Source organism: bacterium (assembly GCA_026129405.1).
Taxonomy (GTDB): domain Bacteria; phylum Desulfobacterota; class Binatia; order DP-6; family DP-6; genus JAHCID01.
Map to the genome: position 1 here is coordinate 168,199 of JAHCID010000003.1, position 55,209 is coordinate 223,407.

Annotated in this window: 56 protein-coding genes, 1 tRNA gene and 1 pseudogene (2 of these 58 cut by a window edge); 44 read left to right on the forward strand and 14 right to left on the reverse strand. The window is 72.8% G+C overall.

All coding sequences use genetic code 11. From position 1 onward, the window contains the following. The 3 genes in view from pheT to KIT14_13295 are tightly spaced (at most 15 nt apart) and all read left to right on the forward strand, a layout consistent with a single transcriptional unit that may run on beyond the window. Positions 1-876, forward strand: partial view of a phenylalanine--tRNA ligase subunit beta gene (gene pheT, locus KIT14_13285; GenBank protein ID MCW5891507.1) — the final stretch only. Its footprint begins 1,539 nt before the window's first position; only the last 876 of its 2,415 coding nucleotides appear in the window; its start codon lies off the left edge, out of view; it ends in the stop codon at positions 874-876. A 15-nt stretch (positions 877-891) separates the two neighbouring features. Then, the gene (locus KIT14_13290) at positions 892-1,200 is read left to right on the forward strand and encodes an integration host factor subunit alpha (protein ID MCW5891508.1); all 309 of its coding nucleotides are present in this window, start codon (positions 892-894) and stop codon (positions 1,198-1,200) included. Next, positions 1,197-1,598, forward strand: coding sequence for a MerR family transcriptional regulator (locus KIT14_13295; protein MCW5891509.1), 402 nt, complete (start codon positions 1,197-1,199; stop codon positions 1,596-1,598). The genes KIT14_13290 and KIT14_13295 overlap by 4 nt, the downstream gene beginning before the upstream one ends. 40 nt (positions 1,599-1,638) lie before the next feature. On the opposite strand, the gene KIT14_13300 is transcribed toward KIT14_13295, so the two are convergent. Then, entirely contained in the window at positions 1,639-2,133 is a 495-nt protein-coding gene (locus KIT14_13300; protein ID MCW5891510.1) for a hypothetical protein, read from the reverse strand. Positions 2,134-2,358: 225 nt separating this feature from the next. On the opposite strand from KIT14_13300, the gene KIT14_13305 reads away from it, so the two are divergent. The 14 genes from KIT14_13305 (at position 2,359) to KIT14_13370 (ending at position 18,302) form a co-directional block, all read left to right on the forward strand. Then, a tRNA-Pro gene (locus KIT14_13305) sits at positions 2,359-2,432 on the forward strand. A 75-nt stretch (positions 2,433-2,507) separates the two neighbouring features. Further along, on the forward strand, positions 2,508-3,269 hold the full coding sequence (gene surE / locus KIT14_13310; protein ID MCW5891511.1) for a 5'/3'-nucleotidase SurE: 762 nt from the start codon (positions 2,508-2,510) through the stop codon (positions 3,267-3,269). After that, positions 3,269-3,925: a protein-L-isoaspartate(D-aspartate) O-methyltransferase gene (locus tag KIT14_13315; GenBank protein MCW5891512.1), complete on the forward strand. Its 657-nt coding sequence runs from the start codon at positions 3,269-3,271 to the stop codon at positions 3,923-3,925. The genes surE and KIT14_13315 overlap by 1 nt, the downstream gene beginning before the upstream one ends. Positions 3,926-3,938: 13 nt before the next feature. After that, positions 3,939-4,655, forward strand: coding sequence for a peptidoglycan DD-metalloendopeptidase family protein (locus KIT14_13320; protein MCW5891513.1), 717 nt, complete (start codon positions 3,939-3,941; stop codon positions 4,653-4,655). Continuing rightward, entirely contained in the window at positions 4,652-5,164 is a 513-nt protein-coding gene (locus KIT14_13325) for an adenine phosphoribosyltransferase (protein MCW5891514.1), read from the forward strand. Before KIT14_13320 ends, KIT14_13325 begins: the two co-directional genes overlap by 4 nt. Positions 5,165-5,174: 10 nt before the next feature. Beyond that, complete coding sequence (locus tag KIT14_13330) at positions 5,175-6,053, forward strand: cation transporter (GenBank protein ID MCW5891515.1); 879 nt, start codon at positions 5,175-5,177, stop codon at positions 6,051-6,053. Positions 6,054-6,169: 116 nt separating this feature from the next. After that, positions 6,170-7,567: a class II fumarate hydratase gene (locus KIT14_13335; GenBank protein MCW5891516.1), complete on the forward strand. Its 1,398-nt coding sequence runs from the start codon at positions 6,170-6,172 to the stop codon at positions 7,565-7,567. A gap of 267 nt (positions 7,568-7,834) precedes the next feature. After that, positions 7,835-8,377 (forward strand): bifunctional pyr operon transcriptional regulator/uracil phosphoribosyltransferase PyrR, encoded by a 543-nt coding sequence (pyrR, locus tag KIT14_13340; GenBank protein ID MCW5891517.1) that lies wholly within the window; start codon positions 7,835-7,837, stop codon positions 8,375-8,377. A gap of 12 nt (positions 8,378-8,389) precedes the next feature. Then, on the forward strand, positions 8,390-9,379 hold the full coding sequence (locus KIT14_13345; GenBank protein ID MCW5891518.1) for an aspartate carbamoyltransferase catalytic subunit: 990 nt from the start codon (positions 8,390-8,392) through the stop codon (positions 9,377-9,379). Continuing rightward, entirely contained in the window at positions 9,376-10,689 is a 1,314-nt protein-coding gene (locus KIT14_13350) for a dihydroorotase (protein MCW5891519.1), read from the forward strand. Before KIT14_13345 ends, KIT14_13350 begins: the two co-directional genes overlap by 4 nt. Next, complete coding sequence (gene carA / locus KIT14_13355; protein MCW5891520.1) at positions 10,689-11,837, forward strand: glutamine-hydrolyzing carbamoyl-phosphate synthase small subunit; 1,149 nt, start codon at positions 10,689-10,691, stop codon at positions 11,835-11,837. The genes KIT14_13350 and carA overlap by 1 nt, the downstream gene beginning before the upstream one ends. Positions 11,838-11,856: 19 nt before the next feature. Then, positions 11,857-15,075 (forward strand): carbamoyl-phosphate synthase large subunit, encoded by a 3,219-nt coding sequence (gene carB / locus KIT14_13360; GenBank protein MCW5891521.1) that lies wholly within the window; start codon positions 11,857-11,859, stop codon positions 15,073-15,075. 2 nt (positions 15,076-15,077) lie between these two features. Then, positions 15,078-17,651 (forward strand): ATP-dependent DNA helicase RecG, encoded by a 2,574-nt coding sequence (recG, locus tag KIT14_13365; protein ID MCW5891522.1) that lies wholly within the window; start codon positions 15,078-15,080, stop codon positions 17,649-17,651. Positions 17,652-17,723: 72 nt separating this feature from the next. Continuing rightward, positions 17,724-18,302, forward strand: coding sequence for a hypothetical protein (locus KIT14_13370; GenBank protein MCW5891523.1), 579 nt, complete (start codon positions 17,724-17,726; stop codon positions 18,300-18,302). Here the strand turns inward: KIT14_13370 and KIT14_13375 are convergent. The 4 genes from KIT14_13375 to KIT14_13390 all read right to left on the reverse strand — a co-directional run bounded on the left by KIT14_13375 (position 18,271) and on the right by KIT14_13390 (position 22,329). Next, entirely contained in the window at positions 18,271-19,383 is a 1,113-nt protein-coding gene (locus tag KIT14_13375) for an agmatine deiminase family protein (protein MCW5891524.1), read from the reverse strand. The two genes, KIT14_13370 and KIT14_13375, sit on opposite strands and share 32 nt — an antisense overlap. Beyond that, positions 19,380-20,267 (reverse strand): carbon-nitrogen hydrolase, encoded by an 888-nt coding sequence (locus KIT14_13380; protein ID MCW5891525.1) that lies wholly within the window; start codon positions 20,265-20,267, stop codon positions 19,380-19,382. Before KIT14_13380 ends, KIT14_13375 begins: the two co-directional genes overlap by 4 nt. Positions 20,268-20,365: 98 nt before the next feature. Beyond that, positions 20,366-22,030 (reverse strand): amidase, encoded by a 1,665-nt coding sequence (locus KIT14_13385; GenBank protein ID MCW5891526.1) that lies wholly within the window; start codon positions 22,028-22,030, stop codon positions 20,366-20,368. A 14-nt stretch (positions 22,031-22,044) separates the two neighbouring features. Further along, complete coding sequence (locus KIT14_13390; protein MCW5891527.1) at positions 22,045-22,329, reverse strand: hypothetical protein; 285 nt, start codon at positions 22,327-22,329, stop codon at positions 22,045-22,047. Between the two features lie 235 nt (positions 22,330-22,564). Between KIT14_13390 and KIT14_13395 the strand changes: the two genes are divergently transcribed. Continuing rightward, positions 22,565-23,704, forward strand: coding sequence for an acyl-CoA dehydrogenase family protein (locus KIT14_13395; GenBank protein ID MCW5891528.1), 1,140 nt, complete (start codon positions 22,565-22,567; stop codon positions 23,702-23,704). A gap of 27 nt (positions 23,705-23,731) precedes the next feature. Here the strand turns inward: KIT14_13395 and KIT14_13400 are convergent, their stop codons facing one another. The 4 genes from KIT14_13400 to KIT14_13415 are packed head-to-tail and all read right to left on the reverse strand — an operon-like array spanning position 23,732 to position 26,861. Further along, the gene (locus tag KIT14_13400) at positions 23,732-24,784 is read right to left on the reverse strand and encodes a prenyltransferase (protein ID MCW5891529.1); all 1,053 of its coding nucleotides are present in this window, start codon (positions 24,782-24,784) and stop codon (positions 23,732-23,734) included. 43 nt (positions 24,785-24,827) lie between these two features. Next, on the reverse strand, positions 24,828-25,664 hold the full coding sequence (locus KIT14_13405) for an SDR family NAD(P)-dependent oxidoreductase (protein ID MCW5891530.1): 837 nt from the start codon (positions 25,662-25,664) through the stop codon (positions 24,828-24,830). After that, the gene (locus KIT14_13410) at positions 25,657-26,073 is read right to left on the reverse strand and encodes a nuclear transport factor 2 family protein (GenBank protein MCW5891531.1); all 417 of its coding nucleotides are present in this window, start codon (positions 26,071-26,073) and stop codon (positions 25,657-25,659) included. The genes KIT14_13405 and KIT14_13410 overlap by 8 nt, the downstream gene beginning before the upstream one ends. Beyond that, positions 26,070-26,861, reverse strand: a complete 792-nt coding sequence (locus KIT14_13415; protein ID MCW5891532.1) for an enoyl-CoA hydratase/isomerase family protein — start codon at positions 26,859-26,861, stop codon at positions 26,070-26,072. Before KIT14_13415 ends, KIT14_13410 begins: the two co-directional genes overlap by 4 nt. Before the next feature lie 92 nt (positions 26,862-26,953). Here KIT14_13415 and KIT14_13420 point away from each other — a divergent pair, with 92 nt between their 5' ends. The 12 genes from KIT14_13420 (at position 26,954) to KIT14_13475 (ending at position 39,083) form a co-directional block, all read left to right on the forward strand. After that, complete coding sequence (locus tag KIT14_13420; GenBank protein MCW5891533.1) at positions 26,954-27,670, forward strand: HAD family hydrolase; 717 nt, start codon at positions 26,954-26,956, stop codon at positions 27,668-27,670. 85 nt (positions 27,671-27,755) lie between these two features. Next, positions 27,756-28,517, forward strand: a complete 762-nt coding sequence (locus KIT14_13425) for a dienelactone hydrolase family protein (GenBank protein MCW5891534.1) — start codon at positions 27,756-27,758, stop codon at positions 28,515-28,517. A gap of 151 nt (positions 28,518-28,668) precedes the next feature. Next, positions 28,669-29,661 (forward strand): GlxA family transcriptional regulator, encoded by a 993-nt coding sequence (locus KIT14_13430; GenBank protein ID MCW5891535.1) that lies wholly within the window; start codon positions 28,669-28,671, stop codon positions 29,659-29,661. Between the two features lie 23 nt (positions 29,662-29,684). Further along, positions 29,685-30,305 (forward strand): DJ-1/PfpI family protein, encoded by a 621-nt coding sequence (locus tag KIT14_13435; GenBank protein ID MCW5891536.1) that lies wholly within the window; start codon positions 29,685-29,687, stop codon positions 30,303-30,305. Positions 30,306-30,427: 122 nt separating this feature from the next. Further along, complete coding sequence (gene alaC, locus KIT14_13440; protein ID MCW5891537.1) at positions 30,428-31,624, forward strand: alanine transaminase; 1,197 nt, start codon at positions 30,428-30,430, stop codon at positions 31,622-31,624. Between the two features lie 13 nt (positions 31,625-31,637). Beyond that, a complete protein-coding gene (locus tag KIT14_13445) occupies positions 31,638-32,951 on the forward strand; it encodes a homoserine dehydrogenase (protein ID MCW5891538.1) in 1,314 nt (437 codons plus the stop codon). Next, a complete protein-coding gene (locus KIT14_13450) occupies positions 32,948-34,024 on the forward strand; it encodes a threonine synthase (GenBank protein MCW5891539.1) in 1,077 nt (358 codons plus the stop codon). The genes KIT14_13445 and KIT14_13450 overlap by 4 nt, the downstream gene beginning before the upstream one ends. 17 nt (positions 34,025-34,041) lie before the next feature. Further along, the gene (locus tag KIT14_13455; GenBank protein MCW5891540.1) at positions 34,042-35,259 is read left to right on the forward strand and encodes a cofactor-independent phosphoglycerate mutase; all 1,218 of its coding nucleotides are present in this window, start codon (positions 34,042-34,044) and stop codon (positions 35,257-35,259) included. 9 nt (positions 35,260-35,268) lie between these two features. Further along, positions 35,269-36,222 (forward strand): class II fructose-bisphosphatase, encoded by a 954-nt coding sequence (gene glpX / locus KIT14_13460; GenBank protein ID MCW5891541.1) that lies wholly within the window; start codon positions 35,269-35,271, stop codon positions 36,220-36,222. Between the two features lie 28 nt (positions 36,223-36,250). Then, positions 36,251-37,036, forward strand: a complete 786-nt coding sequence (locus tag KIT14_13465; protein MCW5891542.1) for an enoyl-CoA hydratase/isomerase family protein — start codon at positions 36,251-36,253, stop codon at positions 37,034-37,036. After that, a complete protein-coding gene (locus tag KIT14_13470; protein MCW5891543.1) occupies positions 37,021-38,679 on the forward strand; it encodes a methylmalonyl-CoA mutase family protein in 1,659 nt (552 codons plus the stop codon). Before KIT14_13465 ends, KIT14_13470 begins: the two co-directional genes overlap by 16 nt. Next, complete coding sequence (locus tag KIT14_13475; protein MCW5891544.1) at positions 38,670-39,083, forward strand: cobalamin B12-binding domain-containing protein; 414 nt, start codon at positions 38,670-38,672, stop codon at positions 39,081-39,083. The genes KIT14_13470 and KIT14_13475 overlap by 10 nt, the downstream gene beginning before the upstream one ends. 28 nt (positions 39,084-39,111) lie before the next feature. On the opposite strand, the gene KIT14_13480 is transcribed toward KIT14_13475, so the two are convergent. Both KIT14_13480 and KIT14_13485 read right to left on the reverse strand, forming a co-directional pair. Next, entirely contained in the window at positions 39,112-40,971 is a 1,860-nt protein-coding gene (locus KIT14_13480; GenBank protein MCW5891545.1) for a hypothetical protein, read from the reverse strand. Between the two features lie 31 nt (positions 40,972-41,002). Next, the gene (locus tag KIT14_13485; GenBank protein ID MCW5891546.1) at positions 41,003-42,679 is read right to left on the reverse strand and encodes a glycosyltransferase family 39 protein; all 1,677 of its coding nucleotides are present in this window, start codon (positions 42,677-42,679) and stop codon (positions 41,003-41,005) included. Positions 42,680-42,788: 109 nt separating this feature from the next. On the opposite strand from KIT14_13485, the gene KIT14_13490 reads away from it, so the two are divergent. Next, positions 42,789-43,469 (forward strand): response regulator transcription factor, encoded by a 681-nt coding sequence (locus tag KIT14_13490; GenBank protein ID MCW5891547.1) that lies wholly within the window; start codon positions 42,789-42,791, stop codon positions 43,467-43,469. A gap of 298 nt (positions 43,470-43,767) precedes the next feature. Further along, a pseudogene (locus KIT14_13495) lies at positions 43,768-44,000 on the forward strand (sensor histidine kinase). Between the two features lie 14 nt (positions 44,001-44,014). Here KIT14_13495 and KIT14_13500 read toward each other — a convergent pair. Further along, the gene (locus KIT14_13500; protein ID MCW5891548.1) at positions 44,015-44,860 is read right to left on the reverse strand and encodes a DMT family transporter; all 846 of its coding nucleotides are present in this window, start codon (positions 44,858-44,860) and stop codon (positions 44,015-44,017) included. Positions 44,861-45,012: 152 nt separating this feature from the next. Here KIT14_13500 and KIT14_13505 point away from each other — a divergent pair, with 152 nt between their 5' ends. From KIT14_13505 to moeB, 11 genes are all read left to right on the forward strand, one after another. Then, on the forward strand, positions 45,013-45,432 hold the full coding sequence (locus KIT14_13505; protein MCW5891549.1) for a VOC family protein: 420 nt from the start codon (positions 45,013-45,015) through the stop codon (positions 45,430-45,432). 41 nt (positions 45,433-45,473) lie between these two features. Then, complete coding sequence (locus tag KIT14_13510) at positions 45,474-46,652, forward strand: FAD-dependent monooxygenase (protein ID MCW5891550.1); 1,179 nt, start codon at positions 45,474-45,476, stop codon at positions 46,650-46,652. Positions 46,653-46,690: 38 nt separating this feature from the next. After that, a complete protein-coding gene (locus KIT14_13515; protein MCW5891551.1) occupies positions 46,691-47,332 on the forward strand; it encodes a ribonuclease HII in 642 nt (213 codons plus the stop codon). A gap of 65 nt (positions 47,333-47,397) precedes the next feature. Continuing rightward, the gene (gene lipB / locus KIT14_13520; protein MCW5891552.1) at positions 47,398-48,060 is read left to right on the forward strand and encodes a lipoyl(octanoyl) transferase LipB; all 663 of its coding nucleotides are present in this window, start codon (positions 47,398-47,400) and stop codon (positions 48,058-48,060) included. Next, positions 48,057-48,923 carry a lipoyl synthase gene (lipA, locus tag KIT14_13525; GenBank protein MCW5891553.1) on the forward strand — a complete coding sequence of 289 codons (867 nt, stop codon included), beginning with the start codon at positions 48,057-48,059 and terminating at the stop codon, positions 48,921-48,923. Before lipB ends, lipA begins: the two co-directional genes overlap by 4 nt. Before the next feature lie 95 nt (positions 48,924-49,018). Then, the gene (locus KIT14_13530) at positions 49,019-49,627 is read left to right on the forward strand and encodes a glutathione S-transferase family protein (GenBank protein ID MCW5891554.1); all 609 of its coding nucleotides are present in this window, start codon (positions 49,019-49,021) and stop codon (positions 49,625-49,627) included. 201 nt (positions 49,628-49,828) lie between these two features. After that, positions 49,829-50,227: a transcriptional repressor gene (locus KIT14_13535; GenBank protein MCW5891555.1), complete on the forward strand. Its 399-nt coding sequence runs from the start codon at positions 49,829-49,831 to the stop codon at positions 50,225-50,227. Beyond that, the gene (locus tag KIT14_13540) at positions 50,224-50,862 is read left to right on the forward strand and encodes an LON peptidase substrate-binding domain-containing protein (GenBank protein ID MCW5891556.1); all 639 of its coding nucleotides are present in this window, start codon (positions 50,224-50,226) and stop codon (positions 50,860-50,862) included. The genes KIT14_13535 and KIT14_13540 overlap by 4 nt, the downstream gene beginning before the upstream one ends. A gap of 80 nt (positions 50,863-50,942) precedes the next feature. Continuing rightward, entirely contained in the window at positions 50,943-51,539 is a 597-nt protein-coding gene (locus KIT14_13545) for an NADH-quinone oxidoreductase subunit I (GenBank protein ID MCW5891557.1), read from the forward strand. Continuing rightward, complete coding sequence (locus tag KIT14_13550) at positions 51,536-51,760, forward strand: hypothetical protein (protein MCW5891558.1); 225 nt, start codon at positions 51,536-51,538, stop codon at positions 51,758-51,760. The genes KIT14_13545 and KIT14_13550 overlap by 4 nt, the downstream gene beginning before the upstream one ends. A 4-nt stretch (positions 51,761-51,764) precedes the next feature. Continuing rightward, entirely contained in the window at positions 51,765-52,946 is a 1,182-nt protein-coding gene (gene moeB, locus KIT14_13555) for a molybdopterin-synthase adenylyltransferase MoeB (protein ID MCW5891559.1), read from the forward strand. Between the two features lie 7 nt (positions 52,947-52,953). On the opposite strand, the gene KIT14_13560 is transcribed toward moeB, so the two are convergent. After that, positions 52,954-53,520: a tRNA (guanosine(46)-N7)-methyltransferase TrmB gene (locus tag KIT14_13560; GenBank protein ID MCW5891560.1), complete on the reverse strand. Its 567-nt coding sequence runs from the start codon at positions 53,518-53,520 to the stop codon at positions 52,954-52,956. A gap of 158 nt (positions 53,521-53,678) precedes the next feature. Between KIT14_13560 and KIT14_13565 the strand changes: the two genes are divergently transcribed. Further along, on the forward strand, positions 53,679-54,578 hold the full coding sequence (locus KIT14_13565) for a transglycosylase SLT domain-containing protein (GenBank protein ID MCW5891561.1): 900 nt from the start codon (positions 53,679-53,681) through the stop codon (positions 54,576-54,578). Between the two features lie 10 nt (positions 54,579-54,588). Here the strand turns inward: KIT14_13565 and KIT14_13570 are convergent, their stop codons facing one another. Further along, a protein-coding gene (locus KIT14_13570) for an alpha/beta hydrolase (GenBank protein MCW5891562.1) crosses the window boundary here: on the reverse strand, positions 54,589-55,209 show its 3' portion. 369 nt of this gene lie beyond the right edge of the window; the window shows 621 of its 990 coding nt (coding positions 370-990); its start codon lies off the right edge, out of view; it ends in the stop codon at positions 54,589-54,591.

A 55,209-nucleotide genomic window follows, 5' to 3' on the forward strand; every position in this document is an offset into this window, starting at 1 on the left:
GTCACGATCGGCTTCGCCGACGAGGCGACGGACGATCGAGTGCCGGGTCTTCTGGGCGGCGGGCTGCGGCCGATCGGGCTCTGCAATCCGCTCTCCTCGGAGTGGACGCGCATGCGGCGCTCGCCGCTGAGCGGGCTTCTGCGCGTGCTGCGCGCGAACCTCGCGCAGGGGGCGGCCGGGGTCGCCGCGTTCGAGCTGGGCAAGGGCTACGGCGTCGACGCCGACGGCGTGCGCCACGAGCCGCGGGCGGTGAGCGTGGTTCTCTGCGGCAGCTGGCCCGCCTGCGGCGTGGAGCGCCTCGGCGCGACGATGGGGTTCGACGATCTGAAGGGCGCGCTCCAGGGCGTGCTGGCGGGCGTCGGTGCGCTGGACGAGGACGTGCGCTGGGAGGCGAGCGGCGCGGTGGCGTGGCTCCATCCGGGGAAGGCGGCGGCGATCCGGATTGCCGGCGGGCTGGTCGGCGTGGCCGGAGCGCTCCACCCAGAAGTCGCGCAGGTGCTCGATCTTCCTGCGGAAGTGTGGCTCGCTGAGCTTGACTTCGAGCAGGTGGGTCACTATCGTCCGCGCCGCGCTGGCGTCCGGCCCTTGCCACGCTTCCCTGCCGTCGCCCGCGACATCGCCGTCATCGTCGACGAAGTCTTTCCGGCCGACACGATCCTCGAGGAGATCCGGGCCTTGGGCGATCCGCTCATCGCATCAGCGAGTGTGTTCGACTGCTATCGGGGCGCACCGATCCCGGCGGGGAAGAAGAGCCTCGCGTTCACGATCGCGTATCGCGCCGCCGACCGCACGCTGACCGACGACGAGGTGAACGCCGTCCATGCCCGGGTCCGGGACCACCTGCGCGCCCGCTGCGCGCTCGAGCTGCGGAGCTAGGACCACGCCATGACCATGACGAAGGCCGACATCGTGGAGCGCATCTACGAGAAGGTGGGCTTCTCGAAGAAGGAGGCCACCGACGTGGTCGAGAAGATATTCGAGGTCGTGAAGCAGCACCTCGAGCAGGGCGAGAAGGTCAAGGTCTCCGGCTTCGGTAACTTCGTCGTCAACGAGAAGCGCCCGCGCAAGGGGCGCAACCCGCAGACGGGCGAGGAGATCGTCATCTCCGGCCGGCGCGTGCTCACGTTCAAGGCCAGTCAGGTTCTGAAGAAGACCATGAACGGAGAGCCGGTGACGGCGAGCGACCGCGACGACGAATGACGGCACCCGACGCCGACCTGCCCGACAAGCTCTACTTCAAGATCGGCGAGGTGGCGCGCCTCGTCGGCGTGAAGCCGTACGTGCTGCGCTATTGGGAGACGGAGTTCGCCCCGCTCCTCCGCCCCGAGAAGTCGCACACGCGCCATCGGCTGTACCGGCGGCGCGACGTGATCGTGCTGCGCACGATCCGTCGTCTGCTGCACGACGATCGCTACACCATCGAGGGGGCGAAGCGTCGCCTGCGCGCGGGTGAGGAGCCGATCGAGCCGACGCCGCCGCTGCGCGACGCAGCCGCGGCGCTCGCGCGGGTGCGCGGGATCGTGGTCGAGCTCTGCACGCTGCTCGACCGCGAGCCGGGAACGCCGCCGCCCCTCGTCATCGGTCCGCGGCGCTCGTAGCGCACGGCCGCCGCGGGGCGGCCGCGACCGGAGCGGGCGATCAGCGCACGCCGCTGGTGCGCTTGGTGCGCAGGTGCAGCCGGTAGACCTTCTTGTCGGTCGGTGTCGGCTGCGTGCCGTCGCCGGCCGCCGCCAGACGCTTGGCCTTCCAGCCGAGCAGGGCCGAGCGCAGCGCATCGGGATCGATGCCGAGCGTTTCGCAGACGTTGTTGAACGAGAAGGGCCACTCGTAGTCGACCGCGCGGATCCACTGCTCCGATTGCTGCGAGAGCAGGCGCGGGTTCGAGCGCGGGTTGGTGAGGTGCTCCTGGAAGCACCGGATGCCGTCCTCGAGCACCGCGAGCATCAGCGCTTTCTCGCCGGAGATGTAGCTGTCGCGCCGGAAGCCCTGCACCACCTGCTCGGGCAAGATGATCTCGGGTGCGAAGAGCTCCGCGAGAACCTCGGGATCGCGTCGGCCAGGGCCGGGGTCCCGCTGGGGGTCCGTCGCCGATTCGATCGCTGCCGCCGTCTCCGTCGCAAGGGTCTTTGCCATGCCGTCCTCCGCCGTGCCGTGGCGAATGCAACGGATGGGCCAGCCCCGGTGCGCACGCGGTTGCTCGCTCGCAGCGTCACGCGAGTGTCGAGCCCGTAGCTCTGCGTGGCCAAATTGACACTCGGACGGCCCTCTGCATCGAGGTGTCAACGCGCTGGCTCGCATGCGTCGCGGCGCGCGCGGCTTGACCGTCGACCCCCGTCCCCCTAAGAGGGCGACCGTTGTCGGGGCGTGGCGCAGCCAGGTAGCGCACTCGCTTGGGGTGCGAGTGGTCGGCCGTTCAAATCGGCTCGCCCCGATGCCAGGGTCCCCAAGGCGGCGGCCTGCGCGAGCTTGCAGCGTCGTCGCCTTGGTGGCACCCTTCGCGCGCCGTCATGGACGCTCGGCCGCTCATCCTGGTCGCGAACGACGACGGCATCCACTCGGAAGGCCTCGCGGCATTGCGCGACGCCGTCGAGCCGCTCGGACGGGTCGTGGTCGTCGCGCCGGACCGCGAGCAGAGTGCCGTCAGCCACGCGCTCACCCTGCACCGGCCGCTGCGCATCGAGCAGATCGGCGAGGACCGCTGGGTCGTCGACGGCACGCCGACCGACTGCGTGAACCTCGGCATCAACGGCATCCTGAAGACGCGCCCGGCGCTCGTCGTGTCGGGGATCAACAAGGGCGCGAACCTCGGCGACGACGTCACCTACTCGGGCACCGTCAGCGCGGCGATGGAGGGCACGCTCCTCGGCGTGCCGTCGATCGCGATCTCGCAGATCGGCCGCGGCGGGTGGGACTTCGCGATCGCTGCGGCGTTCGCGCGCAAGATCGCAGCGCGGGTGCTGGACAGCCCGCTGCCGCCGGATACCCTCCTCAACGTGAACGTACCGCGCTTCAGCGACGGGGCGGAGCCGAGCGGCGTCGCTCTGACGCGCATGGGCCGCCGGCGCTACGGCGACGCCATCGTGGAGAAGGTCGACCCGCGCGGCCGGAAGTACTACTGGATCGGCGGAGAGGAGCTCGCCTTCGTCGAGGAGGAGGGTACCGACTTCCACGCGGTCAGCCACGGCATGATCTCGGTCACTCCGATCCACCTCGATCTCACGAACTACGGCGCCTTCGAGGCGCTGCGCGGGCTCGCGGACGGATGGTGATGGCGACGGACCACGAGGCGGCGCGCGCGCGGATGGTGCGCACCCAGCTCGAGGGACGCGGCATCGCCGACCGGCGCGTCCTGGCGGCGATGGGCGCGGTGCCGCGGCACCGTTTCGTGCCGCCCGAGCTGCGCGAGCGCGCCTACGAGGACACGCCGCTGCCGATCGGTGAGGGACAGACGATCTCGCAGCCCTATATGGTGGCCGTCATGACCGAGGCGCTCGGGCTCGACGACGAGGCGGCCCACGTCCTCGAGGTCGGCACCGGCTCCGGCTACCAGACGGCGATCCTCGCCGCGCTCGGCGTGCGCGTCACGTCGATCGAACGGCTCGAGCCGCTGGCGGAGCGCGCGCGCGAGGTGATCGACGGCATCGGCCTCGGCGAGCGCGTCACCATCGCGGTGGGCGACGGCACGCTCGGCTGGGAGGCCGACGCCCCCTACGACGCCATCCTCGTGACGGCGGGCGCGCCCGGCATTCCGCGCCCACTCGTCGCGCAGCTGGCGCCGCACGGGCGCCTCGTCGTGCCGGTCGGGGAGGAGGAGCTCCAGACGCTCGTCCGCCTGCGTCGCGGCGCGGGGGGCCTCGTCGAGGAGTATCTCGGCGAATGCCGGTTCGTGAAGCTGCACGGCAGCCACGGCTGGGAGGAGTCGTAGGGAGCGGCGGACGGTGCGGGCGGGGTGGGTGCTGGTGGTGGTGGCGGGGGTGCTCGCCGGGTGCGGAGCGAAGACGCTCCAGCACACCGTGAAGCCGGGGGAGAACCTCTACCGGATCGGGCTCGCCTACGGGGTGACGCACCAGGAGCTGGCGCGCGCCAACGACCTGCGCAACCCCGACCGCATCGAGATCGGCCAGGTGATCCGCATCCCCGGGGCGAGCCGGCAGCTGCCGGTGAACACCATCACCCCCGTCCGGGCGCGCGACGACCGCCCGCCGGCGAAGGAGATTCCGGCCGGGCCCAAGGCCTTTGCCTGGCCGGTGAAGGGCGCGACCCTGGCCTCCAGGTTCGGGCCGAGGGGGGCCACCCATCACGACGGCATCGACCTGGCCGCGCCGGTGGGGACGCCGGTCCAGGCCGCGCGGGCGGGCCGGGTGCTCTACTCCGACCGCCTTCGCGGCTACGGTAACATCGTGATCCTCGAGCACGAGGGCGGCTGGGCCACGGTCTACGCCCATCATCAGGAGAACCTGGTGCAGGCCGGCGAGGTCGTCCGTCAGGGCGACGTCGTGGGGCGGGTCGGCGAAACCGGCCAGACGACGGGCCCGAACCTCCACTTCGAGATCCGCAAGGACAACGTCGCCCGCAACCCGCTGTTCTTCCTCCCGCAGGGGAGGGCCGTGGCCGGGCGCTCGCCAACCCAGGCCGAAGGAGGCCCCGACGCATGACCGACATCGCCCGCTTCATCCGTGACATCCCCGACTTCCCGAAGCCCGGCATCGTCTTCAAGGACATCACGCCGCTGTTGGCCGACGGGCCGGCGCTGCGCCGTACGATCGACGGCCTCATCGAGCCGTTTCGCGGCAAGGTCGACATCGTGCTCGGGATCGAGTCGCGCGGGTTCATCATGGGCGCGGCGGCCGCCTACGCCATGGGCGTCGGCCTCGCGATCGCGCGCAAGCCGGGCAAGCTGCCGTACCACAAGCACGCCGCCACCTACGCGCTCGAGTACGGCACCGACACGCTCGAGCTGCACCTCGACGCGATCGCGCAGGGAACCCGCGTGCTGCTCATGGACGATCTCCTCGCCACGGGCGGCACCGCGAGCGCGGCCATCGAGCTGGTCGAGCGCTGCGGCGGCGAGGTCGCCGGCTGCGCCTTCGTGATCGAGCTCGGGTTCCTCGAGGGACGGGCGCGCCTCGGCGCCAACACGGTGCACGCGCTCCTGCGCTACTGACGGGCGTCGCATGGGGGAACGCGACGTCGCCGGCGAGCGCGGAGCGGTGCGCACCGGGCTCGGCGTCAGCGCCGTGCTGTTCGTGGCCGAGCTGATCGGCGGCTGGCTCACGAACAGCCTGGCGCTGTTGTCCGACGCCGTGCACATGTTCACCGACCTCGCGGCGCTCGGGCTGGCGCTGTTCGCGATCTGGATCTGCAGCCGTCCGGCGAGCGCGACGAAGTCGTACGGCTACTACCGGGCCGAGATCCTGATCGCGCTGGTGAACGGCGTCGCGCTCTGGGTCCTCGTGCTCTTCATCCTGCGCGAGGCGTGGGGCCGCGTCGGCGATCCGCAGCCGGTCGCGGGCGGCGGCATGCTGACGATCGCGGTGTTCGGGCTGGCGGTGAACGCGTACGTGGCGTGGGGACTGCACGCGCATCGCCACCACAGCATGAACGTGCGCGGCGCCTATCTGCACGTGATCTCGGACATGCTCGGCTCGGTGGGGGCGGTGGTCGCGGGCGTGGTCATCGTCACCACCGGGTGGTACCCGATCGACGCCCTCGTGAGCGTCGGCATCGCGGTGCTGATCCTGTACAGCTCGTGGCAGCTCGTGCGCGAGGCGGTCGACGTGCTGATGGAGGCGGTGCCGTCGCACGTGACGCTGGAGGCGGTCGAGCAGGGCCTCGCCGCCGTACCGGGCGTGGCCGAGATCCACGACCTCCACGTGTGGACGCTCACCACCGGACGCTACGCCCTCTCGGTGCACGCCGTGGCCAGCGAGCGGATCGCCGACGATCGGCTGCTGGAGGCGCTCACCGCCGTGTGCCGGCGCGACTTCGCGATCGACCACGTGACCATCCAGATCGAGCACGAGAGCCGGCGCGCGCACGAGCCGGAGCACTGACGACCGCGCCGGCGCGGCCCGGAGCCCGGCGGCATCGCGCCCGTCGCCGCCGCGGGCGTCCCGTCGTCGAGGCCGGTTGCTGGACCTGCCCCCGCGCGGGACGCTAGGAAACCCGGATGGCCGATACCCGCATCGAGCGCGACAGCATGGGCGAGATGATCGTTCCGGCGAATGCGTACTACGGCGCCCAGACCGCCCGCGCCGTCGAGAACTTCCCCATCTCGGGCCTGCGCTTCCCGCGCAGCTTCATCGCCGCGCTCGGGACCATCAAGGCGGCGTGCGCGCGGGTGAACCGCGAGATGGGGCTGCTCGAGCCGAAGGTCTCGGACGCGATCGTCCGCGCCGCGACCGAGGTGGCCGAGGGCAGGTGGGACGGCGAGTTCGTGGTCGACGTCTTCCAGACCGGCTCCGGCACCTCGACCAACATGAACGCGAACGAGGTGATCGCGAACCGCGCCATCGAGCATCTCGGCGGCACGCGGGGCGACAAGTCCGTCCACCCGAACGACCACGTCAACATGGGCCAGAGCACGAACGACGTGTTCCCGACGGCCATCCACGTTGCGGCCTACGTCGAGATCGCGAGCGTCCTGCTGCCGGCGCTCGAGGAGCTGGCGGCGGCGCTCGACGAGCGCGCGGTCGCGTTCGAGGACGTGGTGAAGGCGGCCCGGACCCACCTCCAGGACGCCGTGCCGATCACGCTGGGCCAGGAGTTCTCCGGCTACGCGAGCGTCGTGCGCCACGGCCAGGCGCGTCTCCAGTCGGCCCTGCGGCACATGGCCGAGCTGCCGATCGGCGGTACGGCGGCGGGCACGGGCATCAACGCCCCCGCAGGCTTCGGGGCGGCGGTCGCGGCCGACGTGGCGCGCGTCACCGGCCAGCCGTTCGTGCAGGCGCCGAACCTCTTCGAGGCGATGCAGAACCGCGACGCGGCGGTGGAGGCGTCCGGCGCGCTGCGCACGATCGCCGTCGGCCTCATGAAGATCGCGAACGACCTGCGGCTCCTCACCTCGGGCAGCCGCACGGGCTTCAACGAGATCGAGCTGCCGGCGACGCAGCCGGGGTCGAGCATCATGCCGGGCAAGGTGAACCCGGTGATTCCCGAAGCGATGAACCAGGTCTGCGCGCTCGTCATCGGGCACGACGCCACGGTCGCCGTCGCCGCCATGAACGGCAACCTCGACCTGAACGTCATGATGCCCGTCATCGCGCACGCGCTGCTGGAGTCGGTGACCGTCCTGGCTGCCGCCTGCCGGGTGACGACGGCGAAGTGCGTGCGCGGGATCGTCGCCAACGTCGAGCGCTGCCGCGAGTACGGCGAGGCGACCGGGCAGCTGGTGACGGCGATCGCGCCGGTGGTCGGCTACGATCGCGCGGCCGAGCTCTTCAAGAAGGCGATGGCGCGCAACGTGCCGATCCGCCAGGTGCTGCTCGACGAAGCCGTGCTGCCGAAGGAGGAGATCGACCGCATCCTCGATCTGAAGGCGCTGGCGCACGGCGGTCGCGTGCGCTGAGGTGCGGCGCGACTCGTCGACGCGCGGCGTCGATCTTGACACCACGGAGCACCGCGCGTAGAGACGACCAGCTTCACTTCGCCACGGCACTCTTTAACTTGACCCAGCGAGGTCAGGAAGGGTTTCGATGCAGACCGGCCACATCGGGTCCACGACGGACCGCTCGCACGCCGCCGCCTCCCGGCAACGCCGCGGAGGCTTTTTTTGCGCCCGCGAGCCGCAGGAATCGTCATCGGCCATCGCAGGCGCGCCCGCAGGGAGCGCAGCATGACGACGAACGGCGCCCGGCAGGTGATGGATGGACAGGCGATCGCGCGCGCACTGGTGCGCATCGCCCACGAGATCATCGAGAAGAACAAGGGGGCCAAGGAGCTGGCGCTCGTCGGCATCCGCTCGCGCGGCGTCCACATCGCGCAGCGGCTGCGCCGCACGCTCCAGGAGATCGAGGGCGGGGCGATGGTGCCGTTCGGGGTCGTCGACATCACGCTCTACCGCGACGACCTCGACCGCGGGCTGCAGAATCCCGAGGTCCAGGGCACCGAGATCCCGTTCGGCGTCGAGGGGCGGCGCATCCTGCTCGTCGACGACGTGCTGTTCACGGGGCGCACGATCCGTGCTGCCATGGACGCGCTGGTCGACTTCGGCCGGCCGCAGTCGGTGCAGCTGGCCGTGCTGGTCGACCGCGGGCATCGGGAGCTGCCCATCCGGGCGGACTACGTCGGCAAGAACCTGCCCACCCATCTCACCGAGCGGGTCTCGGTGCGTCTCGCGGAGGCGGACGGGGTGGACGAAGTCGTGATCGAGAGCTGAGGGAGGGAGACCATGGCATTCACCCAGCGTCACCTGCTCGGACTCGAAGGCCTGTCGGCCGCGGACATCACCGCGGTCCTCGACACCGCCGCCTCGTTCAAGGAGATCAACGAGCGCGACATCAAGAAGGTGCCCACGCTGCGCGGCAAGACCGTGATCAACCTGTTCTACGAGTCGAGCACGCGCACCCGCACCTCCTTCGAGATCGCCGCCAAGCGCCTCTCGGCCGACACCATCAACGTGAGCGCCTCGGGCTCGAGCGTGTCGAAGGGCGAGACCCTGGCCGACACCGCCCGCAACCTCGAGGCGATGCGGCCCGACGCCATCGTCGTCCGTCACGGCAGCTCCGGCGCCTGCAACTTCCTCGCCCGGCACGTCACCTGTCCGATCATCAACGCCGGCGACGGCTGCCACGAGCATCCCACCCAGGCGCTGCTCGACTGCCTCACGATCAAGGAGCACCGCGGCGAGATCGCGGGCCTCACCGTCGCCATCGTCGGCGACCTGCTGCACAGCCGCGTCGGCCGCTCCAACGTCCACGCGCTGCGTGCACTCGGGGCGAAGGTGCGGCTGGTCGGCCCGCCGACGCTCCTGCCGCAGGAGTTCGCCGGCCTCGGCGTCGAGCTGCACACGCGCCTCGCCGACGGCGTGCGCGACGCCGACGTCGTCATGATGCTGCGCATCCAGCGCGAGCGGCAGGGACGCAACTACTTCCCCTCCGTCGACGAGTACGCGCACTACTACTGCCTCACGGAGGACGTCGTGCGGCTGGCCAAGCCGCAGGTCATCATCCTCCATCCCGGCCCGCTCAACCGCGGCCTCGAGATCTCGAGCGCCGTGGCGGACGGCCCCTACTCGGTGATCATGAACCAGGTGACGAACGGATTGGCGGTGCGCATGGCCGTGCTCTACATGCTGGTCGCGCGCAGCAAGAGCGTCGACGTCGGCGAGACGGAGGCGCTCAGCGAGCCGGCGCGCGGCCGCAGCGGGGCGCGGGCGTGACGCGGCTCCTCGTCGCCAACGGGACGCTGGTCGATCCCGTCGCCCGCACGAGCGCGCCCGCCGACCTCCTCGTCGAGGGCGAACGCGTCGCGGCGGTCGGGGCGCCGGGCACGCTGGAGGCGGCCGATGCGACGCTCGTCGACGCGCGCGGCCTCCTCGTGCTGCCCGGCCTCGTCGACATCCACGTGCACCTGCGCGAGCCCGGGCAGGAGTACAAGGAGACGGTCGCTACCGGCAGCGCCGCCGCGCTCGCGGGCGGGTTCACGACGCTCGCCACGATGGCGAACACCAATCCCGTCAACGACAACGGCGCGGTCACGCAGTACGTCCTCGAGCGCGGCCGCATGGTGGCCGGGGCGCGCGTGCACGCGATCGGAGCGGTGTCGGTGGGCCTCCAGGGCGAGCGCATGGCCGAGATCGGCGAGATGCATCGCGCCGGCATCGTCGCGGTCTCGGACGACGGCCGTCCGATCATGAGCGCGTCGCTCATGCGCCACGCGCTCGAGTACACGCAGCTCTTCGGCCTCCCCGTCATCGCGCACGAGGAGGACGACGCGCTCTGCTGCGGCGGCGTCATGAACGAGGGCCCGACCGCCGTGCGGCTCGGCCTGCGCGGCCGGCCGGCGGCGGCGGAAGAGGTGATGATCGCCCGCGACGTCGCGCTCGTCGAGCTGACGGGCGGGCATCTCCACGTGGCGCACCTCAGCACCGCGCGCGGCGTCGAGCTGGTGCGGCAGGCGAAGGCGCGCGGCCTGCGCGTCACCGCCGAAGTGACGCCGCACCATCTGTTCCTCACCGAGGAGGCCGTGGGCGACTACGACACGAACGCGAAGATGGCGCCGCCGCTGCGCACCAGGGCCGACGTCGAGGCGCTGCGCCAGGGGCTCGCCGACGGCACCATCGACGCCATCGCCACCGACCACGCCCCGCACCACCAGGACGAGAAGGACTGCGAGTTCGACGAGGCCGCCTTCGGCGTCGTCGGCCTCGAGACGGCGCTGCCGCTCGGCCTGCGCCTGGTCGCCGAGGGCGTGCTCGACCTGCCGACCCTGGTCGAGCGCATGAGCGTCGGCCCCGCGCGCATCCTCGGCCTGCCGGCGGGGACGCTGGCGGCGGGCGGGCTCGCCGACCTCGTGCTCGTCGATCCCGAGCGGAAGTGGAAGGTCGCGGCGCGCGCCTTCAGGTCGAAGGGCCGCAACACCCCGTTCGAGGGGTGGGACGTCGCGGGCCGTGCGCTGGTCACGATGGTCGGCGGCCGCATCCTCCACGACGAGCGGGCGGCGACGCCGCAGCTCCGGGTCGCCTCCTGATGGCACGGCGCGAAGCCATCCTGGCGCTCGCGGACGGCACCGTCTTCCGCGGGCGCGCCTTCGGCGCCGAGGGCGAGACGGCCGGCGAGCTGGTCTTCAACACCAGCATGACCGGCTATCAGGAGATCCTCACCGACCCGTCGTACCACGGGCAGCTGGTGGCGATGACGTATCCGCAGATCGGCAACGTCGGCGTGAACCGCGAGGACGTCGAGTCGACGCGCCCGTGGGTGCGCGGCTTCATCGTGCGCGAGTACCGCGAGGCGCCGTCGAGCTGGCGCGCCGAGCAGAGCCTGGGCGCCTACCTCGCGCACTGGGGTATCCCGGGGATCGAGGGCATCGACACGCGGGCGCTGGTGCGCCGGCTGCGCGACCACGGCGCGCAGGAGGCGGTGCTCTCCAGCGTCGACCTCGACGCCGAGCGGCTGGTGCGCAAGGCGAAGGACACGCCGAGCCTCGTCGGCCGCGACCTCGTGCGCGAGGTCACGTGCAGCGAGCCCTACGGCTGGGAGCAGGGGCCGTGGAAGCTCGGCGGCTATCTCATGGCCGAGGAGATCGCGGCGGCGATGGGCCGGCCGCCGTTCAAGGTCGTCGCCTACGACTACGGCATCAAGTGGAACATCCTGCGCAACCTGGTCGGCGTCGGCTGCGCCGTGCGCGTCGTGCCCGCGTCGACCCCGGCGGGCGAGGTGCTGGCCCTCGATCCCGACGGCGTCTTCCTGTCGAACGGCCCCGGCGATCCCGACGCGGTCGCGGGGGCGCGCGAGAACGTCGCCAGGCTCCTCGGCAAGACGCCCGTCTTCGGCATCTGCCTCGGCCACCAGATCCTCGGCCTCGCGCTCGGCGGCAGCACCTACAAGCTCAAGTTCGGCCACCACGGCGGCAACCAGCCGGTGCAGGATCTCACCACGGGCAAGGTCGAGATCACGTCGCAGAACCACGGCTTCGCGGTCGACCTCGACTCGCTCCGGGACCGCGCCGAGATCACGCACCTGAACCTCAACGACCGCACCTGCGAGGGACTGGTGGTGAGGGACCAGCCGACGTTCTCCGTCCAGTACCACCCCGAGGCCTCCCCCGGCCCGCACGATGCACGCTACCTGTTCCGGCGCTTTACCGATCTCATGACGCACTGGCGCCGCGGCTAGAGAGGTCCCGAGCACCCCGATGCCCAAGCGCACCGACCTCCGCACCATCCTCCTCATCGGCTCCGGTCCGATCGTCATCGGCCAGGCGTGCGAGTTCGACTACTCCGGCACCCAGGCGTGCAAGGCGCTGCGCGAGGAGGGCTACCGCGTCGTCCTCGTCAACTCGAACCCGGCGACGATCATGACCGACCCGGAGTTCGCCGACCGCACCTACGTCGAGCCGCTGACGGTCGAGGTCCTCGAGCGCATCATCGTCGCCGAGAAGCCCGACGCGCTGCTGCCCACGATCGGCGGGCAGACGGGCCTGAACCTCGCGCTCGACCTCGCCGCTGCCGGCGTGCTGGAGCGCCACGGCGTCGAGCTGATCGGCGCCAGGGTCGACGCCATCAAGCGCGCCGAGGACCGCGATCTCTTCAAGGCGGTCATCGACGAGATCGGTCTCGATCTCCCGAAGAGCGGCATCGCGCACACCATGGCCGAGGCGCAGGCGGTGCTCGCCGAGATCGGCCTGCCCGTGATCCTGCGTCCGTCGCGCACGCTCGGCGGCACCGGCGGCGGCTTCGCGGCGAGCGAGGAGGAGTTCCGCGCCAACGTCGCCTGGGGCCTCGAAGTGTCGCCGATCTCCGAGATCCTGATCGAGGAGTCGATCGCGGGCTGGAAGGAGTTCGAGCTCGAGGTGATGCGCGACGGCAAGGACAACGTCGTCATCGTCTGCTCGATCGAGAACTTCGATCCGATGGGCACGCACACCGGCGACTCGATCACGGTCGCCCCCGCGCAGACGCTGACCGACAAGGAATATCAGCTCATGCGCGACGCGGCGGTGGCGATCATCCGTGCCATCGGCGTCGACACCGGGGGCTCGAACATCCAGTTCGCCGTCGACCCGCGCACCGGGCGCCAGACGGTCATCGAGATGAATCCGCGCGTGTCGCGCAGCTCGGCCCTGGCGTCGAAGGCGACGGGCTTCCCGATCGCGAAGATCGCGGCCAAGCTCGCCGTCGGCTACACGCTGGACGAGCTGCGCAACGACATCACGCGCGAGACGCCGGCCTGCTTCGAGCCGACGATCGACTACGTCGTCACCAAGGTCCCGCGCTTCACCTTCGAGAAGTTCCCGCAGGCGAGCGACCACCTCGGGCCGCAGATGAAGTCGGTCGGCGAGGCCATGGCCATCGGCCGCACCTTCAAGGAGTCGCTGCAGAAGGCGCTGCGCTCGCTCGAGATCGGCAGCGCCGGCTTCGAGACGCGCGCCGAGGGCGACCGTGCCCGGCTGGAGGAGCGGCTGCGGCAGCCGAACGCCGACCGCCTGTGGTGGGTGGGCGAGGCGTTCCGCCGCGGCCTGTCGGTCGACGAGGTCGAGGCGCTGACGAGGATCGACCCGTGGTTCCTCCGGCACGTCGAGGACATCGTCCGCGAGGAGGAGACCCTGCGCGGCGTGCCGCTCGCCGCCATCTCGACCGAGCGGCTACGGAGTCTGAAGCAGATGGGCTTCGGCGATCAGCGCCTGGCGCGGCTCCTCGGCGCGTCCGAGCCCGACATCCGCCGCAAGCGGGAGGCCGCCGGCATCGTTCCCGTCTACAAGACCGTCGACACCTGCGGCGCCGAGTTCGAGGCCTACACGCCGTATCTCTACTCGAGCTACGAGCCCGGCGACGACGAGGCCAAGCCGACGACGGCGAAGAAGATCGTCATCCTCGGCGGCGGGCCGAACCGCATCGGCCAGGGCATCGAGTTCGACTACTGCTGCGTCCACGCCGTGCTCGCGCTGCGCGAGGACGGCTACGAGACGCTGATGGTCAACTGCAACCCGGAGACCGTCAGCACCGACTACGACACGTCCGACAAGCTCTTCTTCGAGCCGCTGACGTTCGAGGACGCGCTGGCGCTCATCGAGCGCGAGCAGCCCGCGGGCGTGATCGTACAGTTCGGCGGGCAGACGCCGCTGCGCCTCGCCGTGCCGCTGGAGCAGGCCGGGGTGCCGATCATCGGCACGTCGCCGGACTCGATCGACCGCGCCGAGGACCGCGAGCGCTTCGAGGAGGTGCTGGCGAAGCTCGATCTGCGCCGCCCCGCGAACGGCATCGCGCGCTCGTCGGAGGAGGCCGTCGCGGTCGCCGAGGGCATCGGCTACCCGGTCCTCGTCCGCCCCTCGTACGTGCTCGGCGGGCGCGCGATGGAGCTGGTGTACGATCGCGACAGTCTCGCGCGCTACATGCAGACCGCGGTGCAGGCGTCGCCGGAGCATCCCGTTCTCATCGACCACTTCCTCGAGGACGCCATCGAGGTCGACGTCGACGCAGTCAGCGACGGTACCGACGTCGTCATCGGCGGCATCATGGAGCACATCGAGCGCGCCGGCGTGCACTCGGGCGACAGCGCCTGCTCGCTGCCGCCGTACTCGATCGACGCCGAGGTGCAGGCCGACATCCGCCGGCAAGCGGTCGCGCTGGCGCGTGAGCTGGGCGTGGTCGGGCTGATGAACGTGCAGTTCGCGGTGAAGGACCGCGTCGTCTACGTGCTCGAGGTCAACCCGCGCGCCAGCCGCACGGTGCCGTTCGTCTCGAAGGCCATCGGCGCGCCGCTCGCGAAGATCGCCGCCCGCTGCATGGTCGGCCGCTCGCTGCGCGACCAGGGCTTCACGGAGGAGCGGGTGCCGCGGCACGTGAGCGTCAAGGAGGCGGTGTTCCCGTTCATCAAGTTTCCCGGTGTCGACACCGTGCTCGGCCCCGAGATGAAGTCGACGGGCGAGGTGATGGGCATCGACGCCACCTTCGGCGCCGCCTTCGCCAAGGCGCAGATCGCGGCCGGGACGCTGCTGCCGACCAGCGGGACGGCGTTCGTGTCCGTGCCGGCGGCCAGCTACGACGCCGTCGTGCCGATCGCCACGCGGCTGGCGGCGGCGGGCTTCCGTCTGGTCGCGACGCGGGGCACGGCCGGCCGCCTGCGCGAGGCGGGCCTCGGCGTCGAGGTGCTGAACAAGATCCAGGACGGTGGGCCGAACGTGCTCGACCTCATGAAGCGCGGCGACGTCGCCCTGGTCGTCAACACGCCCTCCGGCGTCGGCTCGGTGCGCGACTCCTTCCCGATCCGGCGCACGGCGCTCGAGTGCCGCGTGCCGTACTTCACGACGATCGCCGCGGCGGCCGCCGCGGCGGCCGGCATCGAGCTGCTGCGCGAGGGGCCGTTCCAGGTGCTGCCGCTCCAGGAGCACTACGCGCGGGGCGGGCAGCGCTGACGATGGACGGGGGCGCGCTGGCGGAGCTCCTCCGCGTGCTCGCCCCGCCGCTCGACTATCTCGCGAGCGACGATTTCCAGCGCGTCGGGCGCACCGGGCTCCCGCTGGCGGCCTGGCGCGAGCGCCTCGAGAAGGCGCGCGCCGAGGCCGGCGACACGCCGCTGCTCGCGACCCTCGCGCGCATCGTCGCCGGGCTCGACGACGTCGCCGCCGCGCCGGCTCTGCTGCGCGAGGCGCACGGACTCCTGCCGGCGCTGCGTGCGGCGGCCGGCGAAGGTGCGGGCGCCGGGCCGGCGCGCAGCAGGGCACGGACCCGGCACCTCGCGGGCGGCGGAGAGGATGCGCCGCTCGCCGCGGCCCGGGAGCCGGGGCCGCCCCCGGGCAAGGGAGATCCGGGGGCCGAGGGCGGCGCGGGCGAGACCTGGGACGAGTACCGCGTCCCCACCGGCGACGCCGCCCTGGCCCTCGCGGCGCTCGCGGCGCCGGTCGAGCGCATTCGTGCGGTGGGGCCGAAGCGTGCGAAGGAGCTCGAGCGCTTCGGCCTCAGGACGCTCGAGGACGTGCTGTTCCACCTGCCCTTCCGCTACGAGGATCGCCGCGTGATGACGCCGCTCGTGGCCGTGCGCGCGGGCATGGACGTCACCACCACGGGCGAGATCCAGGGTGTGCGCCAGGGGGTCGTCGGGCGCCAGAAGCGGCGCATCCTGGAGGTCGTGCTGCGCGACGGCGGCGGCACGCTCCAGCTCGTCTGGTTCAACCAGGTGCAGTGGTTCGGGAGCCGTTTCGCCGCCGGCCAGCGCGTCGTCGTGCACGGTCGCGTCGAGCCGCCGATGGGCGCCGGGCCGTACCGCATCGTCCACCCGGAGGTGACGGCGCTCGGCGGCGACGGCGAGGCGGAGAACCTCCCGCCCGTCGTGCCGGTCTACGAGAAGCCGACGGCGATGCCGGTCGGCACGATGCGCCGGATCGTGCACGAGGCGCTCGACGCGTTCGGTGCCCGCGTGCCGGCGGGCGTGCCGGCGGAGGTCGCCGCCCGCCGCCGCATCCTCGACCCGATGCGGGCGCTGCGCCACGTGCACCAGCCGCCCGCGGAGGCGAACCTCGCCGCGCTCGGCGAAGCCACGTCGCTCGCACACCGCTCGCTCATCTTCGACGAGCTGTTCTTCCTCCAGCTCGGCCTGGCCCTGCGTCGCTCCGAGGCGGGGCAGGAGCCGGGCACCGCGTTCGCGCCGGGCGCGGGGACGCTCGGGAGCGCGCTGCGTGCCCGCCTGCCGTTCCCGCTCACCGGAGCGCAGGAGCGGGCGGTGACGGAGATCGCCGCCGACCTCGCGCTGCCGCATCCGATGCGCCGGCTCCTGCAGGGCGACGTCGGCAGCGGCAAGACGCTGGTCGCGCTGCTCGCGGCGCTGGTGGTGATCGACGCCGGCTGGCAGGCGGCGCTGATGGCGCCGACGGAGCTGCTCGCCGAGCAGCACTGCGAGACGGTGCGTCCGCTGCTGGCCCCGCTCGGCATCGAGCCGGTCCTGCTCACCGGCTCGGTGAAAGGGCGGGCCCGCCGCGACGCCCTCGCGGCGCTCCAGTCCGGCGCGGCGTTCGCGGTCGGCACGCACGCGCTCATCCAGGAGGGCGTCGCGTTCGCGAAGCTCGGGCTCGCCATCGTCGACGAGCAGCACCGCTTCGGCGTGATGCAGCGCGCGGCGCTCCAGCGCCAGGGACCGGATCGCCCCGCGGTCGACGTCCTCGTCATGAGCGCGACGCCGATCCCGCGTACGCTCGCGATGACGCTCTACGGCGACCTGGCGGTGTCGACCCTCGACGAGCTGCCGCCCGGGCGCACGCCGATCGCGACGCGGCTCGTGCGCGAGGGGCGGCGGCGCGAGCTCTACGACGCCATCCGTGCCGAGGTGGCGGCGGGGCATCAGGCCTACGTCGTCTACCCGCTGGTCGAGGACTCGGAGAAGTCGGACCTGCGCGCCGCCACGACCATGGTCCACGAGCTGGCGGCAGGCCCGCTCGCGGGCCTGCGTCTCGATCTCGTCCACGGGCGCATGAAGCCCGACGAGAAGGACGCCGTCATGCGCCGCTTCAAGGCGCGCGACTTCGACGTCCTCGTGGCGACCACGGTGATCGAGGTCGGGATCGACGTGCCCAACGCCACCGTCATCGCCATCGAGCACGCGGAGCGCTTCGGGCTGGCGCAGCTGCATCAGCTGCGCGGTCGTGTCGGGCGCGGGCGGGCGGCAGGGCACTGCTTTCTCGTCGTGCCCGACTGGATGGCGCCGGAGTCGTATCAGCGCATGGCGGTCCTCGAGGGCTCGACGGACGGCTTCGCGATCGCCGAGGCCGACCTCCAGCTGCGCGGCCCCGGCGATTTCCTCGGCACTCGCCAGGCGGGCCTGCCGCCGTTTCGCGTCGCCAACCTGCTGCGCGATACCGAGCTGCTGCGCGCCGCCCGCGACGAGGCGCTACGCTGGCTCGCGTACGATCCCGCGCTGACGCGCCCGCAATCCGCGACCCTGCGGGCGGTGCTGCGCCACCGCTGGCAGGGGCGGCTCGAGCTGGCGCGCGTCGGCTGACGGCCCCCACCGCGCACGGCACCTGCGTCCGGCTTGGCGGCCCGGGGGCGGCCGCGCTATGGAGGCACCCCCATGCGGATCCGATACGTCCTGCTGCCGCTCGCCGCGCTCGCCGTCGCCTGTGGAGGCGACGCGGGGAAGGGAACGCCGAGCCAGGCGCCGGCGCCGCCCGCCGCCGCGGCACCAGCCGGCGGCACGACCGCCGCGGCCTCGGTGGCGACGCCGCCCGGCGGCCGCACCGTCAGCGACGAGCAGGCACGCGCGGTGATGGACATGCTCGTCACCGAGACCGGTCCGGTGAAGAAGGTGTGGTTCACGATCATGCCGGGCGACGCGGAGTCGGCGGCGCTGAAGGAGCGCTTCGAGACCATCTTCGAGCAGGCGGGCTGGGAGGCCAGCACGAGCACCGTCACCGGCATGATGCTGAAGCCCGGCATCATGATCCTGATCGCCGAGGAGGAGGCGCCGCCCTACGTCGACACGGCGGTGAAGGCGATGGGCGTCAGCGGCATGGAGGTCAAGTCCGCCAGCGGCTACCGGCCGTACTACGAGGAGATGAAGCAGAAGAACCCGAGCTGGCCGGGGATCGGGCTCGCGGCCGGGCAGGACTACACGATCGTCATCGGGCCCAGGGAGAAGCCGGCGTCGTAGCCGCAGGCTCCTGCTGCGTCATGCAGTGGAGCGTGCCCAGACCGAGCACCAGATCGACCGCGTGGATGCCGAGCACGCGGCGGTCGGGGAAGCACTCGGCGAGCAGGGCCAGGGCGCGGCGGTCGTTCGGGTCGTTGAACGTCGGCACGACGACGACCGCGTTCGCCACGTAGAAGTTGGCGTAGCTCGCCGGCAGGCGCTCGCCCTCCCAGGTGACCGGTGCGGGCATCGGCAGCTCGCGCACGCGCAGCGGTGTGCCGTCCTGGTCGGTCATGCGCCGCAGGCGCTCGCGGTTCTCGCGCAGGCGGGCGTAGTCGGGGTCGCGCGGGTCGTCGGAGGAGGCGACCACGACCGTGGTCGGATCGACGAAGCGAGCGAGGTCGTCGACGTGGCCGTGCGTGTCGTCGCCGGTGATGCCCTCGCCGAGCCACAGGACCTTGCGCACGCCGAGCCAGTCGCCGAGCACGCGCTCGACGCCGCGGCGGTCGAGGCCCGGATTGCGCGCCTGGATCGGGCTCAGGAGGCACTCCTCGGTCGTCAGCAGCGTGCCCCGGCCGTTGACGTCGATGCCGCCGCCCTCGAGGACGAGGTGACGGGCGCGGCCGCCGATCTCCACCGTGGGCTTCCAGCGCGGCAGACGCGCCGCGCGTGCGATGGCGTTCGGGACCGCGGCGTCGCGGCGGTGGTTCGGGTACTTCGCCCAGCCGTTGAACCTCCAGTGCACGAGGCCGAGACCGCCGTCGCGGCCGCGCACCCAGAGCGGGCAGAAGTCGCGCGTCCAGGAGCGGTCCGTCGGCACCTGGACGAAGTCGACCTGCGCCAGCGGTGCGCCTGCGCGGCGCAGGAGGCCGCGCGCCTGGCGCGCCATCGCGACGTCGCGGACGAGGAGGCGGACGCGCTCCCCGGCGGCGACGTGGCGCACGAACTCGGTGTAGACCCAGCGCACGGCCTCGAGCTTGCCGGGGCCGGGCCAATCGCTGCGCTCGTGCGGCCAGGCGATCCAGGTGGCGGCGTGGGGCTCCCATTCCGCCGGCATGCGGTAGCCGAGGCGGGCCGGTGCTCCCGCGGGCGCGGCGCTCATTCGTCGAGGAGCCGGCGGGTGATCGGCGCGTAGGCGTCGATGCGGCGGTCGCGCAGGAAGGGCCAGTTGCGGCGGACGTCCTCCTGGCGCGTGCGGTCGCACTCGACGACGAGGACCTCCTCGTCGGTGCGGGACGCCTCGGCGATCGTGATCCCGAACGGATCGGCCACGAACGACGCGCCCCAGAACTCGAGCCCGCCGTCGGCCGGACCCTCGTGGCCGACCCGGTTCACGGCGGCGACGTAGACGCCGTTGGCGATCGCGTGCGCACGCTGGATCGTCTGCCACGCCGACACCTGCGCCTCGCCCGTCGCCGCCTTCTCGGCCGGATGCCAGCCGATCGCGGTGGGGTAGAAGAGCACCTCGGCGCCGGCCAGCGCGGTCAGGCGGGCGCCCTCCGGATACCATTGGTCCCAGCAGACGAGCGTGCCGAGGCGGCCGGCCTTGGTGTCGAAGGCGCGGAAGCCGAGGTCGCCCGGCGTGAAGTAGAACTTCTCGTAGAAGAGCGGGTCGTCCGGGATGTGCATCTTGCGGTAGCGACCCGCCTCGCTGCCGTCGGCGTCCAGCACGACGGCCGTGTTGTGGTACAGGCCCGGCGCGCGCCGCTCGAAGAGCGAGGCGACGACGACCACGCCGAGCTCCTTCGCGATCTTCGCCAGCGTCGAGGTCGTCGGGCCCGGGATCGGCTCGGCGAAGTCGAAGAGCGCCGCGTCCTCCGTCTGGCAGAAGTACGGGGTGCGGAAGAGCTCCGGCAGGCAGATCGCCTCCGCGCCCTGCGCCGCGGCGCTGCGCACGTGGGCGACGGCGGCGTCGAGGTTCGCGGCAGCGTCCGCGACGGGGCGCATCTGCACGAGGCCGATGCGGAAGCGCGTGGGGGCCGACATCGGGCGGAAGGTGCCGGCGCCGGACCGTGCTGTCAACGCGGGCGGAGGCCCGGAGGGTCCGCCGGCGCAACGGGCGTGCGCCGGCGGACCAGCGTCGTTCACTGCGTCTGCGCGATCACGTCCTCCATGGTGAGCTGGAGGCCGCCGCCGGCGAAGGCGCTGCGCGCCGCCAGCTCGACGAGCGGATCGGCCGGGCGTTGCAGGTGGAAGCTCGTCACCGCCTGGAAGGCGGCAGCGAGCGCGAGCAGGCGGTCCTCGGCGTACGGCTGCCCGCCCAGGATGGCGCCGATCGGGACCGGCAGGCCCTGCGCGTTCGGGGAGAAGCCGATGTTGATGGCCAGCTCGGGAAGGCCGAGGATGTCGAAGGGGACGGGATCGGTCTGCACGACGACGTCGCACTGCGCGAAGAGGTCGCCCAGGACGCGCTTCATCAGGAGCAGCTTCGCGCGCTGCCCCTTCAGGTAGTCCTCGCCGCCCAGGAACAGGCCCTGGATCCAGCTGCCGAGCGAGACGCCGAAGAGGCGCACGTCCTGGCGCAGGAACTCGAGGAACGGCTCCGAGCGCTCGGGGAGCCGCACGTTGTTGAAGGCGCCGCCGGTGAGGAGGCTCCACTCGTCCGGCAGCGTGACGTCGACGATCTGGGCGCCGAGCGAGGCGAACGTGTTCACCATCGCCGTGCGCGCCTGGGCGGTCGCCGACGTCCCGCTCAGATAGCCGGGGATGATGCCGATCTTCGTGGGCCAGCGCAGCCCGACGACGCCGCTCTTGCTGCGCACCGGGGTGGCGGCGCGGACCAGGTCGGGCATGTCCGGCAGCCCCAGCGTGCGCGGGTCGTTGGCGTCGGGTCCGCCCATCACCTGGAGCATGATGGCGGCGTCCTTGGCGTCACGCGCGAGCGGGCCGGGATGGTCGCGGGTGTAGGTCAGGGGAATGATGCCGTAGAGCGACGCGCGTCCGACGGTGGGCTTCAGGCCGGTGAGGCCCTGTGCGTTGGACGGGGCGGTGATCGAGCCGCCGGTCTGCGTGCCGATCGAGGAGGTGGCCATGCGGCCGGCCGTCGCGGTGGCCGAGCCGGTGGACGATCCCCCCGGGTTGGTGCTGGCGTTGTTCGGTGTCCAGGCGTTGCGCGTCGTGGTGACGCCGTCGGGCGTCGTGGCGCGCGTGGTCGCGAGCGGACCCATCTGCATCTTGCCGAGCACGATGCCGCCCGCGGCCTTCAGGTTGGCGACCGTCGAGGCGTCGAAGGTGGGGACGAAATCCTCGAAGATGTAGGAGTTGGCCGTCGTGCGTGTGCCCTTCGTGTAGTAGTTGTCCTTGATCGCGAGCGGGATGCCGTGCAGCGGGCCGATGTAGCGGCTCGCGGCGAGCGCGGCGGCCTCGGCCAGGGCCTCGGCGCGCACGGTGTTGAAGGCCCTGTAGTAGTCGGCGTCGTAGGCCTGGATGCGCGCGAGGTAGGCCTCGACGAGCGTCACGGGCGACAGCTTCTTCGTCCGGATGAGCGTCGCCGCCTCGGAGATCGTGCATTCGGTCGGATCCGCGAGCGCCGCTGGCCGCACCGTCTGGGCGTAGGCGTCGTTCGAGAGGCCGGGGCCGGCGGCGTAGGCCTTGCGGTAGTCGATTGCCGGCAGCACGGCCGCCGCGCCGGCGAGCGTGGACATGACGCCCATGCGGGTGAGGAAGCTGCGCCGGTCGATGCAGCGATCGACGGGCAGGTCGGTGCCGGGTGCGTCGAGATCCTGGTCGGTGTCCTGGTTGGTCGTCATCGGCGTCTCCCGGCTCAGGCGAAGCCGAGTGCCTTGCGGCGCTCGCGCAGGCTCTTACGGTCGGTTTCCTCGAGCGTCCAGTAGGTGAACGGCGCCGGATAGAGCGCCGGCGGATTCTCCTGGACGTCGGCGACGTAGGTGCTGATCGTCGGCACCGTCGAGCGCAGGATCGTGCGGCAGCTGCTGAGCAGGCTCGTCTGCGTCGCGTCCGGCAGGACGGTGATGTCGATCTGGAGCAGGTTCAGGCGGGCCCGGATGTAGGTGTTGAGCTCCTCGTCCGTCGGTGGGGTGATGGCCACGTGCGCTCCTTTCGCTGGCGAGAGGGAGGCGAAATGCCGCCGACCAACGAGCAAGGACGATGCCCGGGACACTCCGTCACGGTTGCGCACGGCTTCGTAGCGGGCGCGCCCGCAGTGCCCGACCCGTGGGCAGCCGAGCGCCGATCCCACCGGCAGGGCGGTGATGGCCCCCGCATCGGCGAAGCTGGCATCCGGCGCGCGGATCGCCCTATACCGGCCGCCGGAGGAGCCGCCGATGGACCTGTCGTACACTGCCGAGGAGGAGGCGTTCCGCGCCCGCGTGCGCACCTGGCTCGAGGCCAACGTGCCGCCGCCGGGCGCGCTCCAGGACGACCTCGAGGCGATGCGGGCCTGGCAGCGAACCCTGCACGCCGCGGGCTTCCTCGCCGTCGCCTGGCCGACGGAGTACGGCGGCGGCGGCCTGTCGCCGATGGAGCAGGCGATCCTCAACGAGGAGCTGGCGCGCGTGCGCGCGCCGGGCGTGGTCAACGCGATGGCGATCTGGTGGGTCGGCCCCGCGCTCATGCGCTACGGCACCGAGGCGCAGAAGCAGCGCTTCATCCCGAAGATCCTGACCGCGGAGGAGATCTGGGCGACCGGCTACTCCGAGCCCACGTCGGGCTCCGACATGGCGGCGGCGAAGACGCGCGCGGAGCGCCAGGGCGACGTCTACGTCGTCAACGGCCAGAAGATCTGGACCACGCTCGCCCACATCTCCGACTGGTACTTCTGCCTCGTCCGCACCTCGACGGAGAACAAGTGGGGCGGGCTCTCGCTCCTCTTGATCGACATGAAGAGCCCCGGCGTCGAGATCCGTCCCATCCGCCAGATCGACGGCGGCGCGGAGTTCAACGAGGTCTTCCTCACCGACGTGAAGGTCCCGGTCGAGAACCTCCTCGGCAGGGAGGGGCAGGGCTGGGAGGTTGTGGCGAGCGCGCTGGTCAACGAGCGCTCGGGCATCGCCGGCAGCGTGCGCTGCGATCAGGCCCTCGAGTGGCTGGTGCAGACGACGAAGCAGCAGGGGAAGGCTGCCGACCCCACCGTCCGCCAGCGGCTCGCCGATCTCGCCGTGCGCGGCGCGGTCATGAAATACGCCGGCCTGCGCTCGCTGACCGACTCGCTGCGCGAGCGCATGAACCCGCACCTGTCGGCGGCCATGAAGCTCATGGGCACGAGCCTCTCGCAGGCCTACTCCGAGGCGGCGATGGAGATCCTGGGGCCGTACGCCGCGCTGCAGAACGACGAGCACGCGCCCTACGGCGGGCGCTGGGCGCGCCAGTACCTCTACGACCGCTCGCTCACCATCGCGGGCGGGACCAGCGAGGTGCAGCGGAACATCGTCGCGCAGCGCATCCTCGGCCTGCCGCGCAGCTGACCGGCAGGGTTGGTGCCGGCGCCGCCGTCACCAACCGACGATCAGGTTCACGACCAGCCCGAGGACGAAGAGCCCGCCCGCCAGCTTGTTGTGGTGGAAGGCGAGAGCGACGTACCAGAGCGGCCAGATGCGGAAGCCGGGCGGCGGTGCGTCGGGCTTCGGCTGCGAGTAGGCCTTCAGCACGGTGAAGAGCCGCGGCAACGCGAAGACGACGAGCAGCACGCCGGGGCCGAGGTTGCCCGCCCACACCAGCCCGAAGACGATCGGGTAGAAGGCGATCATCAGCGCCTGGTTGAGGCGCAGCGAGGTCTCGCGGCCGAGGATCACCGGCAGCGTACGGATGCCGCGCGACGCGTCCTGCTCGAACTTGTCGACGTGCTTCCCGATCAGCACCGTGGTCACGCTGATCGCATAGGGGAACGACGCGACCAGCACCCAGGGCGGCATGGTGCCCGCCGTCACGTAGTACACGCCGCCGATCATGAGCGGTCCCCACACGACGAAGACGCCCGGCTCGCCGAGCCCGTGGTGCTTCAACTTGATCGGCGGCGCGACGTAGAAGACGCTGATGAACAGACCGGCGAGCGCGAAGGCGACGACGCCCCCGCCGACCATCTCGGTGAGCTTCACGAGGATGGCGAGGTCGGCGAGGTTGACGAGCACGATGCTCGCCGCCAGCCCGGTCTTCGAGATGAGGCCCGAGAGCAGCGGGTGCGGGGCATAGAGCGCGCGCGTGTACTGGGCCGTATCGACGCCGCCGGCGGTGTCGAACCAGTCGTTGATCATGTTGTTGGCGGCGTGGGCGAGGACGAGGCCCAGGGTCGCGAGGAAGAACGCGCTCCAGCTCGTGTGCTCGGCGGTGGCGGTGGCGGCGGCGAGCAGGCCGCCGATCAGCGCCGAGGTGATCGTCATCGAGAAGACGCAGGCGCGGGTGATGAGGAGCCACCGGGACACCACGTCCATCGAGCGGCCCTGGGGCAGGTTCCCCTGCGCGAGGATGGCCCGCCAGTTGTCGACGAGCTGTCCGAAGGAAGGGGTACCGCCGTCGCTCCCGACGGCCGTCTCGACGCGCTCGGCCATGCGGTCGTCTACGACCTCGGTCCGGGGGATTCAACCCGCGGCGTCAGTCGAAGCGGGTGGCGGCGTGCTCGGCGAAGAAGGTCGGGCCGTGGACGTCGCGGCCGCTGAACAGCATCGGGTCGCTCGCCGTGGCGAGCATCGCACACACCCGCCCCGGGTTCTCCACCGGCAGACCCCTGGTCGCGTCGAAGCCGAAGGCGCCCAGCTCGATCGCCATGCGCTCGGTGGCGACGAAGCCCGGCATGAGGCCGATCACGGCGACGCGGTGGGGCCGCAGCTCCTTGGCCAGCCCGGGGATCATGCGCCCGAACGCGGCCTTCGTCATCGAGTAGCCGAGCCCCCAGCCGCCCTGGCCGATCGGCGCCGGCGTCTCGGTGGTGCCGGCGCTGGAGGTGACGTTGACGACGATGCCGGACCCCTGCCGCTTCCAGGCCGGCAGGCAGAGGCGGATCAGGGCCAGCGGCGCGAAGACGTTGCAGACGAACATCTGCTCGAGCAGCGCGTCGGGCGTGTCCTCGAAGGCGTCCATGTGGCCGGGGCCGACGTAGCGGCCGTTGTTGACGAGCACGTCGAGGCGGCCGAAGCGGGCGAGGGCGGCGGCGACCGCCGGCGCCCAGTCGTCGCGTGCGGCGAGATCGAGCTTCACGGCCAGCGTTCGCGCTCCGAGGGCTTCGCAGGCGGCGGCGGTCTCGGCCAGGCTTCCGGGCAACGGCGCGGTGTTCGACGCGCGCACGGTGGCCGAATGCTCGAAGCGCTCCGCGCCGGTGACGGTGCGCGCGGCGAGGACGAGATCGAGGCCGCGCCGGGCGAGCTCGACGGCGCAGCCGCGGCCGATGCCGCGGCTCGCGCCGGTGAGGAACGCGACCCGGCGCTCAGCCATGCGGCGCCGCCTCGGCGCGCGCCCAGCGCGTGGTCACGTGCCGCGCGACGATGCGCCAGCCGCCGGCGTCGCGCACGAGCGCGTCGTCGTAGGTGACCGCGACCGTGCGCTGGGCGCCGCCCGCGAGGACGTGGTGCGCGAGGCAGTCCGTGGTGGCGCGGGCGCGATCGCCGTCGACGCGGATCGCCTGGGGGCCGAGCCGGTGCATGGTCGCGGTATAGCGCCGCATGGCGGCGGCGAGACGGGGCAGGGCGTCGGCCACGGTGCCCGCGCCGAGCGTGCCGGCGTAGGCGGCGCCGGGCGCGAAGCAGGCGGCGACGGCGCCGAGGTCCCTGGCGTCGACGCCGGCGGCATAGCGCCGCAGCAGGTCGGCGATCGCGTCGCGGTCGGCGAGCGCCTGCGCGGTCATCGGCCCTGGAAGCTCGGCGGACGGCGCTCGGCGAACGACGCGATGCCCTCGCGGAAGTCCTCGGAGCGGAAGAGCTGCATCAGCTGCATGAGGACGTGGTGCGAATGCGCCTCGAAATCCTCGCCGAGGCCGTGGCGGTAGAGGCGCTTCATGGCGCGGACGGCGAGCGGCGCGTTCGCGGCGATGCGCCGCGCCCAGTCGTACGCCGTCTCGAGGAGCGCCGCCGCGGGCACGACGCGGTTGACGAGGCCGAGCCCCAGCGCGCGCTCGGGCGACAGGTCCTCGCCGAGGAAGCCGACCTCGCAGGCGCGGGCCCAGCCGACGAGGCGGGGCAGGTACCAGGTGCCGCCGCTCTCCGGCACGATGCCGCGCTTGGCGAAGCCGGGGATGAGCCGCGCGGCGTCGCTCATGAGCCGCATGTCGCAGCCGAGCGTCAGGTCGAGCCCGTAGCCGGCGGCGGCGCCGTTGATGGCGCAGAGGACCGGGACGTCGACCTGCTGCAGGATCACGGTCGGCAGGTCGCGGGTCGAGAAGTGCGTGACGCCGCCGCCCGCGAGGGCGCCGCCGATGCCGCGGCCCTCGGCCGCCTCCTTCAAGTCGAGGCCGCTGCAGAAGCCGCGGCCGGCGCCGGTCAGGATCACGCAGCGGACGGTGGGATCGCCGTCGGCGCGGCGCAGGTGCGCGCCCAGCTCCTCGAGCATCGCGAAGGTGATGGCGTTGAGGCGCTCGGGACGGTTCAGCGTCAACGTCGCGATGCCGTCCTGCACGTCGTAGAGGAGGTCGGGCATGCGACGGTCCTCGCACGGCGGGTTTCGCGCGGCAAGACGGCGGGCCGGCGCGGGTTTGAAGCGCGGCGTGTCGCCGGCTACGGGATCGCGCGATGCTGGGCTTCGGGCGCACCGATCTCGACACGATCTTCCTCGACGCCGGGAACACGCTGGTCGGCATGGACCCCATGGTGGTCACGGCGCACCTCCGCAGCGAGGGCATCGTCGCCGCGCCCGAGGCGTTCGTGCGCGCCGAGGCGGCGGCGCGGCCGGCGCTGTCGTCGTGGCTCATGGCAGGGACGTCGAGCGAGGCGCGCGCGACCATGGCGTTCTTCGTGGCGCGCATCCTGGAGCGGCTCGGCGTCGCGGACGTGTCGCTCGAGCGCGCCGGGGCGCTGGTGGCGGGGCTGCGCGCCAGGGTGCCGACGGAGCGGCTCTGGTCCCGCGTCCTGCCCGGGGTGCCGGCGGCGCTGGCGGCGCTGCGCGCGGCGGGGCTCGGGCTGGTCGTGGTCAGCAACTCCGACGGTACGGTCGAGCAGGCGCTCGCCCGCGTCGGCCTGCGCGACCTGGTCGACGCGGTCGTCGACTCCGCGGTGGTCGGGATGGAGAAGCCGGCGCCGGGCATCTTCGCGCATGCGCTGGCGCTGGTGGGCGGCTGCGCGGCGCGCACGCTCCACGTCGGCGACCTCTACGCGGTCGACGTCGTGGGCGCGCGTGGCCTCGGGCTGCACGCCGTGCTGCTCGACCCGTTCGACGACTGGCCCGAGGTCGACTGCCCGCGCGTCGCCGACCTCGCGGCGCTCACGCGGGCGCTCGGGATCGCCGGGTGACGCGGCGGTCGCGCGCGCGTCGTCGCCGGCCCTGGCCGGGCGTGCGATACGTCCCCGGCGACGCCCGCGGTCTGGAGGAGGCCCGATGAGCACCGACGTCACCGGCAAGGACGTGCAGTGGTCGCACGACGGCACGCTGCTGCGCGGGTACCTGGCGTCGCCGCCGGGCGGCGATCCGCGCCCCGGCCTCGTCCTCGTTCCGGACGTGCGGGGGCTCGGCGAGCACTACCGCGACGTCGCCCGGCGTTTCGCGGCCGAGGGCTTCCGCACGCTCGCGCTCGACATCTACAGCCGCGAGGGTGCGCCCGACCTCGGGGACATGGACGCCGTGCAGCGCTGGATCCGCCGGCTGCCCGATCGGCGCGTGCTCGGCGACGTGCGTGCGGCGCGCGACTGGCTCGCGGCGCAGCCGGGCACGGGGCCGCGGCTCGGCGTCACCGGCTTCTGCCTGGGCGGCCAGTACACCCTCATGGCGGCGTGCACGCTGCCGGACCTCTCGGCGGCGGTGTCGTGGTACGGCATGCTGCGCTACGCCGAGACCGACGAGGTGAAGCCGGAGAGCCCGCTCGCGATGGCGCCGCGCCTCGCCTGTCCCTACCTCGGCCTCTTCGGAGACGAGGACGCCCTGATCCCGGTCGCCGACGTCGAGGAGCTGCGTGCGACGCTCGCCGCGAACGGCAAGCGGTTCGAGATCGTGCGCTATCCCGGCGCGGGGCACGCGTTCTTCAACGACACGCGGCCGGACGCCTACCGCCCCGAGGCGTCCCGCGACGGATTCCGCCGCGCGACGGCCTTCTTGCGTACGCACCTCGCGGTCGGCGGTCGACGGCGCGCACCGCTCCGGTAGCGCTGGCTGCCGGTGGCGGAGGAGGCGACGAAGCCGATCGCGGAAGCCGTCTTCGTGCTCGCCCTGCTCCGGGCACGTCGCCACGCCCGCTGGCAGGATCCGTTGGTGGGCTGACCTTGCAGCCAGCGGCCGGCCCTGCGACCCTGGCCCCATGGCGCCCCGCAGCCGCAGCCGTCACGTCGCCGTGGTCGCGTATCCGGGCGTCCACATGCTCGACGTGGCCGGCCCGCTCGAGGTGTTCGCGGCCGCCACGCGGCTGCTCGGGCCGGGCGCGGCGACGCCGTACCGGGTGGAGATCCTCGCCGGGCGGCCGGGCCCGGTCGCGACCCAGTCGGGGCTCCGGCTCGTCGCCGATCGTGCCTGGCGTGCGGTGCGCGAGCCGCTCGACACGCTCCTCGTCGCCGGCGGTGCGGGCACCGAGGCGGCGATGGCCGACGTCGCACTGCTCGCCTGGCTGCGCCGGATGGCGCCGCGGGTGCGCCGGCTGGGCTCGGTATGCTCGGGCAGCTTCGTCCTCGCCGAGGCGGGCCTGCTCGACGGGCGGCGTGCGACCACGCATTGGGCATGGTGCGAGGCGCTCGCCGCCCGCCACCCGCGGGTGCGCGTCGAGCGCGACCCCATCTTCGTGCGCGACGGCGACGTGTGGACGTCGGCCGGCGTCACCGCGGGCATGGACCTCGCGCTGGCGTTGGTCGAGGACGACGCGGGGCGCGAGGTGGCGCTCGCCGTGGCCCGCCAGATGGTGCTCTTCCTCCAGCGTCCCGGCGGCCAGTCGCAGTTCAGCGCGGCGCTCGCCGCCCAGGCGGCGGAACGCCCGTCGCTGCGCGACCTGCAGGCGTGGATCACCGGCCATCCCGGCAGCGAGCTGTCCGTGGCGGCGCTGGCGCGGCGCTCGGCCATGAGCCCGCGCAACTTCGCCCGCGCCTTCCGGCGCGAGGTCGGCCTCACGCCCGGGCGCTTCGTCGAGGCGGTGCGCGTCGAGGCGGCGCGCCGCCGGCTCGAGGAGACCGCGGACGGCGTCGAGGAGATCGCCGCTGCCTGCGGCTTCGGCACCGCCGAGTCGATGCGGCGCGCCTTCCTGCGCACGGTGCACGTCTCGCCGAGCCAGTACCGCAGCCGCTTCCGCCTGCGCGCGACCGGGTGAGCCCGCCGGCCGAGGAGACGACGATGGACCGCCTGCGCGTCGGCATCCTGCTCTTTCCCGAGGTCGAGGTGCTCGACTTCTGCGGCCCGTTCGAGGTGTTCTCGGTCGTCCGCCTCGACGAGGCGCGCCGCCGCGAGGAGCCGTCGCCGTTCGACGTCCGCCTGGTGGCGTGGGAGGCCGGTCCGGTGCGCGCGGCCGGCGGGCTGCGCGTCGTCCCCGACGTCACCTGCGCCGCGTGTCCACCGCTCGACGTGCTGGTGGTGCCCGGCGGCTGGGGCACGCGCGCGGCGATCCACGACCGCGGGCTCGTCGAGTGGATCGCCGAGCGGGCGGCGGGCGTGCGCACGCTCGCCGCCGTGTGCACCGGCGCGATGCTGCTCGGACACGCGGGACTGCTGCGCGGCCGGCGCGCGACCACGCACTGGCGCTCGCTCGACTGGATGGCGGAGTCGTTCCCCGAGACCACGGTCGTGCGCGAGCTGCACGTCGTCGAGGACGGCGACGTGGTGACGTCGGCGGGCATCTCCGCGGGCATCGATCTGGCGCTGCGCGTGGTTGCGCGCTGGCACGGCGAAGCGATCGCGCGCGCCGCCGCACGGCACATGGAGTACCCGTATCCGGAGGACCTCCGCCGCCGCGTCTGATCGGGTCCGCGTGGTTTGACCGTCCCAGGGTCATCCCCTAGAACCCACATGACCCGTCCCGGGGACGGCGTTTCGCGGAGTGGAGTGGTCGGGACGGAGGGGGTACGCCGGTGGCGGTACGCATGGACTTCCCACGCATCAAACGACTCCCGCCCTACGTCTTCAACGTCATCGGCGATCTCAAGCAGGCCGCCCGGCGCGCCGGCGAGGACGTGATCGACCTGTCGATGGGGAATCCGGACGGGCCGACGCCGCCGCACATCGTCCAGAGCCTCGTCGAGTCGGCGCAGAAGCCGCCGAACCACCGCTATTCCGTGTCGCGCGGCATCTTCAAGCTGCGGGTCGCGATCTGCGACTGGTATCGGCGGCGCTACGGCGTCGAGCTCGATCCCGACCGCGAGGCGATCGTCACCATCGGCTCGAAGGAGGGCATCGGGCACCTGGCGCTCGCCATGCTCGGCCCCGGCGACGTCGTCTTCGTGCCGAGCCCGACCTACCCGATCCACCAGTACTCGGTGATCATCGCGGGCGGCGACCTGCGCTCGATCCCGCTGCTGCCGGGCACCGACTTCATGGCCTCGCTGCAGGAGGCGGTGCGCACGACGTGGCCGAAGCCGAAGCTCCTCATCCTGAACTTCCCGGCCAACCCGACCACTGCCGTCGTCGACCTCGACTTCTTCCGCGGCATCGTCGACTTCGCGCGCGAGCACGAGTGCCTCGTCGTCCACGACCTCGCCTACGCCGACCTCTGCTTCGACGGCTACCAGGCGCCGTCGTTCATGCAGGTGCCGGGCGCGCGCGAGGTGGGCGTCGAGTTCTTCACGCTCTCGAAGAGCTACAATATGCCGGGCTGGCGCATCGGCTTCGCCGTCGGCCATCCCGAGATCATCGCGGCGCTCGCCCGCATCAAGAGCTACCTCGACTACGGCACGTTCCAGCCGCTGCAGATCGCGGCGACGCACGCGCTGAACGGCCCGCAGCACTACGTCGAGGAGATCTGCGAGGTCTACCGCAAACGGCGCGACGTGCTCTGCGAGGGACTCCAGCGCGTCGGCTGGGACGTTCCCAAGCCGAAGGCGACGATGTTCGTCTGGGCCCGCATCCCGGAGGGGTTCCGGGCCATGGGCTCGCTCGAGTTCGCGAAGTTCCTCCTGCGGGAAGCGAAGGTCGCGGTGTCGCCCGGCATCGGCTTCGGCGACTACGGCGACGAGTACGTGCGTCTCGCCCTGATCGAGAACGAGCATCGCACGCGGCAGGCGGTGCGCGGGATCAAGCGGGCGCTCTCGCTCGGCAGCGGTGCGGTGGCCCAGGTCGGCTGAGCGGAGGCGACAGATGGCACGACCGCTTCGGGTCGGGCTGATCGGCTTCGGCACGATCGGCGCCGGCGTCGTCAAGGTACTGCGCGCACATCGCCAGGAGATCGCGGCCCGCGCCGGGCGGCCCATCGAGCTCGTGCGCATCGCCGATCTCGACGTGAAGACCGACCGCGGCGTGCGGCTCCGGAAGGGCGTGCTCTCGGCCGACGCCGCGGGCCTCCTCGCCGACCCCACGCTCGACGTCGTCGTCGAGCTGATCGGCGGCTACGAGCCGGCGCGGAGGTTCGTGCTCGAGGCGATCCGGCGCGGCAAGGACGTGGTCACCGCCAACAAGGCGCTGCTGGCGGTGCACGGCGAGGAGATCGTGGCCGCGGCGGAGACGGCCGGGGTGTCGCTCGGCTTCGAGGCCAGCGTCGGCGGCGGCATCCCCATCCTGCGTACGCTGAAGGAGGGGCTCGCGGGCGACCGCACGACGGCCGTCCACGGCATCGTCAACGGCACCTGCAACCACATCCTCACGACCATGACGCGCGAGGGCCGCGGCTTCGACGACGTCCTGCGCGAGGCGCAGGCGATGGGCCTCGCCGAGGCCAACCCCGCCACCGACATCGACGGCATCGATTCCGCCCACAAGCTGGCGCTGCTGACGACGCTGGCGTTCGGCGTGCGCCCGCGCTCCGCCGACATCCCGACCGAGGGCATCCGCCACGTCGACGCCGTCGACATCGCCTTCGCCAGGGAGCTCGGCTACACCATCAAGCTCCTCGCCATCGCCAAGGACCACGGCGACCGCATCGAGGCACGGGTCCACCCGACGATGATCCCGAACGGCCATCTCCTGGCCGACGTCGGCGGCAACTTCAACGCGCTCTTCGTCCACGGCGCCGCGCTCGGCCCGACGATGTACTACGGTCAGGGCGCCGGCTCGTTGCCGACGGCCACCGCGGTGGTCGCCGACCTCATGGCCGTGGCCCGCGACCGCGCCGTCGGCGCGGCGGTGCGGGTGCCGCCCTGGGGCATGCCGCAGAAGGCGCTGCGCGCCGCCCGGGTGCTGCCGCTCGCCGCCCTCGAGAGCGAGTACTACCTTCGGGTCATGGCCCTCGATCGCCCGGGCGTCCTCGGACGCGTTGCTGGAGTCCTGGGGCGATTCGATATTAGTATCGCCGCCGTGATCCAGCGGGAGCGGCGCGCGGGGACGACCGTGCCGGTCGTCATCCGGACGCACCGGGCGAAGGAGCGCAACCTCGCGCGGGCGCTCGGCCGGATCGGGCGGATGGCGGACGTGCGCGGGCGGCCGGTGTCGATCCGCATCGAGGAGCAGCTGGGATGAGCGCGCGCGGCGGCTGGGGCGGTCTCATCGCGCACTACCGGAAGCACCTGCCGATCCAGCCGCAGGACCGGGTGGTGACGCTGAACGAGGGCAACACGCCGCTCGTGCGCGCCGATCGCCTCGCCGCCGCCATCGCCCCGGGCATCGAGCTGTGGCTCAAGTGCGAGGGGCAGAACCCGACCGGCTCGTTCAAGGACCGCGGCATGACGGTCGCCGTCACCCGCGCTCTCGCCGAAGGCGCCGAGGCGATCATCTGCGCCTCGACCGGGAACACGTCGGCCTCCGCCGCGGCATACGCGGCCCGCGCCGGCATCCGCGCCTACGTCGTCGTGCCGCACGGCAAGATCGCCCTGGGGAAGCTCTCGCAGGCGGTCATGCACGGCGCCCGCGTGGTGCAGATCGAAGGCAACTTCGATCACGCCCTCAGCATGGTCCGCGACGTGAAGGAGCGCTATCCGACCCGGCTCGCGCTGGTGAACTCGGTCAACCCGGACCGCATCCAGGGCCAGAAGACGGCCGCGTTCGAGATATGCGACGCCCTCGGCCGCGCACCCGACTATCACCTGTTACCGGTGGGCAACGCGGGCAACATCACGGCGTACTGGAAGGGCTACGGCGAGTATCACGCCGCCGGCACGATCCCGGCGCGGCCGAAGATGTTCGGCTTCGAGGCCGCGGGCGCTGCGCCGCTGGTGCACGGGCGGGTGGTGCCCGAGCCGCGCACGATCGCGACCGCGATCCGCATCGGCAATCCCGCCAGCTGGGACGGCGCCATCGCCGCGCGCGACGAGTCCGGCGGTGCCATCGAGGCGGTCGAGGACGAGGACATCCTGTCCGCCTACCGTCTCCTGGCGCGCACCGAGGGCGTGTTCGCGGAGCCGGCCTCGGCGATCAGCGTCGCGGGCGCGCTGCGCCTCGGCACCCGCGGCCAGCTGCGCCCCGGCGACGTGGTCGTCTGCACCCTGACGGGCCACGGCCTGAAGGACCCGGACACCGCCATCGCCAACTCGGAGCCGGCGCTGTCGATCCCCGCGGATCTGTCGCGCCTCGCGGCCGTGCTGGAGCTCGACTAGGTGCGGAGGCGGTGGGGATGACGATGAAGTGCGTGGTGGTGCAGGGCGATGGCATGGGCGACGAGCCCATCGCCGACCTCGGCGGCAAGACCCCGCTCGAGGTCGCCAGGACGCCGCACCTCGACCGCATCGCGAGCCGCGGCATCCTCGGCCTCACGCGTACGATCCCGCGCGGTGTCGCCCCCGAGGGCGAGGCGGGCACGCTCGCGGTCCTCGGCTACGACCCGGCCCGTCACCGCGTCGGGCTGGCTCCGCTCGAGGCCGTGAGCCTCGGCGTCGAGCTCGGACGCGAGGACGTCGCGTTCCGCCTGAACCTGGTCACGGTCGGGACGAACGACGAGGGCGTCGAGGTGATGCGCGATTACGCCGGCGGCCATCCGCCGACGCCCGAGGCACATCTCCTGGTCGCCGACCTCGCCGAGGCCATCGGCGGCGACGGCATCGAGGTGTATCCGGGCGTCGGCTACCGCCACCTCCTCGTGTGGCGGGGCGGCGAGGCCGGCATGCGCACGCTGCCGCCGCATCCGCTCGCCGACAAGCCGATCGCCGCGGCGCTGCCGAGCGGGCCCGGCGCCGAGCGCCTGCACGGCCTGATGCGCCGCGCGGCCGACCTGTTCGCGGGCCATCCGGTGTGCACGGCGCGCCGGGCGCGGGGAGAAGGGGCGCCGACCGGCATCTGGCTCTGGGGCCACGGGACCCGGCCCGTCCTGCCGCCCCTGCGGACGCGCTTCGGGGTGCAGGGGAGCGTCGTCGCCGCCGTGGATCTCGTGCGCGGCCTCGGCATGCTGGCCGGGCTGCGCGTGGTCGACGTGCCCGGCGCGACCGGCTACCTCGACACCAACTATCGCGGTAAGGCGGAGCATGCCCTGGCGGCGCTCGACGACCGCGACTTCGTGTTCGTGCACGTGGGCGCCCCCGACGAAGGCGGTCACCTCGGCGACGCCGCGCAGAAGGTCGCCGCCATCGAGCGCATCGACGAGGACGTCGTCGCGCCGCTGCTCGAGGGGCTGCGGGCCCGCGGCGGCGACTGGCGGCTGCTCGTCACCACCGACCATCCGACGCCGTGCGCGCTGCGCGTCCACACCGCCGAGCCGGTGCCCTTCGCCGTCGCCCATGCGCGCGACGACGAGCGCGGACGCAGCGTGAAGCGCGCGTTCCACGAGCGCGACGCGCGCGAGCTCGGCATCTTCCTGCCCGAGGGCCACGGCCTGCTCGAGCGCCTGCTGCGTCCCTAGGAGTCCGCGATGGAGCGCAACCTGGCGATGGACGTCGTGCGCGTGACCGAAGCGGCGGCGCTCGCTTCGGCGCGCCTCATGGGACGCGGCGACGACGTCGCCGCGGACACCGCCGCGGTCGAGGCCATGCGCAAGGCCTTCGACGCGATCGCCATCGACGGCACCGTCGTCATCGGCGAGGGGCCGGAGGACGCCATCCCGATGCTCTACGTCGGCGAGCACGTCGGCACCGGACAGGGTCCGGCCGCCGACGTGGCGCTCGACGCCATCGAGGGCGCGACCATCTGCGCCACCGGCGCGTACAACGCCGTCTCGGCGATCGCGATCGCCGACTCGGGCTCGCTGCTGCGCGTGCCCGACACCTACATGGACAAGATCGCCTGCGGCCCGGAGGGCAAGGGCGTCGTCGACCTCGACAAGACGCCGACGCAGAACCTCCAGGCGCTCGCCGACGCGAAGGGCGTCTACGTCGAGGACGTCACGGTCGTGATCCTCGACCGGCCGCGCCACGCGAAGCTGATCGAAGAGGTGCGCCGTGCCGGGGCGCGCATCAAGCTGATCAGCGACGGCGACGTCTCCGCGGCGCTCGCCACCACCAAGCCCGAGGCGGGCATCGACATCATGATGGGCGTCGGGCGCGCGCCGCAGGGTATCGTCGCCGCCGCGGCCCTGCGCTGCCTGAACGGCGAGATGCAGGCGCGCATCAAGCCGCGCAACGAGTTCGAGGCCGGACAGTGCCGCGCGCTCGGGCTCTTCGATCTCCAGCGCAAGTACTCGCTCGAGCATCTGGCGTCGGGCTCGGTGATGTTCGCCGCCACCGGCGTCACCCCGGGCGACTACCTCGCCGGCGTGCGCTACGTGAAGGGCGGGGCGGTCACGAACTCGGTCGTGATGCGCTCCGGCACCGGCACGGTGCGCATGATCCAGGCCCATCACCGCTTCGACCGCGAGCCGGTGTACTGAGCGCGCGCGTCGCGCGCCGGAGGACCGCATGGCCGACTTCGAGACCCTCGATCTCTCCACCGCCGACGGCGTCGCGACCCTTCGCCTGAATCGCCCGAAGGCGCTCAACGCCCTCGACGCGGCGACGCTGAGGGAGCTGGGTGTCGCGCTCGACGCGCTGGCCGGCGATGCGGCGGTGCGGGCCGTCGTCGTCACGGGCGCGGGCGACAAGGCGTTCTGCGCGGGCGCGGACATCCAGGCGATGGCCGCGATGTCGGGCGAGGAGGGCCACGCCTACGCGCGGCTCGGACATGCGGTGATGGGGCGGCTCGACGAGCTCGAGCTCCCGGTCGTGGCGGCGGTGAACGGCGTCGCGCTCGGCGGCGGCTGCGAGCTGGCGCTCGCCTGCGACCTCGTCGTCGCCGGCGAGCGGGCCCGGCTGGGGTTGCCGGAGATCACGCTCGGGCTCATCCCGGGCTTCGGCGGCACCCAGCGGCTGGTCGAGCGGATCGGCTTGGCACGGGCGCGGGAGCTGATCTATCTCGGCGGCATGGTCCGTGCCGAGGAGGCCCTGCGTCTCGGGCTCGTCAATCGCATGGTTCCCGACGATCGGCTCACCGAGGAGACCCAGGGCCTCGCCCGCGAGCTGGCGTCGCGGGCGCCGGTCGCCATGCGCCAGGCGAAGCGCGCCACCCGCGCCGCGGCCGAGGCGTTGCGCGCGCCGGGGCTACGCTACGAGGTCGAGGCGTTCGGGGTCACGTTCGCCAGCGCCGACCGCGTCGAGGGGCTGCGCGCCTTCCTCGAGAAGCGCAGGCCGGGATGGACGGGCCAGTGAGCACGCGCCCGACCGACAAGCGGCCGTTCCTCGCCGGGGACTACGGCGGGACGCCGGAGCGCGACGTCCGCTTCTCCACCGTTTCCGACATGGTGGTCGACCCGCTCTACGGGCCCGACGACCTCGGCGCCGACGCCGACGAGCGCATCGGCGTCCCCGGCGCCTACCCGTACACGCGCGGCGTCTACCCGAGCATGTACCGCGGCAAGGTGTGGACGATGCGCCAGTTCGCCGGCTTCGGCACCGCCGAGGACACCAACGCGCGCTTCCACTTCCTGCTCCGCCAGGGGCAGACCGGGCTGTCGACCGCCTTCGATATGCCGACCCTCATGGGCTACGACGCCGACCACGCGCGCGCCCGCGGCGAGGTCGGCCGTGAGGGCGTCGCCGTCTCCACGCTCGACGACATGCGCCGCCTGTTCGCGGGCATCGACGTGTCGCAGGTGACGACGTCCATGACCGTCAACTGCTCGGCGTCGGTGCTGCTGGCGATGTACCTCGCCGTCGCGCGCGAGCAGGGCGTGCCGTGGACGAAGGTCGGCGGCACGATCCAGAACGACATGCTGAAGGAGTTCATCGCGCAGAAGGAGTGGATCTCCCCGCCCGAGCCGTCGATGCGGATCGTGGTCGACATGATCGAGTTCTGCGCCAGGGAGGTGCCGCGCTGGCACGCCGTCTCGATCAGCGGCTACCATATCCGCGAGGCGGGATCCACGGCGGTGCAGGAGCTCGCCTTCACCCTCGCCGACGGCCTCGCCTACGTGCAGGCGGCGGTCGAGCGCGGCATCCCGGTCGACAGCTTCGCGCCGCGGCTGTCGTTCTTCTTCAACCTGCACAACGACTTCCTGGAAGAGATCGCGAAGCTGCGCGCCGCCCGCCGCATGTGGGCATCGTACATGCGCGACCGCTTCGGAGCTGCGGACCCACGCTCCATGATGCTGCGCACGCACGCGCAGACCGCCGGGGCGTCGCTCACCGCACAGCAACCGCTCAACAACGTCGTGCGGGTCGCGATCCAGGCCCTCGCGGGCGTGCTGGGCGGCGTCCAATCGCTGCACACGAACTCGCTCGACGAGACCTTGGCGTTGCCGAGCGAGCAGGCGGTGATGGTCGCGCTGCGTACGCAGCAGATCATCGCCGAGGAGAGCGGCGTCGCCAACGTCGTCGATCCGCTCGGCGGCAGCTGGGCCATCGAGGCGCTGACCGACCGCATGGAGGCGGAGGCGCGCGCCTACATCGATCGCATCGACGCCATGGGCGGCATGATCCGCGCCATCGACCAGGGCTATCCGCAGAAGGAGCTGGCCGACGCCGCGTGGGTGTACCAGCAGCAGCTCGACCAGGGCGTGAAGACGGTCGTCGGCATGAACCGCTACCAGATGCCCGAGGAGCGCCCCCCGGACCTCCTGCGCGTGCCCCTCGCGGTCGAGACCCAGCAGGCCGACCGCGTGCGGCGTTGGAAGCGCGAGCGTGAGCAGTCGCGGGCGCGCGAGGCCCTCGCCCGCGTGCGGGCGGCGGCGCAGGACGGGACGAACCTCATGCCGCCGTTGATCACGGCGGTGGAGGCGGGCTGCACGGTCGGCGAGATCTCCGACGTCTATCGCGAGGTCTTCGGCGAGTATCGCGACCCGGCGTGGCTGTGAGCACGCGTCCGCTGCGCATCCTGCTGGCGAAGCCGGGACTCGACGGCCACGACCGCGGCGTCAAGATCATCGCCCGCGCGCTGCGCGACGCCGGCTTCGAGGTGATCTACACCGGCCTCCACCAGACGCCGGAGATGATCGCCGAGGCGGCGGTGCAGGAGGACGTCGATCTCGTCGGCCTCTCGATCCTCTCGGGCGCCCATCTGACGCTCTTCCCGGCGGTGATCGACGAGCTGCGCGCGCGCGGCGGCGCCGACATCCCGATGTTCGGCGGCGGCATCATCCCCGACGAGGATCGGCCCACGCTGCGCGCCGCGGGCGTGGCCGAGATCTTCACGCCCGGCGCGAGCACCCACGACATCGTCGCCTGGATCCACGCGAACGTCCGGCCGCGCGCACTCTAGGCGTGCGGCGCGGCCGGCATCCGCGGCGTCAGTCGAGGAACGCGCCGCTCGGCGAGCCCGCGCAGGCGATCGGCTGGACGCCGGGATAGTCGGCGACGAGGGTGCCCTCGTCGACGTGGTCGACGACGCCGGCCGGGTTCGTCATCGCCTGGTGGACGTAGTCGCGGACCACGACGCCCCCCGCGGCGAGCGTGGTGAAGAGGCTGTTCGTGCGCAGCATGGTGTGGATGGACGCGGTCCGCGCCGGGAAGAAGAAGTGCAGCCCGGGCAGGCCGCGGTTCGTGCAGTAGTCGGCGCGCACGGCGTTCACGAACGCGGCGGTGCTGGGGAAGAACGTCGTGCTCACCTGCGTCGCGTCGACCTGGTTCGAGAGGTTGAGCACGCGCTGCCAGGGCGTCGCGAGCAGGCGCGGCGCGCTCGCCGCCTGGCCGATCGGGCCGACGGCGCAGTCGCCCGAGAGGCAGTAGGGCGGCTGGAACGGCCGCGTGCCCCAGCCGCCCGGGTTGGTGGTTCCGGTGATGACGCTGCCGAGCGTCTTCACGCTGAGCGCCGTGCCGTTGTCGAGGCCGAGGCCCGAGTCGGGAGCGGCGGTGGTGTTCACCCAGCGGAGGTCGTCGAGCGGGTAGTGGTAGTTGTAGTTGACGCCGAAGCCGCCCGCCGACTCGCCCGAGAAGAACACGTGCAGGCGGTCCGGGTGCCAGCCGGCGGGGTCGCTGCGCTCGAGCTCGGTCCACAGCACGTCGCGCAGGTAGCGCATCGCGGCGCGCACGTTGACGGCGCCGAAGCGGTGCACCGTCAGGCTCGGCGAGAAGACGCTCGAGAGCCCGCCGCCGATGTGCACGTCCTGCGTGCAGTACGGCATGAAGAGCATGGTCCAGTCGTGGAACGGGTTGATCGCCGCATCCGTCGACAGATAGCCGTCGTTCGGCTGCTCGTTGTCGGTCGCCAGCCAGAGGGAGTTCGGGATCCCCGCGCAGTCGCTCTCGCCGAGGCAGACGCCGCCGCCCTCCATGTCGGTGGCGACGTTGGTCGGATCCGCGCCCTCGGGCGCCAGCCGCAGCCAGAAGGCGTAGGGCGCACCCTTGCCGCAGCGCGTCCCCCACACCGCCTCGTCGAGCGTGATCTGGACCCACTCGCCGCGCGCGGGCAGCGGGATGCTCGGACGCGGACCGCAGTCGAGGTCGAGCGGACCGGGGTCCCCGTGGGCCGTGGCGGTGAGACAGCGTGCCTGCGCGCCGGTGCGGGCGAGGTACACGGCGCCGTCGAGGCCGATCGCGTCCGGGAGCGCGGCGGGCGCGCAGCGCTTGGCGATCGCGGCGAGCGCCTTGCCTTCGAGCGTGGCGACCTTGGCGGCGGTCTTGGCGACGTTGCAGGCGCCGCGGCGTGCCTTCCGGATGCAGGCACGTTGCGCATCGTAGGCGGCGAGGAGGAACGTGCTGGCCTGCCTGTAGGCGGTGTCGAGGCAGCGACGCAGCGTCGGGTCGGCGGCGCCGAGCACGGCGCCCTGCGGGCCGCCGAAGGTGCGCGCCGCGAGCGTCGCGGGCTCGCCGAGGCAGGCCTCGCGCGTGCGCGCGACCACGGCCGCGGGGTCGACGAGGGCGCCGTAGCCGGCGCCCCGGGCGCTCGCGGCGTCGGGGCAGCCCTTCAGGATCTTCTTCCCGAGCTTTGCGAGCGCGCGGGCGACGCCGGCGTCGCCGGGGAGGCAGGCGTCGCCCGTGCCGAGGTAGCAGGCACGTGTGCGGGCGGCGACCTTCTTGGTGCAGGCCGTCGCCGCCGCGGCGACGGCGGCCTCGCAGCGTTGGGCCGCCGAGGCGCCGTAGGCATCGGGGACGTGGGCGGGAAGCGCAAGGAGCGCGGCGAGGGCGATGGCGCGACGGCCGGAGAGCATGTGCGGCGGTACCGCGCGCCGCGCGTGACCGTCAAGGGATCCCGTGCGGCGGAGCGGGAGCGGAAGGCGCCGTGCGGGCGGGGTCCTCGGCGGCGGTGACGACCGTGACGCGGTCGAGCCGCAGGTTGTCGCCGGGACCGGTCCCCGTGTGGGTGAGCGACGGGCGCAGGCAGGCCTCACGCCGGCGGGCGTCGAAAGCCGCGGTGCGCACGACCCAGTCCGTGCCGCCCGGCTGATCGCAGCGCAGCTCGCACGCCGGCACCGGTCGCGTGAGGTACCAGCGCAGATCCTCGGGTAGGGGGCCGAGCGCACACAGGCGGCCGTCGGGGCCGACGCGACGCTCGACCGCCCGCGCGAACTCGCGCGGGGTGAGGGCCGTCGCCAGCGGCAACGTCCCGAGGAAGACCGTCCCCACCGTCAACAGGAGCCCGGAGCCGACGAGGCCGGCGCCGCGCGCCGCGGCGGTGCGTCCGCCGATCCCGAGGAGGAGGACCAGGGCGAGCGCGAGCCCGGTCACGGGAATCCGCCACGGGGAGGTGGCGATCACCGAGAACGCAGGGCCGAGCAGCTCGCGGTCGCTGCATACGATCCGCGTCGCCAGCTCGGCGAGCCCGGCCTGCACCGCCGGAAGGCTGAGCGCGAGGGCGGCGAGGCCGACGAAAGCGGCGCTCGCCGCGGCGACGCGCCGGGCGCGGACCGTCGCCGGTCGCGCGCACCAGGCGACGAGCGCAGGCCCGGCGAGGAGCGCGAGCGGCGGGTAGGCCGGCAGGAGATAGACCGAGCGCTTGCCGGCGGCGAGCGAGAAGAAGACGAGGATCACGCCCGCCCACGCGAGGCACAAGCGGTCGATCGCCGTGCGCCGCCGCCAGGCCTTCCGGAGGCCGACGGCCACCGCCGGCGTCCAGGGGAGCAGTCCGCCGGCCAGCAGCGGCGGGTAGTAGAGCGGGCCGTGGCGGTGCGGGACGTCGCCCACGCCGAGGAACCGCTCGATGTTCTCGCCGAGGAGCTGCGTGCGCAGGACGGCGGCGCCGCCGTGCTCGGTCGCGAGCAGGTACCAGCAGGCCGGCGGCAACAGCACGCAGGCCGCGGCCACCGGATCGAGCAGCCGGCGCAGGCGGCCGCGGTCGCGGCTCCACAGCGCGTCGACGCCGACGATCGCGAGCGGCAGGACGATGCCGATCGGCCCCTTGGCCAGCGTCGCCAGGGCCGCCGCCAGCGCTCCGATGCGCAGCCAGCGACGGTCGTCGCGGGTGACGCCGAGCCACAGCCCCAGCGTCGCCAGCGACAGGAAGGCGGTGAGCGTCATGTCGACGCGCGACTGGGTGGCGGCCCGGAACCACTCGAAGCTGGTCGCGAGGGCGAGGGCAGCGAAGACGCCGGCGGCCGTCCCGTACGCGGTGCCGCCGATGCCGGCCGTCGCGCCGACCACCAGGGCACCGAGCACGACGCTCGGCAGACGCACCGCCAGCTCGGCCGGCTGGACGCCCGCACGGAGCGCCGCCGCCGCGAGCCAGTGATAGAGCGGCGGCTTCTTCGAGGTGGCGTCGCCGGCGCGCTCCGGGATGAGGAGCCCCCGTCCCTCCACCATCGCCCGCGCCGCGTTGGCCTCCCGCGGCTCGGCCCGGGTGTAGAACGGGAGGCTGCCGGCCACGAGCAACCCTACGAGGGCGGCGGCGACCGCGGCGGGCAGAGCGAGACGGCGAGACATTCGCCCATCTACCATGCCGGGCCCCCCATGAATCCGAGGTGAACCCGACGCCTGCGCGGGCGGCCGGTGGCCTGGCGTCGTAGCTCCGGAGGGCTATCCTCCGGTACCGATGCGCCTGCTCGTGGTCGAGGACGACCCCGCCATCGCCCGCGCACTGCGCCAGGGGCTGGCCACCCACGGGTACGCGGTCGACGTCACCGACCGCGCCGGCGAGGCTGCGAGCCTGTGCCGGGAGCATCGCTACGACTGCCTCATCCTCGACCTCGGCCTCCCCGACGCCGACGGGGTCCTCCTCCTGCGCGATCTCCGCGAGCGCGGCGACGCCGTCCCCGTCCTGGTGCTCACGGCGCGCGGCGGGCTCGCCGACCGGGTCGCCGGGCTCGACGCGGGCGCCGACGACTACCTCGCGAAGCCGTTCGCGTTCGCCGAGGTGGTGGCCCGGGTGCGGGCGCTGCTGCGCCGCGGGACGACGGTGCTGGCGACGATCCTGCGCGTCGGCGACCTCGAGGTCGACCCGGCCCGCTTCAGCGTGCGGCGGGGGGGCCGTGCGATCTCGCTCACGGCCAAGGAGTTCGCCATTCTCGAGTACCTCGCGCGCCACGCCGGCGAGCTGGTGACGCGCAGCCAGCTCCTCGACGAGTGCTGGGACCGCAACTACGATGGCCTATCGAACCTCGTCGACGTCTACGTGAGCCGCGTGCGGCGCAAGCTCGACGCCGAGGGCCGCTCGCCGCTCGTCCACACCGTGCGCGGCGCCGGCTTCGTGCTGGCGAGCGAGCCGCCGTGCTGACGTGGCGCCTCGTCCCACGCAGCCTGCGGCTGCGGCTCACGCTCGGCTTCGGGGCGCTCGCCTGTGTGATCGTCGTGGCTGCGGCGGTGATGATCGACCTTCAGATGCGGACGGCGATGTGGTGGCGCTCGCGCGCGGCGATCGGCCCGAGGGCTGGCGCAACGGCCTCCTCGACGGGCTCGAGCAGGCGGAGCGTCTCGGGCGTCTGTCCGAGGATATCCTCGCTCTCAGCGCCGTCGAGGCGGGCGCGCTCGATGCCGAGCGGGCGCCGCTGCGGCTCGACGAGCTGGTCGCCGTGATGGACGACGGCCCAGGAATCGACCCGGCCGATCGGGCGCGCGTCTTCGAGCGCTTTGCGCGTGGGCGCGAGGCGGAACGGAGGGCGCCGGGCTCGGCCTCGCGCTGTCGCGCGAGATCGCCGAGCGGCACGGCGGGCGGATCGAGATCGAGAGCGACCGGCGGCGCGGCACGCGCGCGGTGCTGACCTTGCCGCTCGCCGCGCCGGTGGCCGTGGCCCGCGCCGCCGGCTGAGCGCCGGCGAGCCGTCAGGCGGCCGCCGCTGCGCGGCTGTCGGCGCGGACGTGCCACCCCGTGGCGGCGATGAGGAGCGCGCCGCCCGCGAGCGCCAGGGGACCGGGCTGCTCGCCGAGCACGAGCCAGACCCACAGCGGGTTCAGCGCCGGCTCCAGCAGGAGCAGTAACGACACCTCGAACGCCGGCAGATGACGGAGGGCGTGCGCGAGGCAGACGTACGCCAGGCCGACCTGCACGACGCCGAGGTAGAGCAGCACCGCGACGTCACCCGCCGCCGGCACGGCGAGCGGCAGCGCGGCCGGTAGGGTGACGAGCGCCGCGAAGAGGTTGCCGGCGACCAGCACCGCGCCGGGGAGCGCGCCCGCCGCCGCGCGCCGCAGCCCGATCAGCGTGAGCGCCCAGGTGAGCCCGGACGCCGCCGCCAGGAGGTCGCCGCGTCGGGGCGCCGGGGCGCTCGCCGCCGGCAGGCTCGGGTCGGCGACGATGGTGACGAGCCCGAGCAGCATGACGGCGAGGAAGAGGAGGTCGCGACGCCGCAGCGGCTCGCCGAGCAGCCAGGGCGCCAACGCGGCCACCCACAGCGGCGCGGTCGACTGGAGGAAGATCGCGTTGGCCGCCGTCGTCAGCTTGGTCGAGAGGCCGAAGAGCGTGAGCGTGGCGGCGTAGGGGAGCGCGGCGACGACGGTCTCCCGGCGCCAGCCGCGGCGGGCACCGGGTAGCAGGAGCAGCAACGCCGCGGCCGCGAGGAGCGAGCGCAGGCAGACCACCACCGCGCCGTCTAGCGCCGTCGCCTTGATGGCTACGCCGCCGGTCGAGAACAGGACGGCGGCGAGGAGCAGCGCGACGAGCGGCGACATGCGGGTCCCCGCTGTTACCTGCCGGCGCCCGTCGGCTCCAGCGTCGCACGCGACGCTGCACGATGTCCGGCCGCGGCGGCGGAGCGGACGCCGCCCGCGGTCCGGCGGCGGCGCACGTTGTGTCGGGGCCGTCGCACAGGCAGAGGGCCGACATGGAGATCAACGGCATCGCGCACGTCTTCCTCACGGTCAGCGACTTCCCGGCCTGCCAGAAGTTCTACCGCGCGCTGCTGCCGCAGCTCGGCATGCGGCCCGTCATCGACGCGGAGGTGATGCTGTACTGCGTCGGCGGCCGCACCGCGCTCGGCATCCAGCCGGCGGCGGACGAGTTCGCCGCGGCGCGCTTCGACCAGCGCCGGCCGGGGCTCCATCACCTCTGCTTCCGAGCCCGCGAGCGCGCCGACGTCGACGCCGTGTACGCGCTCGTGCGCGATCTCGGTGCCACCATCGTGCATCCGCCCGAGGACGGCGCCTGGGCGCCGGGTTATTACTCGCTGCTCTTCGAGGACCCGGTCGGGACGCGGCTGGAGATCAATCACGTGCCGGGCAAGGGCCTGCTCGCCGACGGCTGACCCTGGCAGGCGGACGGCGGCTGGGCTACAGAGCCGCGAGGGTGGAGCGGCGATCGGTCATCATCGTCGGATCGGGACCGGCGGGCGCGGCAACGGCGCTGCGCCTCGCCCGGCGCGATCCTGCGCTCGCCGCCGACGCCGTCCTGCTCGAGAAGCAGCACCATCCCCGCGACAAGATCTGCGCCGGCGGCGTCATTCCGAAGAGCGATCGCGTGCTCGCCGAGCTGGGGCTCGTGGCCGACGTACCGTCGGTGCGTGTCGACCGTGCCGGCGTGATCGTGCCGTCGGCCCGGGTGGCGGTCGACGAGCCCGGCCTCTGCCGCGTCGTGCGCCGCCGCGAGTTCGACGCACGCCTCGCCTGGGCGGCGCGCGACCGCGGCGTCGCGCTGCACGAGGACACACGGGTGGTCGCGATCGCACGCGACGGCGACGGCATCCGCGTCGACACCAGCCGCCGCACGTACTGGGCGCCGATCGTCGTCGGCGCCGACGGTAGCGGCAGCCTGGTACGGCGTGCGCTCGTCCCGGGGCCGAGTGGTGTCGTGGGCCGCGCCGTCATGTGCGACGTTCCGCTGCGCGACACGTGCTGGGACGGCTTCGCCGCCGGCCGCTACGAGTTCGACTTCGCGCCCTGCACCGCCGGGCTGCGCGGGTACCGCTGGTCGTTTCCCTGCCTCATCGGCGGCGAGCCGCACGTGAACGCGGGAGCCTACGCGCTGCCGCCGATCACGGGCGTGCGGCTGCGGGCGGAGCTCGACGCCGAGCTGGCGCGGATCGGCGCGCGCAGCGACGCGTGGCAGGCGTTCCCGATCCGCACCTGGGCGCCGGGCACCGCCGTCGCCGCCCCGCGTGCGCTCCTCGTCGGCGACGCCGCGGGCTGCGATCCGCTCATGGGCGAGGGCATCTCGTTCGCGCTCGAGTACGGCGTCCTCGCCGCCGACGCGATCGTGCGCGCGCGGGCGGAGGGACGGTTCGACTTCGCCGACTATGCGCGCGCCGTCGCGGGCGGCGCGATGGGACGCAAGCTGCGGCTCCTCGACCGCGCCGCGCGCTGGTTCTACGGGCCGCGGGCGCGCTTCTGGTTCGGCGTCGCGCGCGCGAGCCGGCGGGCGCAGCGCGTCGGGCTCGCCTGGTACAACGGCGTCGACGGCTTCGACGAGCGCGGCGTGCTCGGTCTCGTGGCCGGCCTGCTGCGGCCGCCGCGCGCGGAGGCGGCGTGAGGGCGCCGGCGCGCAAGCGCGGACGGGCCGCCGTGCCGATGGCGGCGCCCCATCTGGAGCGCCTCCTGTGGCGGATCGGCGTGCGCCACGTCGCCGGCGTCGACGAGGTCGGCATGGGACCCCTCGCCGGGCCGGTCGTCGCCGCCGCGGTCGTGCTGCCGCCGGAGTGCGAGATCGTCGGCGTCGCCGACTCGAAGACGGTTCCCGCGCCGGAGCGCGAGCGCCTCGCGGTGGAGATCCGGCGTCGCGCGCTCGCCGTCGGGGTCGCCGTGGTCGAGGTCGCCGACATCGATCGCATCAACATCTATCGTGCCGGGCTCGAGGCCTGCCGGCGCGCCGTCGCCGCGCTCGCGCCGATCGAGCCGGGCTACGTGCTGGTCGACGGGCGCGAGATCCCGTCGCTGGCGATGCCGCAGAGCGCGTATCCGAAGGGCGACGCGTTCGTCACCTCGATCGCGGCGGCGTCGATCGTCGCCAAGGTGCATCGCGACGCGCTCATGCGGGCGCTCGACGCCGACTATCCCGAGTACGGCTTCGCGCGGCACATGGGCTACGCGACGCGCGCGCATCTCGCGGCGCTGCGGCGCCTGGGGCCGTCGCCGGTCCATCGTCGCTCGTTCGCGCCGGTGAGCGCGGCGCTCGGTCTCGAGCCGAACGGGCAGGCCCTGCTGATGCGGTGAGACGCGTGCGTCCCGGGGGCGCCGGCGCTTGCGGCGGAGGGCCGCGCGGTCAAGATGGAAGCGCGATGGAGCTGATGGTGGCCACCCCGGGGCGCGTGCCGTACGCGGCGGCGCTCGCCTGGCAGGAGCGGCTGGTGGCCGAGCGCCTGGCCGGTGGCGACGACGTCCTGCTGCTCCTGGAGCATCCGCCCGTGTACACCCTCGGTCGCGGCGCCGATGCGCGTTTCCTCGGTGCCGCTGCCGCGGCGGACACGCCGGTCGTGCGCGTCGGACGGGGCGGACAGGTGACCTACCACGGTCCGGGGCAGCTGGTCGGCTATCCGATCCTCGCGCTGCGCCGGCACCGGCTCGACGTGCACTGGTACGTACGCACGCTCGAGCAGGTGCTGATCGACGCGCTCGCGGATTTCGGCATCGCGGCGGCGCGCCGCCCCGGGCTCACCGGCGTCTGGGTCGAGGATCGCAAGATCGGCTCGATCGGCGTCGCCTTGCGCCGCTGGGTGACGTGGCACGGCTTCGCGCTGAACGTCGGTCCGGACCTCGGCGGCTTCGTCTCGATCGTGCCCTGCGGCATCACGGGCGTACGGATGACGTCGGTCGCGGCGGAGGGCGGGCCGGCAGAGATCGACGCGGTGCTGCCGCGCGTGCGGGCGCGGTTCGTGGCCGCGTTCGGCTACGCGGGCTGGCAGGAGCTCCCGGCCTCCGCGGAGCAGGCGGTGTCCGCATGAGCGCCGGGCCGGGCGTCGTGCGGCGCCATCCGCCGTGGTTGAAGGTGCGCGTCCCCGGCGGCCCCGGCTACGCCGAGACGCTGGCGACGGTCCGCGAGCTCGGCCTGCATACCGTATGCGAGGAGGCGCGCTGCCCGAACATCGGCGAGTGCTGGGGACATCGCACCGCCACGTTCATGCTGCTCGGCGACACCTGCACGCGGAACTGCTCGTTCTGCGCCGTCGCCCACGGCAAGCCGCTCACCGTCGATCCCCTGGAGCCGGGGCGGGTGGGGGCGGCGGTGGCCCGGCTCGGGCTCGCCCACGTGGTGGTGACCTCGGTCAACCGCGACGATCTGCCCGACGGCGGCGCCGAGCACTTCGCGGCGACGGTCCGCGCCATCCGGGCGCAGGCGCCGCAGACCCGCGTCGAGGTGCTCGTGCCGGACTTCCAGGGCATCACAGGCGCCGTCGAGACCGTGGCCGTGTCGCCGGTCCATGTGCTCAATCACAACCTCGAGACCGTGCCGCGGCTCTACCGCCGGGTTCGTCCGGGCGCGCGCTATGCGCGCTCGCTCGATCTCCTCGCCCGCGCCCGTGGCGTACGCGCCGATCTCCTCACGAAGGCCGGGCTGATGCTCGGGCTCGGCGAGGAGCGCGAGGAATTGACCAGCGTTTTTCGCGATCTGCGCGCGGCGGGCTGCGACGTCCTGACCCTGGGCCAGTATCTGCGGCCGACGGCCGCGCACCACGAGGTGGTGCGCTACGTCCCGCCGGACGAGTTCGACGAGCTGCGCGAGGCGGCGCTGGGCCTGGGCTTCCGGCACGTCGAGGCGGGACCGCTGGTGCGCAGCTCGTACCACGCATGGACGCACGTTCCGTGAAAAATCCGGCAAAAATGCGGAATTTGTAGGTCTCCAACATTGCACGGTCGCGTCTTTTCCCGTACCGTTCACGCCGTTCTGAGGAGGCCTTTCGCATGCTGAAGCTGTACGACTACCCGGACTGCCCGTTCTGCCAGAAGGTACGGGTGGTACTGGCCGAGAAGGATCTCGAGTACGAAAAGGTCTTCGTCGACCTGCGCAAGCAGGAGCAGAAGGCTCCCGAGTTCCTGCGGATGAACCCCTACGGGAAGGTCCCCGTCCTCCAGGACGAGGACGAAGTCATCTACGACTCGACCATCATCAACGAGTATCTCGAGGACGAGTACCCGCTCCCGCGTCTCATGCCGGAGGACTCGCAGGCCCGGGCTCTCGTGCGGATGCTTGAGGACTACTGCGACAACTCGTTCATCCCGCCCACGACCACGCTGCTCGCCCAGCTGCGCAAGCCTGAAGCGGAGCGCGACGCCCCGCGCGTCGAGCAGGCGCGCGAGGAGCTGCGTCGCTGCCTGTATCACCTCCGCGACCGGCTCGAGGGCAGCGAGTTCCTCGCCGGCAGCGAGTTCACGATCGCCGATGCGGCGTTCGCGCCGCGCATGATCGTCCTCGGCCGTCTCGGCTTCGAGTTCGAGCCCGCTCTGGCGCCGGTTCAGGCCTGGCTCGAGCGGGTACGCGTCCGTCCCAGCGTCAAGGCGCTCGGGCTCTGAGCGGCGACGCCCGGCGGCGCCGATGCGCGCCGGGCGACGTCTCCCCCACGCCGCCTTGGGTGGGGTCGTGGTTTCCGGCATGGTAGCAGCCGTGTCGGCGTCCGACGGCGATCTGTGCTACCACCGTCCCCAGGACGTCATGCGGACCGCCGATCGCGCCGCGCCCCCTGAGGGCCGCCGTCCCTGTCCCGCGGAGGTCGGGTGACGCCGGCCTCGGGGCGCCGCTCGAGCCGCCAGCTCGAGGTCGTGCTCGCGGCGGTCGCTGCGTCGGGCAGCGCACATCCCACCGCCGAGGCGATCTTCGCGGACGTTCGCAGGCGCCTGCCGCGGATCAGTCTGGGGACGGTCTACCGTAACCTCCAGCGGCTGGTCGACGAGGGCCGCATCGGCGTCGCGCACGTCGGCGGACGCTCGCTGCGCTACGACGCCACGGCGGCGCCGCACGACCACTTCGTGTGCCGGCGGTGCGGGCGCATCGCCGACGTCGGACCGTCCCTGCCGGAGGCCGGGCTCGCCGCCGCGCAGCGTGCCGGCCATGCGGTGACGGCGCACGCGCTCGTCCTCTACGGCGACTGCCGCACCTGCCGGGACGTGCCGTGAAGCTGCCCGAGATCATCCCGCTCTTCCCGCTTCCCAATGTGGTGCTGTTCCCGGGCATGCCGCTGCCGCTGCATGTCTTCGAGCCGCGCTACCGGGCGATGGTGCGGGATGCGCTGAGGGGCGCGCATCTCGTCGGCATGGTGCTGCTGAAGGGCGACTGGCAGGCGGAGTATCACGCGCGCCCGCAGGTCTTCTCGGTCGGGACGGTGGGCGAGGTGGTCCACGTCGACGAGCTGCCCGACGGCAGGTTCAACATCGTCCTGCGCGGGCTGCGCGAGTTCCACATCCACCGGGAGCTGGCCCGTGCGCCGTACCGCGAGGCCGTCGTCAGCTGGCGCGGCACGACGGGGACGGCGCTGGCCCCGGGGCTGCGCGGGCGCATCCGGGCCCTGGTCGACGGCTATCTCGCGCAGGTGGGCCGCACACCTGCCGACGGCCTGCGCGACGGCGGCGTCGACGACGAGACCTTCGTCAACTTCCTGGCCCAGCACCTCGACATCGAGCCGCTCGAGCGCCAGGCCCTGCTCGAGGCGGCCGATCTCGGGCAGCGCGGCCGCTGCCTCGTCGACGTGCTCGAGTTCCGGCTGCGCGAGCTGCGCAGCCATCCCCAGGGCTCTCCAGGCCGCGGCAACTGAGCCGGCCCGACGCCGCAAGGTCCCGTTTCCGGACCGCTCTTGGTGGCGGCGTCGGGCGACGGATGGTAGGTAGTCGCCCGATGCAGACGCAGCGACCCGAACTCTCTCTCGCCGAGCGGCTGTACGTCCCGGAGGTGCTCCGCGGCGTGGCCGTCACCGCGGGACACTTCGTGCGCAACCTGGCGCTGCACGTGCTGCACGTCGCAGGCATCGCGCGCGAGCAGCGCGCCGCGGTGACGACGCAGTACCCCGAGGAGCGGAAGGTCTACCCGGAGAGCTATCGCGGCTCGCACCGACTGACGCTCAAGCCCGATGGCGCCGTGCGCTGCACCGCCTGCTTCCTGTGCGCGACCGCCTGTCCCGCGAAGTGCATCCACATCGAGGCCGGGCAGCATCCCGATCCGCAGGTCGAGAAGTTCCCGGTCCGCTACGAGATCGACACGCTCCAGTGCATCTACTGCGGCATGTGCGTCGAGGCGTGTCCGTGCGACGCGATCCGCATGGACACCTACGTCCACCCCCGCATCTGGGGCTATCGGCGCGAGGACTTCGTGGAGACGAAGCAGGTGTTGATGCAGCGGTCGGCGGTGGTGATGGAGCGGGGGCACGACGCGCTGATGCTCGATCAGCTGCGCGCGTACCGCGAGGCGGAGGGGCCGGCCACGGAGGCCGAGTGATCGTCTGGGCCCTCTGGAAGCGCGGGCTGCTGCGCCGCGCCGACGCCGAGAAGGCCCGCTTCTTCGCCGGCATGACGCCGGATCGCCTGACGCTCTCACGACGCTATCCGCTCTGGCGTCGGCTCTCGCTCTGGCGCCTGATGCTCTCCCCGACCTACGCCGCGGGCGTGGCCAGGTGGCTCGAGTATCGGATGAACCTCTACGACGGCATCGAAGGGTGACGTGATGGCACGAACGTATTCCGAGATCATGGACGAGGCGCGCCGGCAGGTGCCGGAAGCGTCTCCCGACGACGTGAAGCAGCGCATCGGCGGCAACGGCAACGGGCCGGTGCTGCTCGACGTGCGCGAGAAGGAGGAGTTCCGCCAGGGGTACATCCCCGGCGCGATCTCGATCCCGCGCGGCTTCCTCGAGATGCGTATCGAGGAGACCGTCCCCGACAAGGACACGCCGATCATCGCGTACTGCGCGGGCGGGGTGCGCTCGCTGCTCGCAGGCCGCATCCTGAACGAGCTCGGCTACCGCAACGTCACCTCGATGCGCGGCGGCTTCGGGGCCTGGAAGAACCAGGGCCTGCCGATCCAGGAAGACCGTCAGTTCACCGCCGAGCAGCAGATCCGCTACAGCCGCCACTTCCTTCTCCCGGAGGTCGGCGAGGTCGGGCAGGGCAAGCTGCTCGACGCGAAGGTGCTCTGCATCGGCGCCGGCGGGCTCGGGTCGCCGGTCGCGCTCTACCTCGCCGCCGCCGGCGTCGGCACGATCGGGATCGTCGACATGGATACGGTCGACCTCTCGAATCTCCAGCGCCAGATACTGCACACCAACGACCGCGTCGGCACGCCGAAGGTCGAGTCGGCGCGCAAGACGCTCGAGGCGCTGAATCCCGACGTGAAGGTGGTGGAGTTCCGCGAGCGGCTCTCGTCGGAGAACGCGTTTCGCATCTTCGAGCAGTTCGACATCGTCGTGAACGGCTGCGACAACTTCCCCACGCGCTACCTCGCGAACGACGCCTGTGTGATGCTGCACAAGCCGCTCGTCGACGGTGCCATCTGGCAGTTCGAGGGCCAGGCGACGGTGTACGATCCGCCGAAGGGCCCGTGCTACCGCTGCCTCTTCCCCGAGCCGCCCCCGCCCGGAGCCGTCCCGTCGTGCGCGGAGGCCGGCGTGCTCGGCGTGCTCCCCGGCATCGTCGGCTGCATGCAGGCGCTCGAGGCGATCAAGCTGATCCTCGGCAAGGGCAAGCCGCTCCTCGGCCGCATGATGCACTTCGACACCCTGACCGGCGACGTGCGCATCCTGAAGCTGCGGCGCGATCCCAAGTGCGTCGTCTGCGGCGACGCTCCGACCGTGACGCAGCTGATCGACTACGAGGTGTTCTGCGGCTTCGGCGACGGCGCCGCCGTCTGAGCGGCGGTCAGTCCCCGCGCCGGAAGCAGGCGTACCAGGTTCCCGCGGCCGCGTACTTGCGCTCGAACTTCGTGGTCGGGCGGAGGCGCGGCGGCGGGGTGACGTCGTCGCGCACGAAGCCGGCCTCGACCAGCGCCCCGCACATCGCGGCGTGCAGGGCCGGCAGATCGCTCGCCACGTGCACCCGCCCGTCGGGGCGCAGCGTCCGCCGCAGCGCGGGTGCGAAGGCGCGGTCGCTGAAGAGACGGCGCTGCCGGTGGCGTGTCTTGGGCCACGGGTCGGGGAAGTAGATGTGATAGGCGGCGACCGAGGCGTCCGGCACGAGCCGGCGCACCACGCAGCGCGCATCGCCGCCGACGACCCGCACGTTGGCGAGACCCGCCGCCGCCGCCCGCCCCGCGAGCTCGGTGGCCATGCCGCTGGCGTGCTCGACGGCGAAGAAGTTCGTCTCCCGCGCCGCCCGCGCCCAGGCGAGCAGGATCTCGCCGCGCCCGGGCCCGATCTCGAACTCGACGGGACGGTCGTCGCCGAAGACGGCGTGCCAGGGAATCGGGGACAGACGACGGTCGGCCATGGACGGAGACGAGGCTTGTAACCGCCGGATCGGGCTCGCGCGAGTCGGCCGCGCGGCAAGCGATGCCCGGCAGGTCCTGCCGTAGCGGCAGGACCTGCCGGGTCGCGTCGCCCGTAGACATGGACGTCGGGCTGGCGCCGGGCTTGCAGAACGCCGGCGTGGTTCCGACGATTTGCGACGCGGTGGGCGCACCCATCCCCGGCCTCTCCGGGGTGCGTCCGGCGCCGACCCCGGTGCCGTTCGCCGAGGTGTTGCGCAACCTGCGCCTGCGGCCCACCACGACCGGCGTTGCCGCACCCGGCGGGGTCACGGCGCGGACGGCGACCCTGCCGGCGGGCTTCGCACCGCGGATCGGGCGGCCGAGCGCGCCGGCGCCGGGATCGTCCGGCGTCGGGGCGCTGGTGCCGTCGCCGTTCCCCATGCTGCCCTCGCCGTTGCGGACGGCGAGCAGCGACGAGACCGTCGCCGTGCCGGCGGCGGCGACGGACGACACCGCCGCCGCAACGCCCCGTGACGCCGGTCGACGGCGCGATACCGACGGGCTGGTGGCGGAGATCCACCGCTCGGCGCGCAGCGCGGGGGTGGACCCGGCGCTCTCGGTGGCGGTCGCACGCGCCGAGTCGAGCCTCGATCCGACGGCACGCAGCGCGGACGGTCTCAGCAAGGGGACGTTCCAGGTGACCTGGTACACCGAGGCCGAGATGAAGAAGAAGATCGCACGCGGCACGGTCGAGCGCCCCGAGGGCAGCGACGACGTCGCGCTCGGCGTCGGCTATCTGCGCTATCTGCACGACCTCTTCGGGCGCGAGGCCAAGCTCGGGGGTGGGCTCGCGACGACGCCGATCGTCGACCCGAGCGAGCGCCGCCTGTTCGCGGTCGCCGCCTACAACGCCGGCGAGGGCCGCGTCGCGCGGGCACAGGCGCGCGCCGAGCGCGCCGGCCTCGACCCGACCGACTTCGACCACGTGCGGCCGTTCCTGCCGCGGATCACGCAGGGCTACGTGACGCGCGTCACGCAGTACACGGGCGAGGAACGGGCGCGGCCGACGCTCGCGTGAGCGGCGTGCGTCAGGCGGGCGCCGGAGATGGTCCGCCCGGCAGACCGGGCTCGTTCGCGCTCGCCGCCGGGGCCAGCTCGCCGAGGAACTCGAGCAGCCAGCGGTTCACCAGGTCGGGCCGCTCCTGCTGCACCCAGTGCCCGGAGTCGGGCACGTAGCGCACGTCGATCCCGCCGGGTACGAGCGGCTCGAGACCGAAGGTCAGCTCCTTGCCGAGCGCGACGTCCTGCTCGCCCCAGATGAGCATCGTCGGGCAGGTGATCTTCGGCCAGTCGTCGAACGTGCGACGCGGCGGCGGCAGCTCGCGGTCGCCGTGCAGGAAGCGGCGTACGAACGCGGGCAGGGCGGCCTGGGCGTTCGGGTCGCGGAACGCCGCGCGGTAGTAGTTGATCGCGCTGCGCAGCGCGCCGGCGTGGCTCGCGGCGTCACGCAGCCGCTGCACGTCCTCGTCGTTGATCGCCTCCTTCTGGATCGCCGACTGGCGGACGGCGTTGCCGACCGGCCAGGCGTGCTGGAGGCCCATGAGGAACTCGGGCAGCCACGGGATCTGGAAGAAGAACATGTACCAGCTGCGCGCGAGCTGACGCAGGTTACCCTGGAAGTGCTGCGCGAGCACCGCCGGATGCGGGCA

Excerpts from the sequence above, each read along its gene's own strand:
- KIT14_13290 (MCW5891508.1), top strand. The coding sequence starts at position 892 with ATGACGAAGGCCGACATCGTGGAGCGCATCTACGAGAAGGTGGGCTTC.
- KIT14_13295 (MCW5891509.1), top strand. The coding sequence starts at position 1,197 with ATGACGGCACCCGACGCCGACCTGCCCGACAAGCTCTACTTCAAGATC.
- KIT14_13300 (MCW5891510.1), bottom strand. The coding sequence starts at position 2,133 with ATGGCAAAGACCCTTGCGACGGAGACGGCGGCAGCGATCGAATCGGCG.
- surE (MCW5891511.1), top strand. The coding sequence starts at position 2,508 with ATGGACGCTCGGCCGCTCATCCTGGTCGCGAACGACGACGGCATCCAC.
- KIT14_13315 (MCW5891512.1), top strand. The coding sequence starts at position 3,269 with ATGGCGACGGACCACGAGGCGGCGCGCGCGCGGATGGTGCGCACCCAG.
- KIT14_13325 (MCW5891514.1), top strand. The coding sequence starts at position 4,652 with ATGACCGACATCGCCCGCTTCATCCGTGACATCCCCGACTTCCCGAAG.
- KIT14_13330 (MCW5891515.1), top strand. The coding sequence starts at position 5,175 with ATGGGGGAACGCGACGTCGCCGGCGAGCGCGGAGCGGTGCGCACCGGG.
- KIT14_13335 (MCW5891516.1), top strand. The coding sequence starts at position 6,170 with ATGGCCGATACCCGCATCGAGCGCGACAGCATGGGCGAGATGATCGTT.
- pyrR (MCW5891517.1), top strand. The coding sequence starts at position 7,835 with ATGACGACGAACGGCGCCCGGCAGGTGATGGATGGACAGGCGATCGCG.
- KIT14_13345 (MCW5891518.1), top strand. The coding sequence starts at position 8,390 with ATGGCATTCACCCAGCGTCACCTGCTCGGACTCGAAGGCCTGTCGGCC.
- carA (MCW5891520.1), top strand. The coding sequence starts at position 10,689 with ATGGCACGGCGCGAAGCCATCCTGGCGCTCGCGGACGGCACCGTCTTC.
- carB (MCW5891521.1), top strand. The coding sequence starts at position 11,857 with ATGCCCAAGCGCACCGACCTCCGCACCATCCTCCTCATCGGCTCCGGT.
- recG (MCW5891522.1), top strand. The coding sequence starts at position 15,078 with ATGGACGGGGGCGCGCTGGCGGAGCTCCTCCGCGTGCTCGCCCCGCCG.
- KIT14_13370 (MCW5891523.1), top strand. The coding sequence starts at position 17,724 with ATGCGGATCCGATACGTCCTGCTGCCGCTCGCCGCGCTCGCCGTCGCC.
- KIT14_13375 (MCW5891524.1), bottom strand. The coding sequence starts at position 19,383 with ATGAGCGCCGCGCCCGCGGGAGCACCGGCCCGCCTCGGCTACCGCATG.
- KIT14_13380 (MCW5891525.1), bottom strand. The coding sequence starts at position 20,267 with ATGTCGGCCCCCACGCGCTTCCGCATCGGCCTCGTGCAGATGCGCCCC.
- KIT14_13385 (MCW5891526.1), bottom strand. The coding sequence starts at position 22,030 with ATGACGACCAACCAGGACACCGACCAGGATCTCGACGCACCCGGCACC.
- KIT14_13395 (MCW5891528.1), top strand. The coding sequence starts at position 22,565 with ATGGACCTGTCGTACACTGCCGAGGAGGAGGCGTTCCGCGCCCGCGTG.
- KIT14_13400 (MCW5891529.1), bottom strand. The coding sequence starts at position 24,784 with ATGGCCGAGCGCGTCGAGACGGCCGTCGGGAGCGACGGCGGTACCCCT.
- KIT14_13405 (MCW5891530.1), bottom strand. The coding sequence starts at position 25,664 with ATGGCTGAGCGCCGGGTCGCGTTCCTCACCGGCGCGAGCCGCGGCATC.
- KIT14_13410 (MCW5891531.1), bottom strand. The coding sequence starts at position 26,073 with ATGACCGCGCAGGCGCTCGCCGACCGCGACGCGATCGCCGACCTGCTG.
- KIT14_13415 (MCW5891532.1), bottom strand. The coding sequence starts at position 26,861 with ATGCCCGACCTCCTCTACGACGTGCAGGACGGCATCGCGACGTTGACG.
- KIT14_13420 (MCW5891533.1), top strand. The coding sequence starts at position 26,954 with ATGCTGGGCTTCGGGCGCACCGATCTCGACACGATCTTCCTCGACGCC.
- KIT14_13425 (MCW5891534.1), top strand. The coding sequence starts at position 27,756 with ATGAGCACCGACGTCACCGGCAAGGACGTGCAGTGGTCGCACGACGGC.
- KIT14_13430 (MCW5891535.1), top strand. The coding sequence starts at position 28,669 with ATGGCGCCCCGCAGCCGCAGCCGTCACGTCGCCGTGGTCGCGTATCCG.
- KIT14_13435 (MCW5891536.1), top strand. The coding sequence starts at position 29,685 with ATGGACCGCCTGCGCGTCGGCATCCTGCTCTTTCCCGAGGTCGAGGTG.
- alaC (MCW5891537.1), top strand. The coding sequence starts at position 30,428 with ATGGACTTCCCACGCATCAAACGACTCCCGCCCTACGTCTTCAACGTC.
- KIT14_13445 (MCW5891538.1), top strand. The coding sequence starts at position 31,638 with ATGGCACGACCGCTTCGGGTCGGGCTGATCGGCTTCGGCACGATCGGC.
- KIT14_13450 (MCW5891539.1), top strand. The coding sequence starts at position 32,948 with ATGAGCGCGCGCGGCGGCTGGGGCGGTCTCATCGCGCACTACCGGAAG.
- KIT14_13455 (MCW5891540.1), top strand. The coding sequence starts at position 34,042 with ATGACGATGAAGTGCGTGGTGGTGCAGGGCGATGGCATGGGCGACGAG.
- glpX (MCW5891541.1), top strand. The coding sequence starts at position 35,269 with ATGGAGCGCAACCTGGCGATGGACGTCGTGCGCGTGACCGAAGCGGCG.
- KIT14_13465 (MCW5891542.1), top strand. The coding sequence starts at position 36,251 with ATGGCCGACTTCGAGACCCTCGATCTCTCCACCGCCGACGGCGTCGCG.
- KIT14_13470 (MCW5891543.1), top strand. The coding sequence starts at position 37,021 with ATGGACGGGCCAGTGAGCACGCGCCCGACCGACAAGCGGCCGTTCCTC.
- KIT14_13480 (MCW5891545.1), bottom strand. The coding sequence starts at position 40,971 with ATGCTCTCCGGCCGTCGCGCCATCGCCCTCGCCGCGCTCCTTGCGCTT.
- KIT14_13485 (MCW5891546.1), bottom strand. The coding sequence starts at position 42,679 with ATGTCTCGCCGTCTCGCTCTGCCCGCCGCGGTCGCCGCCGCCCTCGTA.
- KIT14_13490 (MCW5891547.1), top strand. The coding sequence starts at position 42,789 with ATGCGCCTGCTCGTGGTCGAGGACGACCCCGCCATCGCCCGCGCACTG.
- KIT14_13500 (MCW5891548.1), bottom strand. The coding sequence starts at position 44,860 with ATGTCGCCGCTCGTCGCGCTGCTCCTCGCCGCCGTCCTGTTCTCGACC.
- KIT14_13505 (MCW5891549.1), top strand. The coding sequence starts at position 45,013 with ATGGAGATCAACGGCATCGCGCACGTCTTCCTCACGGTCAGCGACTTC.
- KIT14_13515 (MCW5891551.1), top strand. The coding sequence starts at position 46,691 with ATGGCGGCGCCCCATCTGGAGCGCCTCCTGTGGCGGATCGGCGTGCGC.
- lipB (MCW5891552.1), top strand. The coding sequence starts at position 47,398 with ATGGAGCTGATGGTGGCCACCCCGGGGCGCGTGCCGTACGCGGCGGCG.
- lipA (MCW5891553.1), top strand. The coding sequence starts at position 48,057 with ATGAGCGCCGGGCCGGGCGTCGTGCGGCGCCATCCGCCGTGGTTGAAG.
- KIT14_13530 (MCW5891554.1), top strand. The coding sequence starts at position 49,019 with ATGCTGAAGCTGTACGACTACCCGGACTGCCCGTTCTGCCAGAAGGTA.
- KIT14_13545 (MCW5891557.1), top strand. The coding sequence starts at position 50,943 with ATGCAGACGCAGCGACCCGAACTCTCTCTCGCCGAGCGGCTGTACGTC.
- moeB (MCW5891559.1), top strand. The coding sequence starts at position 51,765 with ATGGCACGAACGTATTCCGAGATCATGGACGAGGCGCGCCGGCAGGTG.
- KIT14_13560 (MCW5891560.1), bottom strand. The coding sequence starts at position 53,520 with ATGGCCGACCGTCGTCTGTCCCCGATTCCCTGGCACGCCGTCTTCGGC.